The sequence below is a fragment of the Plantactinospora endophytica genome (genome assembly GCF_016862915.1).
Lineage (GTDB): Bacteria > Actinomycetota > Actinomycetes > Mycobacteriales > Micromonosporaceae > Plantactinospora > Plantactinospora endophytica.
This window is the reverse complement of the sequence record NZ_BONW01000025.1, coordinates 57450-114227: the sequence shown is the minus strand read 5'-3', so window position 1 is coordinate 114227 and position 56778 is coordinate 57450. Positions and strand designations below refer to the sequence as shown.

Below are 56778 nucleotides of genomic sequence, written 5' to 3'. Positions count from 1 at the left end.
CGCCAACCAGTACTTCACCCGGGCCGGGTTCACCTTCGCGGTGGTCCTGTCCGCCTGGGGTTACCTGATGGTCGCCGACCGGGCCCGGCTGAGCCGGCGTTCCGGTACCGTGCTCGGGTTCTGTGCGCTCGCCCTGGCCGTCGCGCTGGTCGCGATCCAGTTCGAGTACGCGGAGCCGGCCACCGGGGAGACCATGTTCGACTGGCTGCGCCCGCTGCTCTGGTGGTCGGCCGTGCTGGCCGTGCTGGCGGCGATCGCCGCCGGGATCTGGCTGCCGGCCAGCCTGGGCATCGCCGCCTTGCAGAAGCGGGGCGGGATCGCCCTGCTCACCGCCGTGCTGGTGGTCGGGGCGCCGGGGCTGCTGATGGACATGCGCAAGTCGGAGGCATCGCCGAACGGCGGCGCGTACGCCAACATCTCGCTGCCGAAGTCCCGGATCGACGCCGCCCGGTTCGCCCGGGACCACAGCGCTCCGGGTGACGTGCTCGCCACCAACGTGCACTGCCTGGCGGTGGTGAACGGCTGGTGCGACGCCCGCTCGTTCTGGCTCAGCGCGTACGCCGAGCGTCGGGTGCTGGTCGAGGGCTGGGGGTTCGCGCCCCGGGTGGCGTCGTCGGGGGCGTACACGCCGTTCTGGGACCAGGACCTGCTGCGCCGCAACGACGAGGCGATCACGGCGCCGACCGAGGCCGGGTTGCGGGAGTTGCGGGACCGGCACGCCGTACGGTGGCTCGTGGTGGACCGGTCGGTCGGGTTGGAGTCCCCGGACCTGGGCCGGCTGGCCCGGCTGCGGTTCGAGAACGGCCGGATGGCGGTCTACCAGCTTCCGTGAGGACGGGCCGGGATCAACCGGCGCCGATCGGGCCGCCTCCGGTCGCGCCGTCACCCGTCGCGTCTCCGGTCGCGCCGTCACCCGTCGCGTCTCCGTCCGAGCGGATGCGGTCGAGGAAGGCGGACCACCGTGCCGTCGCGAAGCGTAGTTGGACCGGCGGGTCCTTCGAGTCCCTGACCGCCACCGTCTCACCCAGCGTGAGTGCCGTTTCCACGCAGTTGCCCTCGATGCTCCGGGAGCTTCTGCACCAGGTGATCTCGGGCTCCTCTGACGCCACCAACGTGCCTCCTCGTCGTGGCGCGGCCCTGAGCGCCGCTGTTCCGAGGCCCCCGCAGCGAACTCCAGCGGGCCATTCAGACCGCCTTTGGAAATCAGGGCCGCCGGATGCGAGGGGATTCCAGATTCCGCAAGTGTAAGGAGGAGAGCGACGCAGAATCCAGGGGAGAGGTGTTGGCGTACGTCGATCTGGGCAGGTCAACGTCGTTGCCCACTATCTGACAGCGCAGGAAGGATTGATCTTGTCCCTCTGGGCAGACGCGAGAGGCGGAGGACCCTATGCTAGGGCCAGGACGAGGAGGCGGCGTTGTATCCCAGGAAGCGATGAGCGTGAAGGCCAGAGGAGAGATCGCCGGGCGGACAGGTGTTCGACGCTATCCTCCGAACGGTCGAAGTTCATCGACGAATGACGACGATCCCTCGGCTCTGCGCCTCGCTGTGTACAGCCTGGCCACGGGTGTGACGGCGCTACTCGCTGCGGAGATGGTCATCCGGAGCTTCGGCAATCTCGGCGGAACGGTGAGAACCATTACGTTCGCCGTAACGGCGATGCTGCTCAGTGCAGCCGGGGGGATCTATTCCACTCCGATCCTGAATCACCTTCGCGAGGTCGAGGAGCGGGTTCGGCGGAATCGCTCCTAGGCGATCCGTGATCCGTCCGACTCTGGTACGCCTTGGCGGCCCTTCCGGCCACGTTCACGATGGTCACGCAGGCGGCGAGGATCAGCAGTTTCGGCCAGCTGAGCCAGCCGAGGAAGTGGGCGCAGAGCCCGAAGCAGGCGGTGCCGGCAAGTCCGATCACGATCGCCCGCAGCGTCTTGCGGTTGTCGCTCATCACGTCCCGCAGGAGGCGGCTGAACCCCGATTCCTGTGGTTCGGCGCCCGGTCGATCCGGACGCGTCGAGCTGGTCACGGTCGTACGCCGGGCAGGTTGCGCCGCCGAGCCGGCTTCTGCCGGCCCGGCAGTACCCGGCGCCGAGCGAGCGTCGAGGTGGTGGTCACTGGGTCACTCCGAGGGGAGAGGGCGGAGGCGCGTCGACCGGCCCGGCAGTCGGCGACCCGCCATGACATGGTGCTAGTCCACCGTTCGGTTTCCGAGTTGCGGTTCCAGGTCTGCGAGGGCCACCGCGCGGGCGCGCAGTTGGTCGAACACCTTCACGAACAGATCGACCTTGTCGGGCTGGTCCCGGGTCGACAGTTCTCCCGCACTGTTCTCCATGTAGAGCAGCGAATCGCCGTACGGCTCGGGCAGTTCCAACACCACGAAGCCGCCCTGTAGCCCCGGATGTGCTCCGGCGCTGGACGGCAGGACCCGTACGTCGACATTCGGCACCTCGGCGAGTTCGGCGAGATGCTGTAGCTGCCGGGTCATGAGTTCCGGCTGCCCGCTCTCCGCGCCGACCGCCAGTCGGAGAATCCCTTCGTTGAGGATGAATTCGGCCTTGACCGCGTCGGACTCCTGGAGCAGCAGGCGCTTGCGTTCCATCCGGACCCGGATCTTCCGCTCGATGAGATCGTCGACCTCCGGACGATCCCGTGCTGGCAGGTAATCGACCATGCGTACGGCCCGGAGAGTTGCCCGGGCGTATTCCTCGGTCTGTAGCGGCCCTGGCACCACATTTGATTCGTAATGCTTTATGTGATTCGCGAGCCCTTCGAACTCAAGAAAGTGGAGAAATTCCTTGGCGAAGATGTCGCGATGTTGCGTGAAGTTCTGCTGTCGTGCGGTCTTTGCGATCGCCAGTAGCTCGGCAATGGTTTCCGGCTCAGCCACCCCGTAGATCTCCAGCAGTGCGGAGAGATCGGTGCGAGTAATTGCGACCTCGCCGAGTTCGATGCGGTTGACCTTTGACTGCGACCAGTCGAGCCGGTTGGCCACGTCGGTCTGGGTCAGCCCGGACTCGGCACGGAGATGACGCAGTCTACGAGTCAACCTTCGACGCTCCGCAGCGGATCTTGGACGGTCAGTCATCGCCATGGGCCCTCGCGTAGAGTAGTTTGATCATCGGGTTACCCGCACTGCATACAGCTTATCGCAGTATGTGGAGCGGGTTATGCACGGCACCCTGGTATTGCGAGGCGGTGACCTGCGTCACTCGGGCTGTCTCGCGCGGTCATCGAATGTGGAGCCGCCATGGTGTGGCCTCCTGCGGCTCGCTGTTGACTACTCAGAGTTGCAGGGTGGTCTACCTGCCGCTTCGGAGGGTCGCTCCGGGGGCGTGGGCAACCGGACCTGATGTACCCAGGCTACGCGTTGTCGTACCGGTAGTAACGCCGGGATGGCACTGTGGATTCCGGGGTCCGCAGGAAAGCGTTCATCCGCTCCTCATTCATTACTGCAAAACCTTGGCAGCGGCGTATCTGTGGCACGGGGCGCCGTTCCGTGCCCCGCTTCGGGTCCGGCCGGGCCGCCGGATCGAGGATGGTTCTCGGGGCATCGTCCGGAATGGTCGGCGGATCGCCGACGGTCGAGATCACCGGCGAGCGTCCGGATGCGCGGGTGACGGTCGTCGAGAAATCCGCCGGAGCACGCCGTGGATGGCGCACATATCGGCCTACGTCGAATCGCGCCCGCGCTGCGGCTGTTGCAGGAACACCAGTCGGTGCCGAATGGCCAACGTGCTCGGGTGTTCCGGCCCAAGGAATTGTTCGCATACTTGAAGCGCCAGACGGTACTCCGCTTCGGCGTCCGTTCTCCGACCCTGCCGAACCAGCAGGTCCGCCAGGGCGTACCGGGTCAGCGCGGTGTCCGGATGGGACTTGCCCAGGACCTCGAGCCGATCGGCCAGCACCGTGCGGTATTCGGCCTCGGCCTCGCCCAACCGACCCCGGTCGGCGAGTACGCCGGCCAGGCTGCACCGGGTACGCAGGGTCTCCGGATGCTGCGCACCGAGCACCTCGGCACGCGTCCCCAGCACGGCCCGGTATGCCGACTCCGCCTGCTTCGGCAACCCCTGCTCCCACAGCACCGCCGCGCGATAGTAGTCGGCGGTCAGCCGGTCGGCCTCGTACTCGACGAGTCCGACCTCCCGGTGCAGCCGGTCCACCTCGTCCAGGAGCTGGGCCGCCTCGGTCTGCCGGCCCAGTTGCAGCAGCAGCAGGACCCGATCGCACAGCACACCCGCCGTCACCATCTGCAACTGCCGTAGCGCCTCGGCATATCTGCCCTGCTTCTCCAGGTCGGCGGCGGTGCCGTACCGCTGGGCCAGCAGCTGTCCCGACAGCCTCGGCCCGCCCGGCAGGGTCCGGGACGGGCTCCCCGCCGCCACCCGCTCCGGCAGTCGGCCGGCCTCCAGATCGTCGGCCAGGTCCTGCCGGTCGATGGCGACGAGCGCGTCCGGTAGTCGGTCGAGCCGCTTCCGGACCTCCAGCCAGCGCCAGATGTGCTGTGCCTCCCGGCCAGGGGGGAACCGTTCCTGCTCCTGGCCCTCGATGCCGAGCTTCGTGCAGAGTTCCGGCCAGTCGTGGTGCAGGCGGTCGTAGAACTCCTGCGCCGCCTCCGGGCTGAACGACACCGTCAACCGTCCTCGTCGTCGTCGAGCAGTTGGACGAGATCCGGCCGGTCGAGGGCGAGCAGGGCGTCCCGCAGCTCGGGCACCCGGCCCCGGACCTCCAGCCAGCGCCAGATGTGGCCCGCCTCCCGGCCCTGCGGCAGCCGGCCCACCTCGTCCGCCCGCATCCCGAGCAGGTCGACGAGTTCGGACCAGCTGTCACCGAGGCGCCGGCCGAACTGGACCCTGGTCAGGCCGGAGTAGCTGGCCCGACCCGTACCCGTGTGACGCGCCCCGGGGGGTGTCGGGTCGGACCCCGGCCTACCGGCCGGCGCCCGCAGTCCCGGAGCCGTGTCCGGGGTGACCGGCGGTGTCGCCGCGCCGTTCGGGCGGAGCGGTTCCGGGTCGGGACCGCGCGGCGTCGGCGGGTCGGCCGGCGCCGCGCGCGGGGCGCTCGGTGGTGTGGTGAGGTCGATCGGGATGCCCCGGTCACCGGAGTCGAGGGCCCGCAGGGCCAGCGCGGCCAGTTCGAAATACCACCACCGGTCCGGCAGGGCGACGTCGTCCCGGCTCACCGTGCGGAGGGCGGAGGCGGCGAGCACGAGGAGGTACTGCCGGGCCCACTCCTCGACCAGGCCGCGTCGGTTCGCCCAGCCGGCCGCCGCCCGGTAGACCGCCTCCGCCACCTCGAGATATCCGGCGATCGGCGGGGTACGCGGATAGAGGTCGGGGGCGACGATCAGCTCCGCCAGGCTCGACCGGAGCGACGAGTACGGCGCCAGGCCGGGCAGCCAGCGGTCGGCGATCGCCAGGATCAGCTTCACCGGGTCCCGGGAGACCGGGGTGGCGGGGGAGAACCGGCCCAGGTCGATCAGCCGGAAGTCAGCGGCCCGCACCTTGCGGCCCACCGGAATCAGGATGTTGCCGGGATGCAGGTCGCCGTGCCCGTTGCCCCGGAAGACCTCGATCTCGTCCGCGCCGCCACCGCGCTCCAGCAGCGCGAACGGGTTGGGCAGCGGGTCGGGCCGACCCGGGATCACGACCAGGTCGGGGGCGCCCTGCACGTCGAGCCCGACCGCCCGGGCGAACGCGTGCAGACCGGCCAGCTTGCCGGCCAGGTCCGCGCGGAGGAACTCGGCCGGCGGTACCGCCTTGCTCGCTGGATCGGGGCCACCCTGCCAGCCCTCGACCAGGGCCGTGACGATGTCGGCGCAGTAGCCGGCGAGTTCGGCGTGGTCGACGAGGTTGTCCAGCGGCAGCATCGTGCTGACGTCGGTCTGGGCCACCGCCTGTAGGTGCAGCCACCAGGCGCTGCCCGGCAACGGGCCGACCCACTCGGTCGGGACGAGGTGTCGCTCGTAGAAGTCCGGCGGCGTGTGCTGCTCCACCAGGCCCACCGCCCGCGACTCCGCAGCGGCCAGGTGCGGCGGCACCAGCTTCAGGATCGCCCCGCGCTGCGGACCACGGTGCGGTCGCAGCCGGACCGAGGCCACATAGGAGCCGCTCCGGCCGTCGGTGAACCAGCGGTGCAGGGTGAGGTCGAACGGCTGCCCTTTGATCCATTCCGAAAGCGCGGAAAAAAGGTGGTCGGGCAGAACCTCGGCCCAGGCGAGCGGGTTGGTAAGTCGACCGTATGTCGAATCGGCCATCGTTGCGGCACCGTCCCGGCGGTAAACGACAAAGTGGCGGGGTGGACAACGGCTCATCTGACCATAAGCCCGCCGACCTCGCAATCCAGCATGGATGATCGACTCGGCCTCGACGGCTTTCCCGGCCCGGCTACCCTTCAATTATCTGATCAAGGAGTGTGAGATTGACCGAGACCGCCGCCCGTACCCCGGACGAGCTGCCGAACACCGCCACCTCCGCCGACGACACCGATTCGCCCGCCACGGCGCAGCGAATTGATCTTCTACAGTGGCATCTGGACCGGTACGACCGGCTCCGGGTCTCCACGTCGGGTCGCGCCTCGGTCGTGCTCAGCGCCAGCGCCATCCTCTCCGCCGGTAACGCCGTCGTGCTCGCCCAACTGCTCGGCGGCTCCGTCGCCGACCGGCTGGCACCCTGGCTGCTGGTGCTCTTCACCGCGTTGACCATGGTGAGCGCCGGGCTGGTCGTGCTCTCGCTGCTGCGCGCCGCGAGCGTACTGGTGACGCCGCAGTCGAGCCGGACGATGCTCGGCGACGACGACGTGCTTCCGGCCGCACTGGTGTTCAACGGCACAGACACCGTTCGGCGGCTGAACTCCTTCGCCGAGTTCCAGGCCGCGTTGGCCCGGCAGGGCACCCCGGAGATTCTCCAGGCGGCCCAGGTCGAACTCTGGATCGGAATACAACAACACCGGCAGCGGTACGTCCGGCTGCGCGCCGCCGTACGACTGCTGCGCTATGCCGCCGTCGCGTTCCTGGTCATCCTGGCCATCGCCATGATCGGAAATCTCTTCCTACAGTTCTGACCCGCCCCGACACTCTGCTCCGTCGACAACTCAGCCGGCGGTGGGGAAGTAGCGGTCCAGCAGTTCGTTGCGGAACTTGCCGCTCGGGTCGTACCGGCGGACCAGCTTGGCGAAGTCGGCGTACCGGTCGTACCGCTCGCGCAACTGCTCGGGCGGTACGCCGAACAGCTTGCCCCAGTGCGGCCGGGGCGCGAACGGCGCCAGCCGCTCCTCGATCGCCGCCAGCACCGGCAGCACCGCCTCGGTCTCCTTGACCCAGGTGAAGTGCAGCCCCACGCTGTCCCGCCGGTAACTCGGGCTCAGCCACAGCTCGTCGGCGGCGACGGTGCGGATCTCCGAGACCTGGAGCACGGGGGCGATCCGCTCGGCGATCCCGTCCAGCGCGGTCAGCGCCCCGACCAGGTCCTCCCGGGCCACGAAGTACTCCGACTGGAGTTCCTCGCCGCTGCTCGGGGTGAACTCCAGCTTGAAGTGCGGCAGCCGGGCATGCCACGGCCCGGGTACGCCGAGCTGGTCGGTGCAGTGCACCGCCGACATCCCCGGTACCGGATGCCGGGGCTCGGCCGCCAGGGTGGCACCGAACCAGTGCGGTTCGGCGGCCCCGCCGTCGGCGGCGTCCACCCGGCGCTTCAACCACACCTGGTTGATCCGGGGGCCGGTCCAGTCGGTGAACAGGCTGACGCTGTAACCGGCGCCGAGGATCTCCGGAGCGTGCGCGTGGAGCTGGTCGCGGGGCAGGTCGTCGTAGACGTACTGGGCGATCTCGAAGGCCGGGACGAGATCGAGGGTGATCCGGGTGACCACGCCGAGCGCGCCGAGCCCGACCACGGCGCCGAGGAAGTCGTCGCCGTCGGCGTCCCGGCGCAGCGTCACCAAGTCGCCGTCGGCGGTGACCAGCTCCAGCGCGGCGACGGCGGTGGCGAGGCTGCCGTTGCCCAACCCGGAGCCGTGCGTGCTGGTGGCACAGGCCCCGACGACCGAGATGTGCGGCAGCGAGCCGAGATTGTGCAGGGCGAAGCCGGCCTGGTGAAGCTCGCCGACCACGTCGCCGTAGCGGAGCGCCGCCGAGACGGTGACGGTGTTGGCCGCCCGGTCCAGCTCCAGCACCGGCGGCAGGCCGGCGAGCGAGACCAGGTCGCCGGTGGTGTCGGCGATCCGGTTGAACGAGTGCCCGGTGCCGAGGGCGCGGATCCGGTCGCTGCCGGCGACCAGGGCACGCAGCTCGGCCACGGACTCCGGTCGGTGCAGCTTGCGGGCCCGGAACTCGACGTTGCCGGCCCAGTTGCGCAACGGGGTGGTCATCGCCGGGGACCGTCAGTTGTATCGGGTACGAGGGCCGGAGTACGCATCCGCATCATCCAGTGGCTGGTCGGAATCCGGGTGGCGTCGTCCACCACCTCGCCGTCGACGTCCGCGAAGGTCTCCCGGCCGAGCGCCACGAACCCCTCGGGGGTACGGACGTACTCGCCCCGGTCGTTCTTCGACATCCAGCGGGAGATCGGATGCTGGCCCGGCACCAGGGTCGGGTCGACGGCGATCACCCGGCCACCCGGGGCGAGAGCCTTGGCCGAGACGCTCAGCACGTGCCGGCACTCGTCGTCGGAGAGGTGGTGCAGCAGGCCGAGCAGCAGGATCGCGTTGGCCGGCGGGATCTGGCCCAGGTGCTGCTCACCGAAGACCTCGCAGCGGAACTCCACCTGGTCACCGCCCCAGCGCTTGCGGGCGTGCGCGATGTATTTCTCGCTGGTGTCGAAGCCGTAGTAGCGGACCTTGGGCAGCCGGCCGAAGTAGTAGGCCGGGCCGCAGCCGACGTCGATGATCGTGTCGCCGTCGACCAGTGCGAGTTCGTCGAGGCAGCGGTAGCGGAGCCGATCCGCGCCGAGGCCCTTCTGCAGGGCGACGTACAGCGCCTCGTGCCCGAGTAGTCCCTTCAACGCCGCCAGCATCCGCGCCTCTCCTCGGCTCGCCGTACTGCGAAAACGGCGCCCGCCGCACCGGTGGCGCGGCGGGCGCCGGAACGACCGAAATCTACCACCGGCCGTCGGACCGACGGTGCCGGCCGGGCGTGCGGTCCTCCCGCACCCGGCCCGCACCGTACCTGGTCAGAGCGGGATGTTGCCGTGTGCTCCCCGGGCGGCCGGGGCGGCGGCCAGCGCCTCGGCGATCCGGCGACGGGTCTCGGCCGGCGTGATGACCTCGTCGACCACGCCGATCTCCAGCGCCCGGTTGACGCCACCGGCCTCCTTGGTCTGCTGCTCGATCAACTGCTCGCGCAGCCCGTCGCGCTCCTCGGGGGCGGCGGCGGCCAGCTTCTTGCGGTGCAGGATGCCGACCGCGGCCGAGGCACCCATGACCGCGATCTCCGCGTTCGGCCAGGCGAAGACGGCGGTCGCGCCGAGCGACCGCGAGTTCATCGCGATGTACGCCCCGCCGTACGCCTTCCGGGTCACCAGCGTCACCCGGGGCACCACCGCCTCGGCGAACGCGTGCAGCAGCTTGGCGCCCCGGCGCACCACGCCGTCCCACTCCTGACCCAGCCCCGGCAGGTAACCGGGCACGTCCACCAGCACGACCAGCGGTACGCCGAGCGAGTCGCACATCCGGACGAACCGGGCCGCCTTCTCGGCACTCGACGCGTCCAGGCAGCCGCCCAGCCGCAGCGGGTTGTTGGCGATCACCCCGACCGTACGGCCGGCGAACCGGCCCAGCGTGGTGACGATGTTCGGCGCCCACTTGGCGTGCAGCTCCACGCCCGGCTCGTCGAGCAGCGCCTTGACCACCGGCTTGACGTCGTACGCCCGGTTGGTCTCGGTCGGCATCTTGGCGGCGAGGTCGTGCGCGGTCTCGCCCTCGGCCGGGATGTCGGCCGGGCTGAGCCGCCCCTGGTGGCCGAGCAGGCTGGCCAGCCGGCGGGCCTCCTGCATCGCCGACGCCTCGTCCTTGGTGGTCACGTGCACCACGCCGGAGCGCCGGCCGTGCGGCTCGGGGCCGCCGAGCCGCTCCATGTCGACCTGCTCGCCGGTGACGCTGCGGACCACCTCGGGACCGGTGACGAAGATCCGGCCGGCCCCGCTCATCACCACGATGTCGGTCAGCGCCGGCCCGTACGCGGCACCACCGGCCGCCGGGCCGAGCACCACGGAGATCTGCGGTACCCGCCCGGAGGCGCGCACCATCGCCGCGAAGACCTGGCCGACCGCGTCCAGCGACAGCGCACCCTCGGCGAGCCGGGCGCCACCGCAGTGCCAGAGCCCGAGCACCGGCACCCGCTCCTGCACCGAGGTGTCGATCGCGTCGACGATGTGCTGGCAGCCCTGGGCGCCCATCGCGCCGCCCATGATGGTGGCGTCGGTGACGTACGCGATGACCGGCGTGCCCTCGACCTCGCCCCGCGCCCACAGCACGCCGGAGTCGTCGCGCTGCGACGCCAGGCGCAGCGACCCGGTGTCGAAGAGCGAACGCAGCCGGTGCTCCGGGTCGCGGTAGTCCACCGGGGACGTATCGGGGTTGACAGACGTGGTCGTCACGAGAGCCTCCATATCAGTTGCCGACCGTACGGCGTGGGCAGGACACGCCGATCGTGGTGTCAGGCGGGCGGTCAGGCCCGCGCGAAGACGAGGACCGCGTTGTGGCCACCGAATCCGAATCCGTTGTTCAGCGCCGCCGGCACCTCCATGTGCCGGGCCTTGTGCGCGGCGACGTCCAGGTCGAGGGCGTCGTCGGGATCGTCGAGATTGATCGTCGGCGGGATCACCCCGTCCCGGATGGCCAGGATGGTGGCGATCGACTCCAGCGCACCGGCCGCACCGAGCAGGTGCCCGGTCATCGACTTGGTCGCGGTCAGCACCGGGTGGTTGCCGAGCGCGGACCGCAGCGCGGCGATCTCCGCGATGTCGCCGACCGGGGTGGACGTGGCGTGCGCGTTGACGTGCACGATGTCCGCACGGTCGATGCCGGCGTCGGCGATCGCCATGTTGATCGCCCGGATCACGCCACGCCCCTCGGGATGCGGCTGCACGATGTCGTACCCGTCGGAGGTGAGGGCGGCCCCGGCGAGCCGGGCGTAGACCCGGGCGCCGCGCGCGGCGGCGTGGTCGGCCCGCTCCAGGACGACCGCGCCGGCACCCTCGCCCAGGACGAAGCCGTCCCGGTCCTTGTCCCACGGGCGGGAGGCACGCTCCGGGTCGTCGTTGCGGGTCGACATCGCCCGCATCGAGGCGAACCCGGCGATCGGCAGCGGGTGGATGACCGCCTCGGTCCCGCCGGCCAGCACCACGTCGGCCCGGCCGGACCGGATCAGGTCGAGCCCGAGCGCGATCGCCTCGGCGCCGGTCGCGCAGGCGCTGGCCACCGAGTGGACCCCGGCCTGCGCACCCAGCTCCAGCCCGACCCAGGCAGCCGGGCCGTTCGGCATCAGCATCGGCACCGTGTGCGGGGAGACCCGCCGGGGCCCGGACGCCTCCAGGATGTCGTCCTGGGCGAGCAGCGTCTGCGCGCCACCGATGCCGGAGCCGACGCTCACCGCGATCCGCTCCGGCTCCGGCGGCGAGTCGGCCAGGCCGGCGTCGGCCCAGGCCTCGTGCGCGGCGATCAGCGCGATCGCCTCGGACCGGTCGAGCCGGCGCAGTTTGACCCGGTCCAGCTTCTCGGTCGGCTCGACCGCGAGCTGGGCGGCGATGCGTACCGGAAGCTGCCCGGCCCACTCCTGGGTGAGCGGACCCACCCCGGAGCGGCCTGCCAGCATGGCGTCCCAGGTCGACGCGACGTCCCCGCCGAGCGGGGTCGTCGCGCCGAGCCCGGTGACGACGACGTCAGGACGACTCATGATCAGGACTGCGCCGCGATGTAGGCGACCGCGTCACCGACGGTCTTGAGGTTCTGTACGTCGTTGTCCGGGATCTTCACGCCGAACTTCTCCTCGGCGGCCACCACGACCTCGACCATGGAGAGCGAGTCGACGTCGAGGTCGTCGGTGAACGACTTCTCCTCGGCGACGTCGTCCGGGCTCACCCCGGCAACCTCTTCGAGGATCTCGGCGAGGCCGGCGGTGATCTCGTCACGGGTCATTACTGTTGTTTCCTCTCACATGGATGGACGAGCGGTGGCGGATCTGTCCGCCATCGCGCCGGTCAGCGTGCGACCGGTGAAGGGTTCCGGAGTCCGGGGCACCCGGTCAGGGGCACCGGACGACCTGCCCGGCGTAGGTGAGTCCGCCGCCGAAGCCGAACAGCAGTACGGGGGCACCGGACGGCACCTCCCGGCGTTCGACCAGCTTGGAAAGGGCCAGCGGCACGCTCGCCGCCGAGGTGTTGCCCGACTCGACGATGTCCTTGGCGACCACCGCCTGCGGCATGCCGAGCCGCTTCGCGATGCCCTCGATGATCCGCAGGTTCGCCTGGTGCGGGACGAACGCGGCGATCTCCGACGGGTCGACACCGGCCCGCTCGCACGCCTTCAGCGCGAGCGGCGCCAGCGCGGTGGTGGCCCAGCGGAAGACCGACTGCCCCTCCTGCTGGATGTACGGGCGCCAGCCCTCGATCCGGACCGCGTCGCTGCGCTCCGGTACCGAGCCCCAGACCACCGGCCCGATGCCGTCCGGCTCGTCGTCGCCGGTGGCGGTGATCACGGCGGCACCGGCGGCGTCGCCGAACAGGATGCAGGTCGACCGGTCGGTCCAGTCGGTGAAGTCGGAGAGCTTCTCCGCCCCGATCACGATGGCGTTCCGGGCCGCGCCGGCCCGCAGCGCGTGGTCGGCGGTGCCCAGCGCGTACGAGAAACCGGAGCAGGCGGTGTTGACGTCGAACGCACCCGGCGCGTCGATGCCGAGCTTGGCGGCGACCCGGCAGGCGGTGTTCGGGCTACGGTCGATCGCCGAGCAGGTGGCCACCACGACGAGGTCGATGTCGGAGGCGGCGAGTCCCGAGTTGGCCAGCGCCTTGTCGGCCGCCGCGGCGGCCATGTCGGCGACGGTCTCGGAGTCGGCGATCCGCCGGGTGACGATGCCGACCCGCTCCCGGATCCAGGTGTCGTTGGTGTCGACGAGCTGGGCGAGGTCGTCGTTGGTGAGTACCCGCGACGGCTGGTAGTGGCCGAGCGCGATCATCCTGCTCACCGGACCACCGCCGGGCGGTGGTCCGGGATCTCCCGGTGACCGGTCATGAAAGCTGTCCTCCGATGCGGGCGAGGGGCTGGCCCGGGGCTACCGGGTCGTCGTGGTGGGCGAGCCATTCGGTGAGTACGCCGCCGCCGTGCGCGGTGACCTCGACGTCACCCTGCCGGGTGCTGACGTGCCCGACGACCTGCCCGGACTCGATGGCGGCGCCCTCGACCAGGCCCTCGACCGGAGCGAAGGTGCCGGCGGTGCCGGCCACCACCACCCGGAACTGCATGGCCGGCTCGTGCTCGGACGGGGCGCCGTGCCGGGCGATCAGGTCGCGGGCCGCGGCCAGGTCGTCCGGGGTGTTCAGGGTGACGATCTCGGGTACCGACCCGGTGCCCTTCAGCTCCCGCTTGATCAGCCCGGACAGGGTGCCGGCCGGCGGCAGCTCGATCACCGCGGTCACGCCGAGGTCGACGAGGCCACGGATGCACTGGTCCCAGCGGACCGGGGCGGTCACCTGGCGGACCAGGCGTTGCAGCATCTCCCGGCCGTGGTTGACGGCGGCACCGTCGGCGTTGGAGAGCAGGATCCGGCTCGGGTCGGTCGGGGTGATCCCGGCCGCCATGGCGGCGAGCGCCTGCTCGGCCGGAGCCATGTACGGGGTGTGGAAGGCACCGGCCACCTTGAGCGCGATCACCTTGGTGCCGGCGGGCGGGTTGGCGGCGAACTTGGCGAGCCGGTCCATCGAGCCGGCGATCACGAGCTGACCGGCCCCGTTGGAGTTGGCCAGGTGCAGTTCGTGCGACTCGACGGCGGCCAGTACCTCGTTCCGGTCGCCGCCCATCACCGCCGACATGCCGGTGGGCTCCAGCGCGCAGGCGGCGGCCATCTCCCGGCCGCGTACCCCGGCCAGCGTGACCGCCGTCTCCGGGGTGAGTACCCCGGCCAGTGCGGCGGCGGCCAGTTCACCGACGCTGTGCCCGGCGGTGACCGTCACGTCGTACATGGGAAGCTGTTCGGCGGCGAGCAGGGCGGCGGCGACCAGCAGCGGCTGGGTCCGCGCGGTGTCCCGGATCTCGTCGGCGTCACCCTCGGTGCCGAGCCGGGCGAGGTCGATGCCGGCCAGCGCCGACCACCAGCGCAGTCGCGCCTCGGCGCCGGGCAGGTCGAGCCACGGAGTCAGGAAGCCGGGCTTCTGGGAACCCTGGCCGGGTGAGAGTACGGCGAGCACGCCTACGACTCTCCTGGATCATCCGTCCCAGCGCGGTTGCCGTGATGTACCAATCCGCACTACCAGCTTTGTGGAGACCCTACAAAGATCCATGGTGATCAGGGACTTCTCGCGACGTCTGTCCTAAACCGGCGTTAATGTCCGGTGCTCGGTGCGACCGGAGCGGACGGATCCAGCCGTCCGATCGTCAACGCCATCCGCAACGCGAACCCGTCCCGGGCGGTGAGCGGGGAGAATCCTGTCACATCCGCCACCCGACGCAGCCGGTACCGGACCGTGTTCGGGTGCACGAACAGCGTCCGGGCGGCACTCTCCAGCACCCCGTTGGCGGCGAAGAACGCGTCCAGGGTCTCCAGCAACTCGCCGCCGGCCCGGACCAGCGCCGCGTAGACGTCCTGGCGCAGCGCCCGCCGGGCCTCCGGGTCACCGGCCAGGGCCCGCTCCGGCAGCAGGTCGGCGGCGGCCACCGGCCGGGGCGCGGCCGGCCAGGCGGGCGCGGCCCGGAACCCGGCCAGCGCCGCCCGGGCCGAATCGGTCGCCGCGTCCAGGCTCGGCACCGCCGGCCCGACCACCACCGGACCCTCGCCGAACCCGGCGAGCATCTTCGCGGTGGCGGCCAGCGGGTCGGTCACACCGCCGAGCACCAGCACGAGCCGGTCACCGTGCACCCCGCCGATCATCTCCAGGCCGAGCCGCCGGGCGACCCGGTAGATGGTGTGCAGCACGGCGGCGACCTCGCCACCCGGGGAACGGCCCACCGCCACCGCCACCGGTGGGGCGTCCGACCAGCCCAGTGCCGCCGCCCGGCTGGCCAGTACGTCGGGGGAGTCGCCCCGGAGCAGCGCGTCCACCAGCAGCGCCTGGAGCCGGGCGTCCCAGGAGCCACGGGACTCGGCGGCCCGGGCGTACACCCGGGCGGCGGCGAAGGCGATCTCGCGGGAGAACTTCAGCACCGCCTCGTACAGCAGTTGTTCCTCGCCCGGCGCCGCCAGGTGCGGCACCTGCTCCTCCACCACGTCGATGGTCACCTTGATCAGGGCCACCGTCTGCTGGAGGCTGATCGACCGGGCCAGCGCCCGGGGGGCGGCGGCGAAGACCTCGTCCGGACTGTCCGCCACCGCGCCGGCACCGTTGCGGTCGTCGTTGTCCGGCAGCGACCGCAACCACTCGACCAGGGACCGCACCCCGGCCTGGGCGACCAGCATCACCCAGGACCGCTGTTCGGCCGGCAGGTCGCGGAACCAGGGCAGTGTCTCGTCCATCCGGGTCACGCTGGCGCTGGCCAGCGTGCCGGCGGCCCGCTCGATCCGGCGCAGCGTGGCCGCCAGTTCGCCGTCCCCCGCCTCGGTCGCCATCGGCCCAGCGTGCCACGCGGAAGCCCGGGTACCGCCACCGGCCGTGGCATCATTTCCCGATGATCGCGCGCCTGCCGTTGGCCGTACCGTTGCTCGCGCTCGCCGGGTTCCTGGTGCTGCTCGCGCTGACCGTGGCCGGGTGGACACCGCTGGACCGGTTCGACAGCGCGGTCAGCGACGCCTTCCGGGGGCACGGCGACGCCAGCCCCCGCCTGGTCGACGTGCTCCGGGTGGCCACCGACGTGGCCGCCACCGTGCCGTTCCTGGCCGCCGGGCTGGCCGTCACCGTCGGGCTGGCCATCCGGCGCCACCGCCCGGCGGCCACGCTCTGCGCCGTGGTGACCGTACTGGTGCCGGTGCTCTGGGGGCTGATGCACTGGCTGGTGCACCACCCCCGCCCGGAGGACGGCTTCGTGGTGATCGACAGCAACGGCTTTCCGAGCGGGCACACCAGCAACGCGGCGGCGGCGGCGCTGGTGGCCGTACTCCTGCTCTGGTCCCGGCTCGGCAGGCCGGCCCGGGTGCTCACGGTCGCGCTGGCCGTGGCGTTCGGGGTCTTCGTCGGGCTGACCCGGGTCGCCCTGCTGGCGCACTGGCCGACCGACGTGCTCGGCGGCTGGCTGCTGGCGCTCGCCGTCGTCCCACTGGCCGCCCGGATGGTGGAACGCCCGGCCACCAGTCCTCGACCGTCCGACCACCACCCGGACCACGCCGTCCGGTAGGCCCGGCGGGTGCGGGTCGCGGTCAGGGCGGTGCCAGGCCCAGGTCCTGGGCGAGGATGGCCGCCTGTACCCGGCTGCGCAGGCCGAGCTTGCCGAGGATCCGGCTGACGTGCGTTTTGGTGGTGCTCTCCGCCATCGTCAGCCGCTCGGCGATCTGCTGGTTCGACAGCCCCAGGCCGAGACAGGCGAGCACGTCCCGCTCCCGGGGCGTCAGGTCGGCCAGTGCCGCCCGGGCCGTCGCCGGGGTGGTCGGTACGGTGGCGGCGAACGCGGTGATCAACCGACGGGTCACCGCCGGGGCGATGATCCCCTCGCCCCGGGCGACGGTACGCACCGCGTCGACCAGCCCGTCGGCGTCGGTGTCCTTCAGCAGGAACCCGGACGCGCCGGCCCGGAGCGCGCCGAAGACGTACTCGTCGAGGTCGAACGTGGTCAGCACCAGGACGTCGGCCAGTTGCTCGGCGACGATCTCGCCGGTTGCCGACACGCCGTCGAGCCGGGGCATCCGGACGTCGAGTACGGCCACGTCCGGCCGCAGCCGCCGGCACAACGCCACCGCCTCCTCGCCGTCGGCCGCCTCGCCGACCACCTCCAGCCCAGGGGTACCGGCCAGGATCAGCACCAGCCCGGCCCGGACGGCGTCCTGGTCGTCGGCGACCACCACCCGGATCACGGGGCCCGTCACACCGCCCCCGCCGGCCCCGGAAGTGGCACCGGCCCCGGAACGGTCGCCGGCCGGGTCGCCGGGGAGGTCTCGTGGGTACGGGCCGGCTCGTCGTTCGGCAGCTCGGCGTGCACCCGCCAACTCGACCCGGAGGGACCGGCCTCGAACCGGCCGCCGAGCAGGGCGGCCCGTTCCCGCATCCCGATCAGTCCGGCACCCGCCCCGGGCAGCCCGGCCCCGGCCGCGACCCTGGCCGTGCGTGGCTCGCCGGTGCGCGGGTCGGCGGGGCGTGGCTCGGCGTTGCGTGGCTCGGCTGTGCGTGGCTCGGCTGTGCCTGGCTCGCCACCGTGGGCGAGCGGGTTCTCGATGGTGAGGCTGACCGAGCGGCGCTCGTGGCAGATGGTCAGCGTGGTCGGGCCGGCGCCGTGCTTGAGCGCGTTGGTGAGCGACTCCTGGACGATCCGGTACGCGGCCAGGTCCACGCCGACCGGCAACGGCCGTACCTCGCCGGTCGTCTCGAACCGGACCGCCAGGCCGGCGTCCCGGGCCTGGCCGACCAGCCGGTCCACCTCGGCCAGCCTGGCCCGTACGGGCCCGTCGACCGTACCCAGCCGGGCCGGTTCGGCCCCGGCCAACACCCTCTGGCCCGGTACGGCCCCGACTCCACCGGGTACGGCCTCGACTCGGCCGCCCGATGCCGAACCGACTCCGCCGCCCGATACCGAGCCGGTTCCTCCGCCCGGTAGGGCACCGACGCCTCCCGCCGGTCCGGAACCGGCTCCGCGCAGGGCGGGTCCGGTGCCGGGCGGCACGGCTTCGGGCCTGCTCGACAGCGGTGCGGACTCGGCGTCGGCCGGCTCCCGGAGCAGGCCGATCATCTGCCGCATCTCGGCGAGTCCCTGCACGCTGTTCTCCCGGATCACCCGCAGCGCCTGGTCGAGCTGTGCCCGGTCCAGCCCGGAAACGGAGAGCGCTGCGGTGGCGTGGATGGCGACCGCGCTCAGATGGTTGGCGATCACGTCGTGCAGTTCTCGGGCCATCCGGCTCCGTTCCGCCGCCACCGCCTGGCGCCGGTCGAGTTCGGCCAGCCGGGCGGTCTGCTCGGCCCGGGCCCGCTCGGCGGCGGCCTGGTCACGGTACTGCCGGACCCCGATCCCGCTGACCACCGGCAGTACCCCGATCAGCACCACCGGAATCCCCAGCCCGACGCCCTGCCAGGCCGGCGACATCACGAGTACCCCCACCAGTACGGCGACCCCGGTCACCACCAGGTTGATCCGGAGCAGTCGGCGCCAGAGCCTCGGCGGCCCGTACACGCAGGAGTCGAAGAGCACCTGGGTGTAGACCAGGGTGGTGGGCAGCGTCGATCCGAAGACGAGGTCGACGGCGAAGGCGACGGTGCCGAGGGCCAGGCCGCGCCGGGTCGCCACCCGGCGCAGCGCGACGGCCAGGCAGGTCACCGCGAGGGTGCCGACGGAGAGTCCCGGTGGCGCGTCCAGCAGGCTCGGATTGATCGGGTTGTAGACCCCGAGCGCCATCATCAGCAGCCCGCCCGCCAGGGACGCGGACGCCACCGCGACGTCCCGGGACAGGGACCCGCGTTCGAGGCTCAGCCGTGCGGTCACCCCCCGATCCCATCACACTCCCGGGCCGTTCCCCTCGGCCGCGACGACGAGGCAGCGCTGGTCAGGGTCCGTCGAAGGGTGTAGGCGTACCTCTTTCGGCGGACCCGCATCTCGGTACCGGTGCCGACGTCGCGGCCGGTCGCCCTGGGAAGACTGGTGGCAGCACCGGACGGCGGGCGCCGGCGAGGTGGTGGGGCCCGCGCCGGGCCGGACCTGGGCCGGCAGGCGGGAGAATCGGGGGTACGGGATGCTGGCGGTGATCGCCGCGGGCGAGATCGGGTTCTGGGTACTGCTCGGCGCCGGCCTGATCGCCCGCTATCCGCTCCGGATGCCCCGGCTCGGCGCGCTGCTGCTGCTCGGCACACCGTTGATCGATCTGGTGATCCTGGTCGCCGGCGTGCTCGACCTGCGACGTGGTGCCACCGCCAGCTTCGTGCACGGGCTGGCGGCGGCGTACCTCGGCTTCTCGGTCGCCTTCGGGCACAGCATGATCCGCTGGGCCGACCAGCGGTTCGCACACCGGTTCGCGGGCGGGCCGCCGCCGACGAAGCCCCCGAGCGGCGGCTGGGCCCGCGCCCGGTACGAGTGGCGGGAGTGGGCCAAGGGGCTGCTGGGCTGGGCGATCGCCTGTGGGCTGCTCGGTCTCGGCATTCTGATGGTCGGTGACCTGGACCGCACCACCGAACTGTTCGCCTGGATCGTCCGGCTGACGGTCGCGATCGTGATCTGGCTCGTCGCCTTCCCGCTCTGGATGACCGTCTTCCCGAAACCCGCCCAGAACTGACCCTCCCGAAGCCTGTCGAGGACCGACCGCGCCTCCTCCGGTCGGCTCGAACCGGGTCGCCGAGCGGTCCTGGTTCGCCTGTCCGTACGCCGCGCCAGCCGCCGTCGGGAGGTTAACCACTTCGTGACCTGGATCTTCCGCAAGGCGGAATGCAGCAGTTTCTCGCCACGGCGGCGTCGAACTCGTCATCTCCGACCAGTACGGTGACATGGTCTCGGTGATGCGCTTTCCCGCACTGGCCCACCGCCAAGGGTGTGGGTTGCCGTCGCACGCCGGGGCGACCGCCCACCCGGCGGCGAGTGTGAGGAGGCCTGGATGGCGCATGACGCCGAGCGTGGCTGTTCGGAGGACGAGCAGGATTCGCTGCTTGGCGATCATGGGTCGCTGCCCCCGCTCGGCCCGGCCGGCCGGTTCCGCTGGGTGTGCGGCGCGACCGCCGGGCTTCCGACGGGCCCGCTCGACGGGACGTCCGAGCAGCTCACGCCACCCGATCGCGGTGGACAGACCCGGCCGGCCCCCCGCCCCGCCGAACCGGCCACCACGCGATCGGAAGCGGTGACCGCGCGGCCCGAACCGGCGACCGCGCGATCGGACGCGGTGACGGCACGGCCCGAGCCGGTGACCGCACGGTCCGAGGCAGTGACCGCGCGGTCCGAACCGATGATCCCGCGACCGGACGCGGAGCCGGCGGAGCCGTCCGGTGCGGCCCTGCCGGTGGTGTCGGCGGCTGACCAGACCGGCCCGGTCCGGCCCGGGGAGGCGACCGAGAATGCCACCCGGGCGGTCGCCGGGGGCGGCTCCGAGCACGGCGGGACCGACCTGCTGCGGGTCGGCGACCGGTCGAGACTGGTTCCCCGGCCCCGTACCGGCGAGCCCGGCGTCGACGGGTACCGCTCCGGGGCCGGCAGCGAACCGGCCGACGAACCGGACGGGGCGGCGGGTACCCCGGAGGTGCCGGCCGAGCCGGGCGCCGGGCGTACGCCGGGATGTCAGACCGATCTGCCGGGTTGGGCCGGGGCACACCGACACGGCGCGGTACGCCCGTCACGGCGTTCCGTCCGGCGTGACCGCCCGCCCCGCCGCTGGTGTTGACCACCGCTCCGACCAGCGGTGGCGGCCCGCCGATCCGAGCGCTCTTGACCGGTGACCGGGGCGGGACCTCGGCTCCGTGCTGGAACGGGTGACCATCCGCGCCGGGAGGAGCCGAACGTGCCCGGGTCCCGGTGGGGTCAGCGGGTACGGCGCCGGACCAGCAGTGCGATGCCGGCGAGCCCGACGGTGATCGAGAGCAGTACGGCGCCGTTGAGCAGCATCAACTGCCGCAATTCGCCGAGCAGGCGGTCGACGTCCTTGCCGGTGCCGATCGCGTCGTCCGGGATGACCCGCTCGCCGCCGCCGACGCCGCCACCGTGCAGGGTGGTGATGTTCTGCTCGGGCAGCGGCGCACCCGCCGCCAGCAGCGCCTCCGCCATGGTCAGCCGGCCGAAGAACCAGGCCGCCCCGGGTCGGCTCTTGTCCGGCTGCTTGGCCGGCCGGAAGGCCCGTGGCCCGCCCTTGGCCAGCGGGTAGAGGTCGTACGACTGCTGCGCGGCGTCGCCGACGTGCACCACGATGGTGTACTTCGGACCCAGGTCGGCGGCCTTCGGCCCGCTGGTGTTGCCGCCGCCGGTCTTCATGAAGCCGACCTGGTCGATCAGCGCGGCGAAGAGTTCCGGCCTGCCCTGGGCCCGGATGGTGATCGGGGCCGGCAGCCCCTTGCCGGTGATCACGACCGAGGTCGGCCGGGCCGGCTTCGCCTGGGCGGCACCCGCGATCCCGAGCCAACTCGTTGCCGCAATCAGCAGCGTGGCCACGCCGACTAGTCGACGACTCACCTCTCCGGCCATCGCCGACCTCCTCGCCCCGTCTCGATGGTGGCCATGATGCAGGTCACGCGCTGGTTGGTCGGTGGAGCGCACGACACTGTCCCGGATGGACCTGCCGTACTCACTACAAAGACTCCGCAGAACGCCGCTCGGTTGCACCTGTACGAGCAGTAATTGGAACTATCTGCGATCTAGGGTCGACTAGGTGACGAGCCATTGATCAGTTGGCCGAAATCGTAGCGGGGTGGACGCGGCAATGGGGGCCCGGGTCTCTCGTGTCGGGACACTCGTGCAGAGCGTCGTGCCGGCGACGCTCTGCGTACTGCTGGCGGGAATCCCCCGGGGTCAGACCAGCCGGAGTCGGGCCGCGCGGAGCCGGGTGAGGGTACGGTCGCGGCCGAGTACGGCCAGCGACTCGAAGAGCGGCAGTCCGACGCTGCGCCCGGTGACGGCCACCCGGACGGGTGCCTGCGCCTTGCCGAGCTTGAGCCCCCGGCCGGCGCCGACCTCCTCCAGGGTCGCCTTCAGCGGCTCGGCGGCCCACTCGGGCAGCGCCTCGAAGGCGGCGATGGCCTCGTCGAGCAGCTCGGCCGAACCCTCCTTCATGGCCTTCGCCCAGGCCGCCTCGTCGATCAGCGGCGACTCCAGGAAGAGGAAGTCGACGTTCGGCACGATCTCGCTGAGTACCGCGATCCGGGTCTGGGCCAGCGGCGCCACCTCGGCGAACGCCGCCGGGTCGAACTCGGCCGGCTGCCAGGGCGGCGGCGCGATGGTCTCGGTGCCGGTCAGCCAGGGCTGGCAGGCCGCGACGAACTCGTCGACCGGCAGCGCCCGGATGTAGTCACCGTTGAAGGCGCGCAGCTTCTTCTCGTCGAAGAACGCCGGTGACGGGTTCACCTCGGCCAGCCGGAACTCGGACTCGATCACCGACCAGGGCACGATCTCCCGGTCGCCCGAGGGTGCCCAGCCGAGCAGCATCAGGTAGTTGCGCATGGCGGCGGCGAGGTAGCCCTCGTCCCGGTACGCCTCCAGCGCCACCTTGTCGCGCCGCTTCGAGAGCTTCTGGCGCTTCTCGTTGACCACCACCGGCACGTGGGCCCAGATCGGCGGCTTGACCCCGAGCGCGTCCCAGAGGAGCTGCTGCTTGGGCGTGTTCGGCAGGTGCTCCTCGGCCCGGATCACGTGCGTGATCCCCATCAGCATGTCGTCCACGACGTTGGCCAGCAGGAAGACCGCCGAGCCGTCGGCCCGGGCGATCACGAAGTCCTCGATCAGCTTGTTCTCGAAGGTCGGCTCGCCGCGTACCAGGTCGACCACCACGGTCTCGCCCTCGTCCGGGGTGCGGAACCGCAGCGCGCGGCCCGGCCCCGGCTCCAGGCCACGGTCCCGGCAGAAGCCGTCGTAGCCCTGGTACTGCGAGCCGGTGCGGGCCTGGATCGCCTCCCGGGTGCAGTCGCAGTAGTACGCCCGGCCGGCGGCGTGCAGCCGGCTCGCGGCGGCGCGGTGCTCGTCCGCGTTCGCGGACTGGAAGTGCGGTCCCTCGTAGCTGCCCCGGGCAATCCCGATCCAGTCCAGCGCGGAGAGGATTCCCTCGGTCCATTCCGGGCGGTTGCGGGCCGCGTCGGTGTCCTCGATCCGCAGCACGAAGACGCCGCCCTGCTGCTTGGCGAAGATCCAGTTCTGTAGGGCCGAGCGGGCACCGCCGACGTGGAACATTCCAGTCGGGGAGGGGGCAAAGCGTACGCGTACCGTCACGGCTCACAGCCTACGCAGGCCCCGGTGGCCGGCCGCCACCAGGTTTCCGGTGGGCCGCTCCGCCGATCTCCGGCCGTGGCGGGACGCCGGGGCGGCAGGGCCGATCGCCCGGCCCGCCCGGCGCCGAATTCCACGGCGGTAGTTTCTCCCGGCGTGTCGGTGGTTAATAGTCCGTTTTCGCCGTAATCGTGAATAAGCTGCCAATGGTCAGGGCTTGTCCGCAATGGAGGCGACTAGGGATGATGCTCATCGAACGCAGCACGCGGGTGGCCGCACCGATCGAAGCGGTGTGGGATCTGGTCCAGCGTGCTGAGGACCTGCCGGGCTGGCTGGCCGGGGTACGACAGGCGGAGGTGCTCTCCGGCGAGGGCATCGGCCGCCGTCAGCGGGTACACGCGGCGGGCCGGGCGATGGACGCCGAGGTGATCGCGTACCAGGAGCCGAACCTGATCGCCTGGCGGGAGCGGGTCGAGGGAGCCGGCGCACGGGCCGAGGCGCGCACCGAGGTGTACGTCGAACTCGCGCCGGAGGAGGACGGCACCTCGGTACGCCTGATCATGGTCCGGTGGCCGGCCGGCCCGGTCAGCGGCGCGCTGCTGCGCTGGGGGATGCGCCGGGTCGGCGCCGACCTCGAAGGCTCGCTGGCCCGGCTCACCGGCCTGGCCACCGTAGGCTGAGGGCGGGCCGTCGCGGCTGCGACGGCCCGCCCCCTGGGAAGCCCGGATCAGTTGCGGACGGTCAGGAGTCCCCGCCGGTCTCGCCCACCGGGGCCGCCGCGATGTCGTCGATCGCGTACTTCTTGGCCGCCTCGGCCGGCACCGACGGCGGCACCACGCCGCGCCGCGCCAACTGCCGCAGCGTCGCCACGGCCACCGACTCGGCGTCCACGTGGAAGTGCCGGCGCAGCGCGTGCCGGGTGTCCGAGAGCCCGAACCCGTCGGTGCCGAGCGAGGTGTAGTCGCCCGGGATCCACCGCGAGATCAGGTCCGGTACCGCCCGCATCCAGTCGCTGACCGCCACCACCGGTCCGTCGGCGTCGGCCAGCTTCCGCTGGATGTACGGCGTGCGCGGCTCGTCGCCCGGGTGCAGGAGGTTGTACTCCTCGCACTCCACCGCGTCCCGGCGCAGCTCCGTCCAGGAGGTGACCGACCAGACGTCGGCCGCCACGCCCCAGTCCTGGGCCAGCAGGTGCTGGGCCTTCAGCGCCCACTGCATCCCGGTGCCGGAGGCGAGGATGTTCGCCCGGGGTGCGTCGCCGCCGTCCGTGCCGCCGACCGAGGGAGCCGGCGCGTACCGGTAGATGCCCTTGAGCAGCCCCTCCACGTCGACGTCCGCCGGCTCGGCCGGTTGCACCAGCGGCTCGTTGTAGACGGTCAGGTAGTAGAAGACGTTCTCCGGGCTCTCGCCGTACATCCGGTGCAGGCCGTGCTCGAAGATGTGCGCGATCTCGAACGCGAACGCCGGGTCGTACGCCACCACGGCCGGGTTGGTCGCGGCGATCAGGTGCGAGTGGCCGTCCTCGTGTTGCAGACCCTCGCCGTTGAGCGTGGTCCGGCCGGCGGTGGCGCCGAGCACGAAGCCCCGGGCCATCTGGTCGGCCGCCGCCCAGAACGCGTCGCCGGTGCGCTGGAAGCCGAACATCGAGTAGAAGATGTACAGCGGGATCATCGGCTCGCCGTGCGTGGCGTACGCCGAACCGGCGGCGGTGAACGAGGCGACCGAACCGGCCTCGTTGATCCCCTCGTGCAGGATCTGCCCGGTGGTGGCCTCCTTGTAGGACAGGAACAGCTCCCGGTCCACCGAGGTGTACTTCTGGCCGTGTGGCGAGTAGATCTTCTGGGTCGGGAAGAGCGAGTCCATCCCGAAGGTGCGCGCCTCGTCCGGGATGATCGGCACGAACCGCTTGCCGAACTCCCGGTCCTTCATCACGTCCTTCAGCAGCCGGACGAACGCCATGGTGGTGGCGATCTTCTGCTTGCCGGAGCCCTTCTTGACGTCGGCGAAGCGCTCCTTGCCCGGCACCGGCAGCGGCGCCCACTCGGTACGCCGGCTGGGCAGGTAGCCGCCGAGCTGCTGCCGCCGCTCGCGCAGGTACTCCATCTCCTCGGACTTCTCGCCCGGGTGGTAGTACGGCGGCAGGTAGGGGTTGGTCTCCAGCGCCTCGTCGGGGATGTCCAGGTAGAGCCGGTCCCGGAAGCTCTTCAGGTCGTCCAGGGTCAGCTTCTTCATCTGGTGCGTGGCGTTGCGGGCCTCGAAGCTCGAACCCAGCGTCCAGCCCTTGATCGTCTTCGCCAGGATGACGGTCGGCTGACCGGTGTGGTTCAGCGCGGCCTGGTACGCCGCGTAGAGCTTGCGGTAGTCGTGCCCGCCCCGCTTGAGGTTCCAGATCTCGTCGTCGGAGAGCCCCTCGACCATCTTGCGGGTGCGCGGGTCACGGCCGAAGAAGTGCTCCCGGACGTACGCCCCGGACTCCGCCTTGTAGGTCTGGTAGTCGCCGTCCGGCGTGGTGTTCATCAGGTTGACCAGCGCGCCGTCGGTGTCGGCGGCGAGCAGCGGGTCCCACTCCCGGCCCCAGACGACCTTGATCACGTTCCAGCCGGCGCCCCGGAAGAACGCCTCCAGCTCCTGGATCACCTTGCCGTTGCCCCGCACCGGCCCGTCCAGCCGCTGGAGGTTGCAGTTGACCACGAAGGTGAGGTTGTCCAGCTCCTCGCGGGCCGCCGCGCCGATCGCGCCGAGCGACTCCGGCTCGTCCATCTCGCCGTCGCCGAGGAACGCCCACACGTGCTGCTGCGAGGTGTCCTTGATGCCCCGGTGGTGCAGGTACCGGTTGAACCGGGCCTGGTAGATCGCGTTGATCCCGCCGAGCCCCATCGAGACGGTGGGGAACTCCCAGAAGTCCGGCATCAGCCGAGGGTGCGGGTACGACGGAAGGCCGCCGCCCGGATGCGACAGCTCCTGCCGGAACCCGTCGAGCTGGTGCTCGGAGAGTCGACCCTCCATGAACGCCCGCGCGTACATCCCGGGGGAGCCGTGGCCCTGGTAGAAGATCTGGTCGCCGCCGCCCGGGTGGTTCTTGCCCCGGAAGAAGTGGTTGAACCCGACCTCGTAGAGGGACGCCGAGCTGGCGTAGGTGGAGATGTGCCCACCGACGCCGATCTCCGGCCGCTGTGCCCGGTGCACCAGCATGGCGGCGTTCCACCGGATGTACGCCCGGATCCGCCGCTCGATGTGCTCGTCCCCCGGGAACCAGGGTTCCTGCTCCGGCGGGATGGTGTTGATGTAGTCGGTGGTGGTCAGGGGCGGCACCCCGACCTGGCGCTCCCTGGCCCGCTCCAGCAGGCGCAGCATGACGTAGCGGGCGCGTTTGGCACCGCGCTCGTCGATGACACCGTCAAGCGACTCGACCCACTCGCTGGTTTCTTCGGGGTCGATGTCCGGAAGCTGGCTCGGCAGGCCGTCGCTGATCACCGGGCGCTTGCGTTCCGTGGCCACAGGCGTTCCCTAGGTTGTGTGTGGGATAGGTCTCTAGCGCCATCCTGCCCCCTCATGCCTAGCTCCGTCACGTCTAGACGCCGCATACGCGACGCTCGACACAGGTACCAGGCGGTAACTTTCCGGCAACAAGTCGTTTCCCGACGCAGACCTCCCGGCCCGGGACAGAACCGGCGATCCAAGATCCCCGCCCGTGGTCCCGGCCCGCCGAGCGGTCCGGCGGACGCCGGAAGATCCGGGACGGCGCCGCCGGGTACGGCGCGGCCGGCTGCGCGGCCGGACCGTGCTGCGGCAGACTTGCCGCATGCAGAGCGAGGTGATCACGATCCGGACCGGTTCCCGGCCCGTGGTCCGGGACATCACCCGGGAGGCCGAGCAGTTCCTCTCCGGCCGGGGCGACGGGCTGCTGCACGTTTTCGTGCCGCACGCCACCGCCGGACTGGCGATCATCGAGACCGGCGCCGGTTCGGACGACGACCTGTTGACCGCGCTCGACGAGCTGCTGCCGACCGACGACCGCTGGCGGCACCGGCACGGTTCACCAGGACACGGGCGGGACCACGTGCTCCCCGCCTTCCTGCCGCCGTACGCGACCCTGCCGGTGTTGGCCGGCCGGCTCGCACTCGGTACCTGGCAGTCGATCTGCCTGGTCGACCCGAACGGCGACAACCCGACCCGCCAGGTCCGGTTCTCCTTCCTGCCCGGCTGACCCTCCTACCCGGCCGACAAGCGCTGACGCTCCCGGTTGATGCTCGTTCTCGGGCCGGCAAGCGCTGACGCTGCCGGTTGATGCCCGTTCTCGGGGCGGCAAGCGCTGACCTCCCGGCAGGCTCGCGTTCCCGGCGTCCGGACTGGCGCCGGATCGGTAGCCTCGCGCGATGACCCCTTCCCGAATCGACGCGCCGATCGCCGCCGTCACGGTCTATCCGGACCGGGCCAGGGTGACCCGCCGGACCGATCTCCGCCTGCCACCCGGCGAGCATCGGGTCCGAATCGGACCGCTACCGCTCGGCCTGCTCCGCGACTCGCTGCGGGTCGGCGGGCGCGGCCCGGCGACCGTACTCGGGGTGGACGTGGCGACCGAGGTGCTGCCCCGGGTCACCGAGGGGGCCGCCGCCGAACTGGCGGAGCGGCGGCGCGGGCTGGCCGCCGAGCTGGCCGAGCTGGCCGACGCCGAGGCGGTCGAGGGGCAGCGCGCCGACTTCCTGGGGCTGCTCACCCAGCGGGCCGGCGACAGCTACGCCCAGGCACTCGCGGCCGGCGAGGCCACCCCGGGCGACGTCGCCGGGTTCGCCGACTCGGTGGCCGAGCAGACCACCGCGAGCCAGGCCCGGCGGCGGGAGCTGGGCCGCCGCCAGGAGGAGACCCGGGAGCGGCTGGCGGCAGTCGACCGGGAGATCGCGGCACTGTCCGGCCGGCGCTTTCCGGACCGGCTCGTCGCCGAGGTGACGCTCCGGATCGAGCCGACCGAGCCCGCGCTCCGCGACGAGCCGACCGAGCCGGCGCTTCCGACCGGGTCGACCGGGTCTACCGGGCCGGCGCTCCCGGCCGAGTCGGGCGATCCGGCGGCGGGGTCCGCCGTGGACCGGCCCGAGCCGGGGGAGAGCGGGGGCGCGGCGGTCCAGCTCGAACTGTCGTACGTGGTGGAGGGGGCGGGCTGGACCTCCTCGTACGACCTCCGGCTGGTCGACGAGACCCTCACACTCACCTGGTTCGGGCTGGTCAGCCAGCGGACCGGCGAGGACTGGCCGGAGTGCGAGCTGCTGCTCTCCACGGCCCGCCCGGCGACCGGGACCGAGCTGCCCGAGCTGGACCCGTGGTACCTGCGCCAGGCGGAACCGGTGGTCTGGACGGAGCGGGAGGTCACCCGGGGCGGTGGACCGGCCCGGATGCGGGCGGCGAGCGCACCGGCACCTACGGGCGGGCCACTTCCACCGGCCGCCGTCGGCTTGGCACAACCGTCCGCGCTCCCGCCGCCGCCGGTGGCACAGTCGGGCGCCACCCTGACCCAGGGGGCACAGGCCGCCACCTACCGGCCGGCCCGCGCGGTGGCCGTACCGGCGGACGGGGGCGCGCACCGGGCCGTCGTCGCCGTACTGGAGCTGGCGGCGACGCTCGACCACGTCACCGCGCCGGTCCGGGCCTCCGGGGTGCACCTGAGGGCCACCGTGGTCAACGGCTCCGCACACACCCTGCTGCCCGGCCCGGCGTCGGTCTTCCACGACAGCGACTTCGTCGGCGGTACGACCCTGCCGACCTGGGCGCCGGGCGAGGAGGTGGAGGTGGCGCTCGGACTCGACGACCGGATCCGGGTGAAGCGGGAACTGGTCCGGCGCAGCGACACGAAGGCGACCCTGGGCTCGACCCGGCGCCGCGAGGTCGAGTACCGGATCACCCTGGCCAACCACACGCCCCGGCCGGCCCGGCTGACCGTGCGCGACCAGCTTCCGGTCTCGCAGAGCGACGGCATCACGGTACGGGAGCTGCGGCTGGACCCGCCGCCGGACGAGCGGGCCGCGCTCGGCGAGCTGATCTGGCGGCTGGAGTTGCCGCCGGGCGGCTCCCGGGAGATCGTCACCGGGCTCCGGGTGGAGCTGGCCAAGGGGATCGAACTGCTCGGCTGGCGCGAGTAGCGCCCGAGCTTCCGGCGAGCGGTGGACGGCCCTGGCCGGCCCGGACCCGAACCGGGCCGGCCAGGAACCGGGTCGACCCGGCGGGACCACCGGGTCGATGCGGTACGCGGCCTCAGGGCCGGGTGTTCTCCCGGGCCATGGTCTCGGCCGCGAGGTCCACGGTGGAGCGGGCGGTGGCGGTGGCCGGATCCACCGGCCGGTCGTACGTCTGCCGCAGCCCCGGCACCCGGTCCTCGACCACGAACGACGCCCGGGTGTACGCCTCCGCGCCCGGCGTGGTGACGTGCGGCAGCACCTTGAAGTCGGCCCGCAGCTCCCGCTCGGTGAACCGGGTCAGCACGTAGCCGCGCTGGTTGTTGTGGAACTTCAGGTGCGGGTTGTGCGGGAAGTACGGGTGGCTGCCGGTGACCGAGTCGGCGCCGTTGCCGCCCGAGGTGATCGACGAGCAGACCAGCTCGCTGCCGACGGTCCGGGAGGTCGGGTCGTCGTAGTCGAGCTTCAGATCGGTGGCCCAGTGCGCGTGCACGTCACCGGTGAGCACGACGGTGTTCCGGACCTTCGCCTCCACCCAGCCCCGGGTGATCCGGTCCCGGGAGCCGACGTACCCGTCCCAACTGTCCATCGAGGTGAACTTGGCCGGGCCGGCGTCGGTGTCCCGCTGGCCGAAGAAGACCTGCTGGCCGAGGACGTCCCAGCGGGCGTCGGAGCGGCGGAAGCCGTCGATCAGCCAGCGCTCCTGCTCCGCACCGGTGATCGAGCGGGCCGGGTCGGCTGCTGCCGGGCAGTTCTTCGTACCGTCGCCGCAGGCCTGGTCGTCCCGGTACTGCCGGGTGTCGAGCATGTGGAAGTTGATCAGCCGCCCCCAGCGGAGCCGGCGGTAGAGCTGCATGTCGATGCCGTTCGGGATCGAGGTGCGGCGCAGCGGCATGTTCTCGTAGTACGCCTGGAACGCCGCCGCCCGGCGGGCCAGGAAGTCCGGCTGCGGGATCTCCGGCCGCTCGTAGACCTCGTCGGCCCAGTTGTTGTCCAGCTCGTGGTCGTCCCAGACCACCACCCAGGGCGCCACCTGGTGCGCGGCCCGCAGGTCCGGGTCGGACTTGTACTGCGCGTGCCGCTGCCGGTAGTTCGCCAGCGTGACCGTCTCCGGCCCCTCGTGGTCGCGCGGGTTCCCGCCCGGGATGTTGTACGAGTCCTTCGTGTACTCGTACTGGTAGTCGCCGAGGTGCAGGACCAGGTCCGGCTCCTCCTCGGCGAGGCGCCGGTAGGCGGTGAAGTAGCCGTGCTCGAACTGCGAGCAGGAGGCGAAGGCCATCGTCAGGGCGGCGCCGCCGAGCGCCCAGGGCGCCGGGGCGGTGCGGGTCCGGCCGACCGGCGAGGTGTGCCGCTCGGCGTGGAACCGGTAGAAGTACTCGCGTCCGGGCTGGAGGCCGTTCAGTTCGACGTGCACCGAGTGCCCGGACTGCGGGCGGGCCACCGCCGTGCCCCGGCGTACCACGTGCCGGAACCGCTCGTCGGCGGCGAGTTCCCAGCGCACCGGCACGGCCCGGTTCGGCATGCCGCCCAGGCCGTCCTCGGCGAGCGGGGTCGGCGCGAGCCGGGTCCAGAGCACGAAGCCGTCGGAGTCCGGGTCGCCGGAGGCGACGCCGAGGGTGAACGGGTCGGCGGTGAGCGGACGGGCGGCGGCTGCCGGGCTGGGCAGGCCGGTCACCGCGCCGGCGGCTCCGACCGCGGCGCCGGTGAGCAGAAGGGTACGGCGGGACATTGCCATCGAGATCTCCCAAGATCCGGTGGACAGGCTCCGAGCAGCCTCGCGACCACCGGTTCCTCGGGCCGATCGTCCCGATAACGACCCGTCGAACAAGAAGTGAAGGGAAGGGGCCGGCTTGCCCGGTTCGGACCGCGACGTCCCCGCCGGTTGCCCGCTCAGGTGCCCGAGGGTGACCAGCAGGGTGCCCGGTTGTGACGTGTCTGAGTGGTCAGGGGTGGCCGGCGTCGGTAATGCTGTCGGACGTGACCACCCCCCAAGATCTCGACGAACGGTTCCGGGAGGCGGTCGGCGCCATCGAGGTGTCGGCGTCCGGGCGCACGGCCGACGAGCCGGTCCGGGACGGCGGCACGCTCGACGGCCGGACGGCCCTGGAGTTGTTCGACGCCCAACTGGTCAGCCGGCATCTGGATCTCGCGGCCCGCTGGCTGCGCAGCTTCGGCGAGGGCTTCTACACCATCGGCTCGTCCGGGCACGAGGGCAACGCCGCACTGGCGCTCGCCGTCCGGTCGACCGACCCGGCCCTGCTGCACTACCGGTCCGGCGCGTTCTACTGTGCCCGGGTCGCCCAGGCGCAGGCCGAGGGTACGGCCGCCCGGGCCGAGCAGGCCGAGAACCCGGCGCACCGGGTCGGGGTCACCGAGCGGGTGGCCGAGGCGATGCGGGCGGACGGCAACGGCGGTTCCGGCGACCGCCGGGGCGACGACGACTCCGACGAGGCCGGTGCGCCGGAGGCGGTGATCGGCGCCGCCCGGGACGTGCTGCGCGGGGTGGTGGCCTCCGCCGACGAGCCGATCGCCGGAGGCCGGCACAAGGTCTTCGGCAACGCCGCCGTCGCCGTCGTACCGACCACCTCGACCATCGCCTCGCACCTGCCCCGTGCGGTCGGGATCGGCTTCGCCATCGAACGGCTGCGCCGACTCGGCGACGGCCGGGGCCGGAGCACCGGCCGGCGGGCGGCCGGCGGCGTGGCGCGGCAGCGCGGCGAGGCCGAGGCGCCCTGGCCGAGCGACGCCATCGTGGTCTGCTCGTTCGGCGACGCGTCGGTGAACCACGCCACCGCCGCCGCCGCGTTCAACACCGCCGGCTGGTGCGACCACACCGGACTGCGCATCCCGGTGCTCTTCGTCTGCGAGGACAACGGGCTCGGCATCAGCGTGAAGTCGCCGGACGGCTGGGTGGCGCAGACGCTGCGGGCCAAGCCGGGAATCCGGTACTTCTCGGCGGACGGCTGCGACCTGGTCGAGGCGTACGACGTGGCGGCCGAGGCGGCGGCCTGGGTGCGCCGGCACCGGCGGCCCGCCGTACTGCACCTGTCGACGGTGCGGCTGATGGGGCACGCCGGGGCGGACGCCGAGATCGGCTACCGGACCGCCGCCGAGATCGCCCGGGACGTCGACCGGGACCCGGTGGTGGCCACCGCCCGGCTGCTCGCCGAGGCCGGTCTGGCCACCCCGGAGGAGTTGATCGCCCGCTACGACGAGATCGGCTGGCAGGTACGCAAGGTCGCCGAGGAGGTGCTCGGCGAACGCAAGCTGGAGAGCGCGGCGGACGTGGTGGCACCGCTGGCGCCGAGGCGTCCGGTACGGGTCGCCCGGGCGGTCACCGACGCCGCCGGCCGGGCAGCCGGGCCGGCCGCCGCCGCCCGCAGCGCCGCCTTCGACGGCAAGCTGCCCGAGCAGACCGGCCCGCTCACCCTGGCCCAGACCATCAACGCGGCGCTCGCCGACGGGCTGCTCGACTATCCGGGCATGACCGTCTTCGGCGAGGACGTGGCGGCCAAGGGCGGGGTGTACGGGGTCACCAAGGGGCTGCGGGACCGGTTCGGCCCCTCCCGGGTCTTCGACACACTGCTGGACGAGACCTCGATCCTCGGGCTCGGGCTCGGCGCCGGGCTGAGCGGGATGCTGCCGGTACCCGAGATCCAGTACCTCGCGTACCTGCACAACGCCGAGGACCAGCTCCGGGGCGAAGCGGCGACGATGCAGTACTTCTCCCGGGGCGCGTACCGCAACCCGATGGTGGCCCGGATCGCCGGGCTGGCGTACCAGGAGGGGTTCGGCGGGCACTTCCACAACGACAACTCGCTGGCCGTACTCCGGGACGTCCCGGGTCTGGTGCTCGCGGTGCCGGCGCGGGCCGACGACGCCGCGCCGATGCTGCGCTCGTGCCTGGCGAGTGCGGCGGTGGACGGCAGCGTCTGCGTGTTCCTGGAGCCGATCGCGCTCTACCACACCCGGGACCTGCACGCCGATGGCGACGGCGAGTGGCTGGCCCCCTACCTCGGGCCGGGCGGCTGGACGGCCAGCCACGTGCCGATCGGCCGGGGCCGGGTGTACGGCATCGGTTCGGCGGAGGACGTCACGATCATCACGTTCGGTAACGGGGTGCGGATGTCGCTGCGGGCCGCCGCGAAGCTGGCCGAGGAGGACGTCGGTACCCGGGTGCTGGACCTGCGCTGGCTGGCCCCGCTGCCGGTCGCGGACATCATCCGGGAGGCCCAGGCGACCGGCCGGGTGCTGGTCGTGGACGAGACGCGCCGGTCGGGCGGGGTCGGCGAGGGTGTGGTGGCGGCGCTGGTTGATGCCGGTTTTGTCGGTTCTGCCCGTAGGGTAGCTTCTATCGATACCTTTGTCCCGTTGGGTCCGGCTGCCCGTCACGTACTGGTCTCCGAAGAGGCCATTACCCAGGGTGCCCGAACGCTGCTGGCACGGTAAATTCCCTTCGACTCGGTGCGCCACTTGCGCGCGACGGGACAACTGTGTGGACTTTGCGTCATCGGCGTCGCACGGATGCCGCTGGCAGTGGAGATGAGGAGGCACGTGACAGTGAGCGCGACCGCTGGTCAGGCCGCCGACGGCGTACGGAGTCTGGCGGACCGGTTCGGCATCGAGCCGGGGATGGTCGTCATGGAGATGGGCTACGACGACGACGTCGACCAGGATCTCCGGGACGCCCTGACCGATCGCTGCGGAGAGCTGGTAGACGAGGACACCGACGAGGTCGTGGACGCGGTGCTGCTCTGGTACCGGGACGGCGACGGTGACCTGTTCGAGATGCTCGTCGAGACGCTCAGCCCGCTGGCCGACAACGGCGTGGTGTGGCTGCTGACGCCCAAGGCCGGGCGCGACGGGCACGTCGAGCCGAGCGAGATCAGCGAGTCGGCACCCACCGCCGGCCTGCAACAGACCTCGACGGTCAACGCCGGCAAGGACTGGAGCGGTGCGCGACTGGTCCTCCGTCGCGGCGCCAAGGGCAAGAAGTAACCCGGACCGCGGCACGGGTGCCGTCCCGCCCCGGACGGTACTCGTGGCGAGACCCGCCCGGCACGGTGCTCGCGGCGGGCATCCGGAGCAGACGTACCGGCCGATCCTCCGATCAGCCGGGCGGTGCCGCACGAGCAGGAGGGACCGCATGCCGATCGACATCGGCGCCGAGGCGCCGGACTTCACGCTGAAGGACCAGAACAACCAGCTCGTACGCCTGGCCGACCTGCGGGGTCGGCGGGCCGTGCTGCTCGTCTTCTATCCGCTGGCGTTCACCGGCACCTGTCAGGGCGAGCTGGCGCAGGTGCGGGACAACCTCGACGAATACCAGAACGACGACGTGCAGGTGCTGACGGTCAGCGTCGACTCGGTGTACGCGCACAAGGTGTGGGCCGACCGGGAGGGCTACCAGTTCCCGATGCTTGCCGACTTCTGGCCGCACGGCGCGGTGGCGCAGGCGTACGGCGTCTTCAACGACACCGCCGGGTTCGCCGACCGGGGCACCTTTGTGATCGACAAAGCCGGTACGGTGCGTTTCGCCGAGCGCAACGGGCCCGGCGAACCGCGCGACCAGGCCGGCTGGCGCAAGGCCCTGACCGAGGCGCTGAGCTGATCGCGGCACCGGTGCCGACCCGGGTCGCCGGCTGCCCGGACACCCGGATCGGTGAATCGGGTGGAGCAGGGGCCGGGGTGGCAGGGTAAGCTTGCCGCCGCCGGTATGCGCCGCACAGGCGCTCCGGGCGCGTAGCTCAGTGGGAGAGCACTCGCCTTACAAGCGAGGGGTCGCAGGTTCGAAACCTGCCGCGCCCACCGACCACCATTCCGAGTCCGACCGTGTCGACCTCGACACGGTCGGCTCGGCCGGCCCATCCACCGACACCCTGCGGCCCGGCCCTACCCGGCTCTGCCCTCGGATCACCGGCGACCACTTCCCGACTGCTGCCGCCGCCCTCACTGCTACCGGGTTCGTCGCCGCTGTCGTCGCCCGTTCGCTGTCGGTGCCGTCGCTGCCGTCGCTGCCGTCGTTTGCCGTCGCTGGCGTCGTTTGCCGTCGTGGTTGTCGCTGCGAACCGCCGTGGCCAGCCGATCTTCTCGGCGTCTCGGCCCGGCGGCGTCCGGGGCGCTGCTACCCGCCGGTATAGGTTTCCTTTAAGTGTGGCCTAAGCTTCCCTCTCCTCGGCCGTCCGAGATTGACTCGTAAGCGTGCCTCGCAATAGCGTCCTGGCCGATATAAGTCCATTGCCACTCTGGCGCGGCTTTCTGGGAGGTTGAGTACGTGGCCACGGCCCGATCTGCGGTAAAGGCAATGCGCCGGACGTCTGCTCTGCTGGCTGGCCTGGTAGTCGGGCTGCTCGTGCTGCCCGGGGCGGCGATGGCCGCACCGGCCGGGCCGACCCAGCTCGGCGCCGCCGACATGGCGCTGCTGAGCGGTGTCCGGCTGGCCGGGCTCTGGGAGATGCCGGCCGGGCAGATGGCGGCCGAGAAGGGCGCCAGCCAGCGGGTCCGGGAGGTCGGCGCGGAGATCGCCAAGCAGCACGTGGAGCTGGACCAGCTCACCGTCGAGGCGGCCAACAAGCTCGGTGTCCAGTTGCCGGCAGAGGCGACCGCCCAGCAGAAGGGCTGGGTCACCGAGATGACGAACGCGTCCGGGGCGCGGTTCGACCGGATCTTCGTGGACCGGCTGCGGGCGGCGCACGGTGCGATCTTCCCGGTGATCGGGGCGGTCCGGTCCGGTACCCGGAACGAGACCGTACGCACGCTCGCCGAGCAGGCGAACGGCTTCGTCCAGACGCACATGACCCTGCTGGAGAGCACCGGCCTGGTCCGGTACGCCGAACTTCCCCCGGTGGTGGTACCCGCCCCGCAGGACGCGTCGCTCTCGGCCAACGCCAAGGCGAACGCGGAGTTCGGCACCGGGCTGAACACGACGGTGATCTGGGCGGTACTGCTCGGGGCGCTGGCGCTCGGCGGTGTCGCCACGGTCCGGGTGTTCCGGGGCAAGTAGCCGGGTTTCGACCCGACGACGGACGTGGGCCGGCTCAGGACGGGGCCGGCCCGCGCCAGCGGTACAGCCAGGGCGGCCCCTCGCCGAGTACCGCCTCCAGTTCGTAGATCTCGGCCCCGGCGAGCCCACCGTCGCCGAGATGATGATGGGTCAGCGGCGGCCGGCCGTGTACGTCGAGGTCGACGAGCACGCTGCCGCCGTCCGCCGCCCCACCCACCAGCGGGATCTCCGTGGCGCCCTCCATGTGGTCATCCTGCCGCCGGGAACGCGCCCGGCGCAGCGGATCGCCGTAGCCGGCCGGTCACCGCCAGTGGTAGTGCAGGTCGGCGAGCTGCACCCCGATGCTGACCCAGATCAGCACGCCGGCCAGCAGCGCCTGCCGCTGGTCGGGCGGAACGTCCCGGGTCGCCTCTCCGTACGTCGACGTGACGTGTGCCCAGACGGCCTGCTCGGCCTGCTCGGCCGGTATCCAGGGCCGGGGGCACTGCCGTCGGGGGCAGCCGTAGTAGCGGCGCCCGCTCGACGAGAAGGACGGGATCAGCAACTCGTCGCAGGGACCGCAGCGGAGCAGCCCGCGCAGCAGGTAGCGCCCTGGCGTGGCCCGCTTCACGATCGGGAAGTCCATGGCCACCGCCTCGCCTCGTGATGCCGACGCATCCACGCCTATCGTCATCTTGTCCGTTAGTGCGGCCCGCAGCACGGAAGTGTTCGATTGGTGACTGGGTTAAGGCCGAAAATCGCCACGAACCTCCATTCGGTGCCGGCAGCCCCGCCCCGACCTGCCGTGGAACTACCACCGGACGGACAGCGGTGCCCACCTTTCCCCGCCCGTCCCCGATGCCGGAGGCCGTACCGGCGAGGGCCGGGCGGCGGCGGGCCGGCGGGGTGTTAGAAAGGGATCCGTCCGCTGACCCGTCGCCGAGAGAGGATCTTCCGTGCTGGTCGTCCACGCCGTGTGGCTGACCGGTGGTCGGCTCGCGGTGTGGGGAGAGGACTCCACGCTGCCCGCCCGGCCACCCCGCCGCCCCGGCCGCCCGCCCCGGCACCGGCCGCACCCGTTCGCGGCCGGACATCCCGTGCTGGCCGGCGCGCTCGGCGACCTCGCGGCCAAGGCGACCACCGGTACCGCCCTGCTGGCCCTGCCCACCCGGGCCGGCGCGCCCGCCGACTCGGCGGAGCTGGTCCGGACCGAGCCGGTCGAGCCGGCCCGGGGTGCGGTCGCGCTCACCTCGTGGCGGGTGCCGGTTCTGGAGTACGACGCCGACCATGCGCTGCCGGTGCTGCTCGCGTTCGCCGAGCGTGAGCCGCTCGGTGGTCGGGAGCCGCTCGGTGGTCGGGGGCGGTCTGCCCGGCGGCGCCCGGCCGGCGGTCGGGACGGTGCCGGCGACCCGGCGACCGGTCCGGGGCCGGACGGGGCGCCGGAGCCGGTTTGCGGTGCCTCGCTGCGTTCCCTCGCCGGGCTGGCCGAGTTCGCGGTCGACCTGGTGCACCGGGGCCGTGCCCTGCCCGGACTCTCCGCCGCGACCGGACCGGACAGTTCAGGCGGCCCGGCCGGTTCCACCGGTTCGCCCTGGGCAGTCTGGCGACCCCTGCTGACCGGTGCGGACGCCGGCTGGGCCCGCGCGCTGGCCATGGCGCTGCCACCGGCGGCCCGCGCCGCGCTCGACCCGCCGGCCCCCGGAATCACCGCACCGGACGACGCGATCGAGTCGACGGCGAAGCCGAGCGGTGCGGGTGCCGCCGGGCCGGGTGGATCGGCGTCGGCCACTGTCGCCGACGCCCTCGACGCGCTTACCGACGCCGCCGCCCGGACGGCTCTGGAGGGTGTACGCCTGATCGGCGCCGGACGGGCCGGTGCCGCCGACGCCGCCGTACGGGCCTGGTTGCGTGGGCTGACCGGGCGGCAGCGCGGGTTCACCGCCGCACCGGAGTCCCTCGCCGAGTTGGACCGCGAACTGCGCGCCTGGCAGCGGGATGCCGCCGGCAGCCCGGTACGGGCCTGTTTCCGGCTCGTCGAGCCACCCGCGCCGGCCGACACCGCCGCCCCTGACGCCACCGTCCCCGATGCCACGACCCCCGACACCGAGACCCCCGAGCAGCGCTGGCGGGTGGAGTTCGCTCTCCAGGCGGCCGACGAGCCGAGCCTGGTGGTCGGGGCCGACCGGATCTGGGCGGCCCGGGGCGACCTGCGGGCGTTGGCCCGGCACCTGGCGGCGCCCCAGGAGGCCCTGCTGACCGAGTTGGGCCGGGCCAGCCGGCTCTGGCCGGAGCTGGACGACGCGCTGCGTACGGCGACGCCGGAGGCGCTGGAACTGGACACCGGGGGAGCACACCGGTTCCTCCGGGACGGTGCGCCGGTGCTGCACGCCGCCGGGTTCGGGGTGCTGCTGCCGTCCTGGTGGCAGCGGCCCGGTGCCCGGCTCGGGGCCAGGTTGCAGGCGAAGACGCGTACCGCGCCGGGGACGGTCGCGTCGCGCAGTGCGCTCGGCATGGACGCGCTTGTCGACTACCGGTGGGAGCTGGCCCTCGGCGACCAGCCGCTGCACGCCGCCGAGCTGCGTGCGCTGGCCAAACTGAAGACGCCGCTGGTCCGGCTGCGCGGCCAGTGGGTGGAGCTGGACGCGAAGCGGCTCGCCGCCGGGCTGAAACTGCTGCGCTCCGGTGGCGAGCTGACCGTCGGCGACCTGCTCCGGCTGGGACTGGCCACACCGGACGATCCGGAGGCGCTGCCGGTGCTCGGGGTGAGCGCCGACGGCCCGCTCGGGGACCTGCTCGCCGGGCAGGCCGAGCGGCACCTCACGCCCCGGGACGCACCGGAGGGTTTCCGGGGGACGCTGCGGCCGTACCAGCAGCGGGGGTTGGCCTGGCTGGACTTCCTCCAGTCGCTCGGGCTCGGCGGGATCCTCGCCGACGACATGGGGCTGGGCAAGACCATCATGATGCTGGCGCTGCTCGCCGGTGACCCGCCCGACAGCGGTCCGACCCTGCTGGTCTGCCCGATGTCCCTGGTCGGCAACTGGCAGCGCGAGGCGGCCCGGTTCGCCCCGGAGCTGCGGGTACACGTACACCATGGTGCGGAACGGCCGCGTGGGGCGACGTTCGTCGCGGCCGTGCGGGACGCGGACCTGGTGCTCACCACCTATTCGCTGGCGGCCCGGGACGCCGCCGCGCTGGCCGAGGTCGACTGGCACCGGATCGTGGTGGACGAGGCCCAGTCGATCAAGAACGCCGCGACCCGGCAGGCCGCCGCCGTCCGGTCACTGCCCGCCCGGCACCGGGTGGCGGTCACCGGTACGCCGGTGGAGAACCGCCTCGCCGACCTCTGGTCGATCATGGAGTTCGCCAACCCGGGCCTGCTGGGCGCCGCCACCGCCTTCAAGAAGCGGTACGCCGAGCCGATCGAGCGGCACGGCGACGACGAGGCGGCGGCCCGGCTGCGCCGGATCACCGGCCCGTTCGTGCTCCGTCGGGTGAAGACCGACAAGTCGATCATCACGGACCTGCCGGAGAAACTGGAGATGGAGGTGCTCTGCAACCTCACCCGGGAACAGGCGTCCCTCTACCAGGCGGTGGTGGACGACATGATGGCGAAGATCGAGTCCAGTGACGGGATCGAGCGGCGCGGGCTGGTGCTGGCCACCATGACCCGGCTCAAGCAGGTCTGCAACCACCCCGCCCAGGTGCTCCGGGACGGCTCGGCGCTGCCCGGCCGCTCCGGCAAGCTGGCCCGGCTGGAGGAGATCCTGGACGAGGTGCTGGCGGCCGGCGAGAAGGCCCTGATCTTCAGCCAGTATGCCGAGTTCGGCGGGATGCTCCGGGCGCACCTCGCCGCCCGGTTCGGCCGTGAGGTGCTCTACCTGCACGGCGGTGTCGGAAAGGCGGACCGGGACGCGATGGTCGCCCGCTTCCAGGACCCGGCCGCCGGACCGGGTGGCCCCGCCCTGTTCATCCTCTCCCTCAAGGCCGGCGGCACCGGGCTGACCCTGACCGCCGCCAACCACGTCGTGCACGTCGACCGGTGGTGGAATCCGGCGGTCGAGGACCAGGCCACCGACCGGGCGTTCCGGATCGGTCAGCGTCGTGCCGTGCAGGTACGCAAGTTCGTCTGCGCCGGCACCGTGGAGGAGAAGGTCGCCGCGATGATCGCCGAGAAGCGCGGGCTGGCCGCCCGGATCGTCGGCAACGGCGAGCAGTGGCTGACCGAACTGTCCACCTCGGAGCTGCGTCAACTCTTCGCCCTGGAGCGCGGGGCGGTGGTGGAATGAGCGCCCACACGTCGCAGTTCGGCACGGGTGGTAGGGGAGTGCCGGCATGACCGACTTCCGCGAGTACGGCCGGCCGCGCAAGGTCGACGGCGGGCTGCGGGCGCGTACCGCCCGGGGGGCCATCGGGCAGTCCTGGTGGTCCCGGCGCTTCCTCGACGTACTGGAGTCCTTCGCGTTGGGCACCCGGCTCACCCGGGGCCGCTCGTACGCCCGCGCCGGGCAGGTGCTCTCGCTGGACGTGGCGCCGGGCGAGGTGACCGCCGTGGTGCAGGGCTCCCGACCGCAGCCCTACCAGGTGTCGATCCGGTTCCGACCGTTTCCCGAACCGGTCTGGAGCCGGATCGAACGACTGCTCGCCGCGCAGGCGCTGTTCAGCGCGCGGCTGCTGGCCGGTGACGTACCGCCGGAACTGGAGGCGGTCTTCGCCGAGGCGGGCGCGCCGCTGTTCCCGGCCGACGTCGACGAGCTGACCCAGCGCTGCAACTGTCCTGACTTCGCGGTGCCGTGCAAGCACCTGGCCGCCACCTTCTACCTGCTCGCCGAGGCGTTCGACGCGGACCCCTTCCAACTGCTGCACTGGCGGGGACGGGACCGTACCCGGCTACTGGCCCGGCTGCGGGCGCTGCGCGGCGGCGACGACCCCGGCCGCCGGGAGGGCGAACGGGTGACCGGCACGGGGCGGAACCGGCGGTCGGTGGTCCGCCGTCGGGCGGGTACCGCCGCCTCGGCCGCCGACGGCACCGGGTCGTCGGCCGGCCAACCGGGAACGGTCGAGCCGCAGCCGGCCGAGGCGCAGCCGGTCGGTGCCGGGCTGGCCCTCGCCGACCTGACCGACGAGCCACTGGCCGGAACGGTCGACCGGTTCTGGGTCGCCCCGGTGCCGCTGCCGTCCCGGGCGCCGACCCTGGCGACCGAACCGGAACTGGTGCTGCGTCAGCTCGGTCCGCCGGGCGCGGCGATCGGCGGACCGGGCCTCACCGAGCGGCTCCGTCGCGCCTACCAGCGGTTCGGCGCGGACCAGGACTGACCGCCCCGACCAGCGGTCCCAGGACCTGACCGCCCCGACCAGCGCTCCTACGACCTGACCAGCGCTCCTACGCCACGGCCTGACCGACCTGTCCCGGACGGCGCGACACCCAGGTCCGGCTGTCGGGACGGTGGCGCCGGCGTCGCCGGGCCAACGGTTCCGCCGCGCCTGCCAGACGGTGGCACCGGCGTGGCCGGGTCACCGGTTCCGCCTGGCCTGCCACATCAACAGGGTGGCCGCGACCAGGACCGCCGGGGCGATCGCCACGGCCAACCAGCCGCCGAGTACGACCAGGGCCGGCACGGTGGCCCAGAGTACGAAGGTCAACACGAGTATCAGCCGAGCGCGGCGCATCTTGCCCCGATCGCCCAGCCGGGCGACGAACTCGGGATCGGTCACCCGGAGCTGGTGGGTGATCTCGTCAAACCGGCGCTGATCCTCTTTGCTGAGCATGGCGTGGGCCCTTTCCTCAGGCGTCAACCAGTCCGGCGCCGGATTACCCGGTCCGAGGCGGCTCTCACGCTCCTCGTGCCCCTGCTACCTGCCCGGTCGCGGCCCGCGCGCCCCGGCTGTCCCACCGGCCCGGTACGCCCGTCGCGGGCTCCGGGGCCGGCGTCGGCGGTACCGCCCAGGTCGGCGAGGACGGCGGAAACCTCACCGACCGCGCGATCCGGGACGGGACCGAGGAGGTCGGACAACCCGGACGGTCCGGGACGTCAGTAGCCGCGCCGCGGTGCGGGCAGGTGTGCCGGGAACAGCGGCTCGGGCAGGGCCGGCGAGACGGCGTCCAGCGCCTCCACGAGCAGGTCCTGGACGGCGTACGGGTCGGCCAGGTGCCAGCGCGCCTCCTCCGGTGACATCACCCAGCGCACGGTCCCCTCGGGCAGCCGGGTCGGCGGAGCCGGGATCCACGAGCCGGCCCCGTGCCGGACCACGTACAGGCTGTGCTCGAGTTCGGGCCGCAGCGGCTCGCCGGGGCGTACCAGGAACATCCACCGGCCGCCGGGGGTGGCCGCGACCGGCCCGCGGACCTGTCGGGAGACGGCGCCGTAGAGCCGGGGACGGGCCCGCTCCAGCGCGTACCGGCCGAGGTACGCGGGGACCTCCACGACGTCGAAGGCGCGTCCGGTGGCCAGCAGGATGGAGTGCGGGCGCAGCCGCCACCAGGTGGCGACCCGGGCCGGGTCGGCGGTGGCGCTCTGCTCCCACTGCTCCAGCGCCGGATGACAGCCGGTCGTCGGGCAGCCGGCCCGGCCGCAGACGAACCGGTGCCGGGCCAGACAGGCCCCGGGAGTGACGTCCCAACCGTGAGCCGCGTAGCGTACCGCGATCCGGCGCAGCCGGACTCGGTCGAGTTGGGCGAAACGGACCGAACGTGGACGGACTTTCTCCCACATTTCTGTGAACCCCCTACATTTATCGATCTCGGCCAGTAATGCGAGTCGAAGCCCGTCACTGGCGTCTGACGCGGTCGTTTGTCCGGGCAGACAGCCGCAAGTCGCATCGAAAGCTACGAGCGGCGGTCTGTGGGTTGACGTACATGCTGTGCGACCAGCGCAGACGTGGGTGGCACCCCGTTTCCGCACCGGCGCGGATCCCCCCTGACCGGACCGCCGACGCAGAAAGGAGGGCCGGACGTGGACGAACTGCCGATCGGGCGTCGCGTCGCCTACTGGCGCGGTCGCCGCAAAATGTCGCAGCAGGTCTTCGCCGATCGGCTCGGAAAGTCGAAGAGCTGGGTCGACAAGGTCGAACGAGGCGTACGCCGACTGGACAAGTTCTCGGTGCTGTACGAGATCGCCGACGTACTCCAGCTCGACGCCCAACTTCTGCTCGGCAAGGCACCCGAACGCCGGGCCGACGGGCTCACCTGCATCGACGAGGTGGAGGTCGACGAGATCCGGTCGGCCCTCGAACGGTACGACTCGATGAGTTCGTTCTTCGCCACCGCGCCGCATCCGCCGTCCCTGGCCGAGATGACCAAGTCGGTGAACCACGCCTGGCTCACCTACCAGTACGCCCGGTACGGCGTACTGACCCGGGCGCTGCCGAAGCTGCTGCGGGACGCCCAGGCGCTGGACAGCCTGTCCGGCGGCGAGGAGGCGGGGAAGGCGGCGCACCTGCTCGGGCAGGTCTACCAGATCGCCTCGTCGGCGCTGCGCAAGCTCGGCGAGTACGAGTTGGCCTGGCTCGCCGCCGACCGCTCGATGGCGGTCTCCCAGCGGGCTGACGACCCCTTGCTGGCCGGGGTGGCCACCTACCGGGTCGGCAACGCCCTGCTCGCGCTCGGCCGGGCCAGGCCGGCGCTGGAGGTCAACGTGAGCGTGGCCAACCGGCTCGCACCCGGCGGTGCCAACCCGGCCACCCCGGACCGGCTCTCCGTCTACGGAATGCTGCTGTTGCAGGGGGCGATGGCGGCGGCCCGGATGGGCGACAACAACACGGTCAAGGACCTGGTCAACGAGGCCGAGGGGGCGGCCGGCCGGCTGGGCGGCGACCAGAACCACTACTGGACCAGCTTCGGCCCGACGAACCTGGAGTTGCACCGTGCGGCGGCGCTGGTGGAGCTCGGCGAGGGCGGGAACGCGGTCAGCACCCACGAGCAGACGATCATGCGCCGGGACGGCTTCAACGCGATGCTGCCGGAGCGGCGGGCGCACCACATGCTCGACCTGGCCCGTGGCTTCGCCCAGATCGGCGACCTGGACCGGGCCGGCGAGGCCCTGGTCGACGGCGACCGGCTGGCCCCGTCCGAGATCCGGTGCCGGCCGATCGCGCACGAGGTGATGTCGAACGTGCTTCGTCGCACACGGGGTGCGCCGCCCGCGCCGATTGCGGAGTTGGCTGAGCACATGGGAGTCGGAATATGACGGCGACGCGGGGGTTCGTCAGGTGACGGAGTCGAGCGGGTCACGGGTGCTGTACGTGCTGGCCTGCGGTACGCCGCTGACCCGGCACGTCGGCCGGCTGGTGACCGGCGCGCAGCGCGACGGCTGGGACGTGTGCGTGGTGCTGACGCCGGACGGGACGAAGTTCGTCGACGTACCGGCGCTGGGCCGGCAGACCGGGCATCCGGTGCGGTCGACGTACAAGCATCCCGGTGATCCGGACGTACTGCCCGACGCGGAGGCGATGATCGTGTGTCCGGCGACGGTGAACACGATCAACAAGTGGGCCGCCGGGATAGCCGACACGCTCGCGCTCGGGCTGCTGGTCGAGGGGCTCGGCAAGGGGTTGCCCATCGTGGCGATGCCGTTCACCAACGCCGCGATGGCGGCGCATCCGGCCTTCCTGACCAGCCTCGCCCGGCTGCGGGACTGGGACGTGACGGTGCTCTTCGGCGACCACGTGATGCCGCTGCACCCGCCGGGTACCGGCGAACGCTACCTGGACCGGTTCCCCTGGGAGATGGCGCTGACCGCGCTGCGGGCCAGGCTCTCGGTCAGCGGCCAGCTCGGCTGAGCCACCCGGCCCGCCCGGCCGGTGCGCCGCAGCCGGGCTCGGCCGGGCCGCCGGGGGCGGTGCTGGGGCTCGGCCGGGCCGCCGGGGCGGGTGCCGGGCTCAGCCGGGCCACTGGGCGGGTGCCGGGGCTCGGCCGGGTGCCGTGCCGCTGCCGGGAATGACGGCCGGGCCCGGCGACCGGGCCGGCGCCGGTAAGCTGGGCCGCCGTGGGTGCATCCGGATCTCGGACGGTCGGCGTGGCCGACGTCGTGGCGGCGCTGGACGACCGCTATCCGCCGGCCTGGGCCGAAGGGTGGGACCGGGTGGGACTGGTGGTGGGTGAGCCGTCCGCGCCGGTACGCCGGGTCTGCCTGATGGTGGACGTGGTGCCGGAGACCGTGGCGGAGGCGCTCGGCCACGGGGCCGACCTGATCGTCGCGCACCATCCGCTGCTGCTGCGCGGCGTCTCGTCGGTGGCCGCGACGACCTACAAGGGCCGGATCGTGCACCAGTTGATCAAAAACGACGTGGCCCTGTACGTCGCGCACACCAACGCCGACGTGGCCAACCCGGGCGTCTCCGACGGGCTCGCCGCCCGGCTGGGCCTGACCGACCTGCGCCCGCTGCGCCCGGCCGACCCGTCCGGGCCGGCGGCCGGCCAGGGGCGGGGCTTCGGCCGGATCGGCCGGCTGCCGGCCCCGACCACCCTGGCCGAGTTCACCGGGTACGCCGCCCGCGCACTCCCGCCGACCGCCTGGGGCGTACGCGCCGCTGGTGACCCCGGGCGGACGATCTCGACCGTGGCGGTCAGCGGCGGAGCCGGTGATTCGTTCCTCCCCGACGCCCTCCGGGCCGGTGTCGACGCCTTCCTCACCGCCGACCTGCGACACCATCCGGTAAGTGAATACCTGGCCGAGGAGGGGCCGGCGCTGCTCGACGCCGCACACTGGGCGACCGAGCGGCCCTGGCTCGACGAGCTTGCCGAGCACCTGCGCGAGCGGCTGCCCGTCGAGACCGTGGTGTCCGATCTGGACACCGATCCGTGGACGGTGCAGGCGGCGTCTCCCGTACCACCCGTGGTAACCCCCGCATCTCCCGTGGACAAGGAGTCCCGCCGATGAAGGCCGACCCGAAAGACCAGCGTCGCCTGCTCGACCTGCAGGCGATCGACACCGGGCTCGCCCAGCTCGCGCACCGGCGCCGTACGCTGCCGGAGCACGCCGAGCTGGAGACGCTGGCCCGGGAGCTGTCCGCGCTGGAGGACGAGCGGGTCCGCGCCCAGGTGGCGGTGGACGACCTGGACCGGGACATCAACCGGCTGGAGCGGGACGTCGAGCAGGTCCGGATCCGCAAGGACCGCGACCAGGCCCGGCTGACCGTCGGCTCGGGGCCAGCCCGCGAACTGGAGGCGTTGCAGCACGAGCTGACCTCGCTGAACCGGCGGCAGACCGAGCTGGAGGACGCCGAGTTGGAGCTGATGGAGCAGCGGGAGACCGCGCAGGGCGTACTGGACGGGATCGCGCAGCGGCTGGCGGCGGCCCGGGAACGGCGTGCCGAGACGGAGGAGCGGCGGGACCGCTCGATGGCCGAGATCGCCAAGGAGGAGGAGTTCAAGGCGCAGTCCCGGCAGCCGCTCGCGGCGGACCTGCCGGCCGACCTGGTGACCCTCTACGACAAGATCAGGGAGTCGTCGGGCGGGTTGGGCGCCGCCCTGGTGGCCGGTGGCCGCTGCGGCGGCTGCCGGCTGGAGCTGTACGGTGCGGACCGGGCCCGGATCAAGGCCGCCGCACCGGACGAGGTGGTGCGCTGCGAGGAGTGCCGCCGCATCATGGTGCGTACCGCCGAGTCCGGGCTGTGACCCGGGTCGGTGGCGGGATCGGAGGGTGGACCCGTGCCGGGTCGTAAGGTCGTGGTGGAGGCGGACGGCGGTGCCCGGGGCAATCCCGGCCCGGCCGGTTACGGCGCGGTGGTCCGGGACGCCGACAGCGGCGAGGTGCTGGCCGAGCGCTCCGAGTCGATCGGCGTCGCCACCAACAACGTCGCGGAGTACCGGGGCCTGATCGCCGGGCTGGAGGCCGCCCGCGAGGTGGGCGCGGCCGGGGTCGAGGTGCGGATGGACTCCAAGCTGGTCGTCGAGCAGATGGCCGGCCGTTGGCAGATCAAGAACCCGGGGCTGCGTCCGCTCGCCGCGCAGGCGGCCGGACTGGTCCGCAGGTTCGACTCGGTGGCGTACACCTGGATTCCCCGGGAGCGCAACCGGCACGCGGACGCGCTGGCCAACGCGGCGATGGACCTGGCCGCCGGCAAGGTCCCGGCGGTCGCCCGGGACAGCGCGGCCGAGGCAGCGTCCGCACCGCTGGCCGATCCGAGCGGGCGGGCGGAGGCGCACGAGGTGGCCGCGCAGGGCTCGACCGCGAAGAGTTCCTGGGAGCCGCGTCCGGCGGAGACCGCCACCCGGCTGCTGCTGCTCCGGCACGGCGAGACGGAGTACACCGCGAAGGGCCGCTACTCGGGCCGGGGTGACGTGCCGCTCTCCGACCGGGGCCTGGCCCAGGCCGGTGCGACGGCCCGGCGGGTGGCCGGGCTGGTCGACTCGGTCGCGGCCGTGGTCAGCTCACCCCTGTCCCGGTGTACGGCGATGGCCGGCATCGTGGCCGGTGGGCTCGGTGGCGTGCCGGTGGTGGTCGAGCCGGACCTGATCGAGTGCGACTTCGGCGACTGGGAGGGCCGCACCTTCGCCGAGGTACGCGAGCGCTGGCCCGCCGAGCTGGACGCCTGGCTGGCCTCGCCGACCGTGGCCCCGCCCGGCGGCGAGTCCTTCGTCGACGTCGGCGCCAGGGTCGGCCGGGCGATGGCCAAACTGCTGGCCGACTATCCGGGGGAGACCGTGGTGGTGGTCTCGCACGTCTCGCCGGTGAAGATCGCGCTCCGGGACGCGCTCGCCGCGACCGACGCCTTCCTGCACCGGCTCTATCTCGACCCGGCCGGCCTGTCTCTGCTGGACATCTGGCCGGACGGCGGGATGGCGGTGCGGACGGTCAACGACACCGCCCACCTGACCGGCATCTGACCGACCCGATCGGGCTTCCAGGACGGTGTAGGTCCTCGGCAGGTCTTCCGGTTCCTCGACGGGCACGTCGGTTCCGACATTCCGGTGAGGAACTACGTGCTGGCGTGGCGGTCGACGGTCATGCCGGCGCCCCGGGACCCTGCGCGGTGGTGGCGGGATCCCGGGACTCCGTGGGCTCGGGTGCCGGCTGCTAGCTCGGGACCACCCCGGTCGGGCAGGCCGGTGCGGTTGGAGAGGGCGTCACCTGCGCGGACGGCGAACCGTCCCTCGGGTTCTGCACACCGCCGCCGACGTGTGGACCGCCCGAGTCGGTGTGCTGTGGCCGGCCGGCGGCGTCGTAGGCGGCGACCGTCACCTTCTCGGGTCCCTGGTAATCCCCCGGGGACGTGAAGCGGTCCGGGGGCAGCGGCCGGGCCGAACGCTGGACCCAGAAGAACGTCCACCCGGTGGCGGTGTTCCGGGTGCTTTCGGCGTCCGTCGGGTGGCCTTCGGACGAGACGGTGATCCGGTGCGCCGCCCTGCTGTACAACCCGACGTCGAGCACCCTGTCCGGCCCGAGAGCGAGTTGAGCGCTGAAGAACTGGTGCGCCGGCTCCCCGGCTCGCTTTCCCGCGAAGTCCCCGCTGGAATCACGTCCGAGCCCGTGGTTGTCCCAGACCTGGACCACGCGGGTGTGCCGGTCCCGGAACGCGACGACGAAGCCGGGCTGATCACGGGTACCGACCAGGCCGATCAGTACGTCGTACCGCGCGTCGAGGTTCGGCGCGTCGAGGGTGGCACCCGTCTCGACCAGCGGGCCGAGCGTCTGTAGTTCGCCCCCCGGATTGTCGGAGGACAGAGTCGGGCATGGTGACGCCCCGGAGACCTGTCCGACGGCATCGGACGCGGGGCTCGAACCGCCCACCGTCATGACGACGGGTACGACTCCCACCGCCGCGACGACGGCAGCCGCCGCAGCCAGCGTTGCCCCCTGCCGAAACCGCACGCCGCGGGCTCGGCGACGGATACGTCCGACCGGGATGTCGACTGTCAGGTTCGCAGTCTCGGCTTCGAGAGCATGACGCAGGTCATCGATGTCTTTCATCAGGACTCCCGGGGTTGTGTTGGGACAACCGTTCGGATCGGTGGGTCGGTGGACCTCACCGGCTCGACGAGGTCTGGAGACACCCGGAGCTTCGCCAGGGCGCGGGCGTTCGTGCTCTTCACCGTTCCGAGCGAGACGCCCAACTCGGCTGCGGTGTCCTGCTCGGTCAGGTCGAGGAAGTAACGCAGGACCACCACGGCCCGCTCGCGTCGGGTGAGTCGGCGAAGCGAGCGGACGACGCTGTCCCGCCGTACGACCTGGCCACCCTGGTCCGTACCGCCGGGAACGTCCGGCATCTCGTCGGTGAGCACTTCACGGCGGTGCCGCAGCCCACGCCACCAGTCGGTGTGCAGATTCACGATGGTGCGTCGGGCGTAACCGAACGCGTCTCCGGACCGCACCCGAGGCCAGGCCAGGTAGACCCGAGCAAGCGCCTCGGCGACCAGGTCCTCCGCCTGCGCCCGGTTCCCCCCGGTGAGCAGGCACCCGACCCGGTACAGCCGATGAGAGCAGGCTCGGACGAAGTCATCAAAACTCTCCGGCTCCGGCATCAACCAACCCCTTTTACCTTGGACGTCACCTCAGGCGTACGAATCGAGGGTCCGAAAAGGTTGCGTGACCGGCCGAGCCGGTGCGCGGTCCAGGGGCAGGAAGATTCGACAGACCGACGGGAGGTCGGCACCGCTCGAAGGGTGGGAAACACCGACGCGACCCCGGCTCGCCGGAGCAGGCTCCGACGTTTCCGACGGTGGAACTGGCGGCGCAGACCAGACCGTTCGGTGTGGTCGGGTCAGTGTGGGGCGTTGCCGTGGGTCGCCGGCTCCTCGCCGAGGAAGGTGAGCACCGTCTTGACGAACCGGGCCGGGTCGTCGAGCCAGGGGAAGTGGCTGGCACCGTCCTGCACCACGGTCTCGGCGTTGCGGAAGAGTGCGGCGAGCGCCCGGGCCGCCTGCGGGGTCGGTGCCGGGTCGAGGCCGCCGGCCAGTACCAGCACCGGGGCGTCGAGTCCGGCCAGGGCGGCGCGGACCGCCGAGGTGTCCGGGGCGAACCCGTCGTAGAACCCGGCGGACGCCGTCTCCGGCCGTTCCCACTGGTCGGCCTCGGCGTGCAGCCGGGCCCGCTCGTCCCACCGGCCGTACGCGAACGGCGCGGCGCCGACTCGCAGTGGGTTCACCTCGTCCGGTCCGGCGCCCCGGCTCGCCGCCTCCTGCCAGGCGTCCATCGCCGCCTTCGCCTCCGGATACCACCACTCGGTGGAGCGGGCGGCGATCGCCTCGGCGAAGCCGGCCGTCTGTACGCCGACCGCGCGCAGGCCGGGGGTGACGAGTACGAGTCGGGACAGCCGGTGCGGGTACCGGGCCGCGTAGAGTTCCGCGAGGTTGCCGCCGGCCGAGTGGGCGAGCAGGTCCATCCGGTCCAGTCCGAGGTGGACCCGGAACGCCTCCACGTCGTCGACCAGGCGTTCGCACCGGTAGCTCGCCTGATCCTCCGGGGTCGCCGACTCGCCGCTGCCCCGGTGGTCGAGCTTGAGCAGTGTCCGTTCCCGACTCAGCCCGCCGAGGTCGCCGAGATAGCTGGCTGCCCGGGCCGGCCCGCCGGGCAGACAGACCAACGGCGGCCCGGATCCGAGGACGTGGTACGCGAGTTCGGTGCTGTCGTACGAAGGGAATCGCGGCACCCGGCCAGCATGGCAACCGGCCGGGCACGGATCAAGAGCAATCGTCGTACTTCGATGTATTTTTTAGCCTGATAAGACCGTTTAGTGTGACCTTATTTGGTCTGTTGATCACCATTCGGCGCACGGTGGTCGCCGTTGGGCGCACCAGTCCCTTTTCGTCGACGTGACCGCTGTCACTCTGCCCTAACGTCCGGCGGCACGTGTAGGTCAACGACGGCCGGACGCGAGCAGGTGGGTCACCGGGCCGAGCGCAGCGAGGAGACGGCATGAGCGAGCGCAGCGAGCGAATCATCGAACTCGGCGCCGACGAGTCTCAGGACGTACGGAGCGAAGCGGAGTGCCGGCATGAGTGAACGCAGCGAGCGAATCATCGAACTCGGCGCCGACGAGTCTCAGGACGGTACGGAGCGAAGCGGGGTGCCGGCATGAGCGACTCCGAGACGCCGGCAACGCCGGCAGCCGAGGTGGTGTCGAGATCGCGGGCCAAGGACCACAGCCCGTGGAACTGGCTGCTCTTCCTGCCGATCGTGGTGCCGTTGATCACGCCGCTGTTCAACACCGACTCGCCCCGGCTGTTCGGCTTCCCGGTCTTCTACTGGCTCCAACTGGCCTTCATCCTGCTCGGGGTCGGCACCACCACCGTGGTGTACCAGATGACGAAGAAGCGGGGGTGACCGGCGGTGTGGCAGGACCATCTCACTGAGATCATCATCTTCACGGTGCTGTTTCTGCTGGTCAGCGCGATGGGCTTCATCGCGGCCCGGTGGCGGGCACCGAAGGACATCAACCACCTCGACGAGTGGGGCCTCGGCGGGCGGAGCTTCGGCGGCTGGATCACCTGGTTCCTGGTCGGCGGCGACCTCTACACCGCGTACACCTTCGTGGCCGTACCTGCGCTGCTGTTCGGGGCCGGCGCGGCCGGGTTCTTCGCCGTGCCGTACACGATCATCATCTATCCGTTGGTCTTCCTGGTGCTGGTCCGGCTCTGGTCGGTGTCGCACCGGCACGGCTTCGTCACCCCGGCCGACTTCGTCCGGAAGCGGTTCGACTCGCCGACCCTGGCGCTGATCATCGCGATCACCGGGATCGTCGCCACGATGCCCTACATCGCGCTCCAACTCGTCGGCATCGAGGCGGTACTCAAGACGATGGGGGTCACCGGGGAGAGCACCATCGCCCGGCACCTGCCGATCATCATCGCCTTCGCCATCCTGGCCGCGTACACCTACCAGTCCGGGCTGCGGGCACCCGCGCTTATCGCGTTCGTCAAGGACACACTGATCTACATCGTGATCCTGGTGGCGATCATCTACCTGCCGTACAAGCTGGGCGGCTGGGGGAGCATCTTCGACGCGGCGGATGCGAAGTTCGACGCCAGCCCGTCACCGAACGACGGCATCACGCTCAACGCCAACAACCAGTTGCAGTACATCACCCTGGCCCTCGGCTCGGCGCTGGCGCTCTTCCTCTACCCGCACAGCCTCACCGGCGTACTGGCCAGCCGGAGCCGGGACGTGATCAAGCGGAACATGTCGGCGCTGCCGGCGTACAGCCTGCTGCTGGGCCTGATCGCCCTGCTCGGGTACGCCGCCATCGCCGCCGGGGTCACGCCGCTGCCCGGGGCGACCGAGGGCACCGTGGACAACAACACGGTGGTACCGCTGCTGTTCGAGCAGCAGTTCCCGAGCTGGTTCGCCGGGATCGCGTTCGCCGCTATCGGGATCGGCGCGCTGGTACCGGCCGCCATCATGTCGATCGCGGCGGCCAACCTGTTCACCCGGAACATCTACAAGGAGTACCTGCGCAAGGACGCCACCGCGGCGCAGGAGGCGAACGTCTCCAAGATCACGTCGCTGGTGGTGAAGATCGGTGCGGTCGCCTGCATCGTCTTCCTCGACCCGCAGTTCTCGATCGACCTCCAGCTCATCGGCGGGGTCATCATCCTCCAGACGCTGCCGGCGGTCGCCCTCGGCCTCTACACCCGGTGGTTCCACCGGGGCGCCCTGGTCGCCGGCTGGGCGGCCGGGATGGGGCTGGGCATGTGGATGCTCTACCAGATCCCGAACCCGGCGACGAAGCGGGCGCACTTCGGCGGGTCCGCGTTCCCGCTGGAGAAGTTCGGCTTCGAGGGCTCGACCAGGACGATCTACGTCGGTCTGGTCGCGGTCGTGGTCAACCTGCTGGTCGCGGCGATCGTCACGCTGATCCTGCGGGCCGCCAAGGTGGCCGAGGGGATCGACGGTACCGAGCAGGACGACTACTTCGCCGACGAGGGCGACCCCCGGCTCGTACCCAGCCCGAGGGAGTCGGCCGAGGTGGCCGGCGAGCCGACCGAACCCGCCCCCAAGGTCTGACCGGCCCGACACACCGACACCGCACCACCCGCCCCCCGGGGAGAGCCCCGTGGCCAGGGCGGCGGCCCGACATTCGGGTACGCCGACCCGGCCACGGGGCTCTTTCGTCCGGGCGCCCGGCGACGCGTGTTGCTAGCGTGAGCGAAGCGACGGGCGAGCCGATCCGGACCGGAGGTGCGCGGCAGATGGTCGAGATGGTGCTGGTCGGCGTCCTCGGCGCGCTGGAGGTGGCGTTCCTCGGCTGGATGCTGACCCAGGTCCGTCGGCGCTACCCCGTGCGACGCAAGTCGTCGTGAAGGCTGCTCAGGGTCGGAGTCACGTCCAGGCGCGGTAGAGCAGCAGCAGGCCGATCGCCGTACCGAAGACGACGATCACGGTCCTGAGCACCTCGGGCGGCAGCCGACGGACGAGCCGGGCACCCGCGTACCCGCCGACGATGGTCGCGGGGGCGACCACCGCGACGGCGGTCCAGTTGACCGGGCCGAAGGCGGCGAAGGCGACGATCGTGGTCAGCCCGACCACTGCGGAGAGCAGGTTCTTGATCGCGCTGACCCGGGTCAGCGTCTCGTCCAGCACCAGAGCCAGCCCGGCCACCAGCATCACCCCGAGAGCGGCCCCGAAGTATCCGCCGTAGACCGCGCCGACCACGATCATCGCGTGCAGCCCGACCGTCTGCCGGGCGGGGCTGCGCACCGCCGTACCGTTGCCCGCGAGCCCGGGCCGGAGCGGGCCGCTGCTGCCGCCGTCCTGCTGCCGGACCAGCCGACGGAGTTGCTCCTGGAACGCCAGCACGGCCGTCGCGCCGAGCACAAGGAACGGTACGACCAGCTCGAACGCCCGGGCCGGGGTGGAGAGCAGCAGCGCACAGCCGGCGGCGGTACCCAGCACCGTGCCGGGGACCAGCCGGAGCAGCCAGCGGCGGTCCGGCAGGTCGGCCCGGCTGCCCAACACACTGGCCAGGTAACCGGGGCACACCGCCATCGAGTTGCTCACGTTCGCCGCGATCGGCGGCAGCCCGACCGCGATCATGGCGGGAAAGGTGATCAGCGAGCCGCCGCCGGCCACCGCGTTGACCATCCCCGCGGCGAGCCCGGCAGCGAGCAGCAGCAGCGCCTCGGGAACTTCCATAGCCAGTCGAGGCTAGTCGGCGCCGATGCCGCCCTCTCGATGCCCTGCCGGGTTCCCCCTCGTGGACGTACCGGGGACCGGCCGGGTGGATCGCTCTTCGGGCTCATCGCTACGATTGGGTACGCGACGGACGAGTCGACCGGGCGGTCGCGTCGGCGGAGCGCGAGCCCGCCGCCGAGGAACGTCCGGACTCCACAGGGCAGGGTGGTTGCTAACGGCAACCCGGGGTGACCCGCGGGACAGTGCCACAGAAAACAGACCGCCGGACGGGGCGAACTGCGCGGAAACGTGCCGATCGACCGGTTCGGTAAGGGTGAAACGGTGGGGTAAGAGCCCACCAGCATCCCGGGTGACCGGGATGGCTCGGTAAACCCCACCCGGAGCAAGGCCAAGAGAGGACCATCGCCGAAGGGCAACGGTCCGCGCAGGCGTTCGAGGGCTGCCCGCCCGATGTCTGCGGGTAGGCCGCTGGAGCCTGCCGGCAACGGTAGGCCGAGATGGATGACCGCCGCCGGCACCATCGGCAACGGTGCGTGCCGGGCACAAAATCCGGCGTACAGGTCGACTCGTCCGTCGTACCCGGGTCGGCGGCTTCGGTCATCGCCGTTGACGTGCTGTCGCCGCACCGGAGGCGGACCTTGCTGCCCCCGGTTCTCGCTTCCGACATCGAGCTGAGACCGGGCCGAGGTCGTAGGTCGACGTGGTGCTGCGACCCTTCGAGAATGGCCGTACCGACGCGGACGAGAGTGCGGCGGATCGCCGCTTCGTCGACAGCCGCCCTGCTGATACTGACCGGGTTGACCGCATGTACACCCGAGATCAAGGGTGTGACCGGCCTGACCGTGGACACCGACGGCCGGCTGCTCGCGGCTCTGGCCTGGTGCGCGGATCGGCCGCCGGATGTCGTGATTCTCTTTGCCGAGAGAGACGGGGTTTCGCCCGCCCCATCCGGTGTGTCGGCATCTACCGTGAACTGGCCGGACTGGCCGGGACGAGAGTACGACGTGCCGCGCGGGTCGACTTCTCCGGCAACCGTTCACCTGGCCGGCTTTCCGCCCGAACCGGTCCCGGACCCGCATGCCACCTTCCGCACGTACGGGGTCGCCGGCAACAGCAGCTTCACCTCCGTCTCGGTGACCTTCCGTCTCGCCGAACTGTCCGGCCTGGAACCCGGATCGATCCTGATCACGACCACCGAGGCTGGCGAAGAGGTGCAGCAGGAGGTCTCCCTCGACGAGTTCGCGCGCCTGGGAAAGGACGCATGCTGACAGCCGAAGCAGCGAGCTGCGGCGCAAGGCGTGGAGGACCGCCCTCGACGACCACTTTCCTGTGAGGAAAGCCACGACTGCTTTCCTTGCGGGAAAGTAGTCGTGTGATCAACGATGGATTCCATGAACCCGCACGATGCCCAGCTCTCGCTCGACGACATCCACCGCATGCAGGACGCGACCCGAGAGCAGATCGTCCGCCAAAGCCCCACCCGCTCCTACGTCCTGCTCGCGGCGCTGGGGCTCTTCGTCGGCTTGGCGTCTGTCGACCTCCAGAACCCCTGGCGTACCGCCACCCTCCTGCTCGGGTTCGGACTCTTCCTCGGTGTGGGGATCGTGCACGAGCACCGGGCGCTCGTGCAGCGCAAGCCCACCGCCCTGGAAGGGCTGTTCTGGGTGGGCCTGTCGGCAGGGCTCATGCTGCTGTTCGGCGTCTTCCGGATCGCCGCCTGGGCGTGGTTGGCTCTGCCCCCGCAGGGGCTGCTGTCCCAAGGCACGCTCGCCGCTGCCGCCACCGCCGTCACCTATGTCGCGACAGCGCCCCTGAGTCGTCGGGTCTTCCGGGCGATCGTGCTGCGTACGAGCGCACTCGCCTGATGGACCCCCGCTTCGACGAGTTTCTGCACGTTCCGGCGCGACTGTCGATCGTCGCACTGCTGGCCCCGGCGGCCTGGGTGGACTTCGGTTTCCTCAGGGACTCGATCGGGACCAGCGATTCGGCGCTGTCCAAGCACGTCTCGGCTCTGGCCGAGGCCGGATACGTCATCGTCCGCAAGGACCAGCAGCGCCGGGCACGGCGTACCTTCGTCCAGCTCACCGCACAGGGACGGTACGCGTTTCAGCGGCACGCGGGCGCGCTGGAGCAGATCGTCGCCGCCGCTCGTACCCCGGCGGAGCCAACCGAGCCGGACATTCCGCAGCCAAGCTGAACCGGAACATCTCGGCGACGTTCCACCACCAGCGCGGGGAACGACGGACCTTCGACCGGGCGAGTTGCGAAAGACCGACCGGTGGACCTTCTATCGAGCCACCCCAAACGGCCGGGTGCCCAAGCGGGGCAGCTCGACAGGCGGCTGCCGGGCCACATCGCGCCGACCGGCAATCGCAGGCGCGGAAGGCATCCGTCGGCGCCGGGGCGGCATCG

General features: G+C 71.9%; 52 protein-coding genes, 1 tRNA gene and 1 other RNA gene (1 of these 54 cut by a window edge). 27 read left to right on the top strand and 27 right to left on the bottom strand.

The window, feature by feature from the left end; translation table 11 throughout:
* Positions 1-832, top strand: the 3' portion of a protein-coding gene (locus Pen02_RS25900) for a hypothetical protein (RefSeq protein ID WP_203868695.1). The gene continues 1448 nt to the left of window position 1, outside the view; only the last 832 of its 2280 coding nucleotides appear in the window; the start codon falls outside the window, past its left edge; its stop codon occupies positions 830-832.
* Positions 833-845: 13 nt separating this feature from the next.
* Here Pen02_RS25900 and Pen02_RS25895 read toward each other — a convergent pair whose 3' ends face one another.
* The 5 genes from Pen02_RS25895 to Pen02_RS25875 all read right to left on the bottom strand — a co-directional run bounded on the left by Pen02_RS25895 (position 846) and on the right by Pen02_RS25875 (position 6248).
* Entirely contained in the window at positions 846-1109 is a 264-nt protein-coding gene (locus tag Pen02_RS25895) for a DUF397 domain-containing protein (RefSeq protein WP_203868694.1), read from the bottom strand.
* Positions 1110-1664: 555 nt separating this feature from the next.
* Positions 1665-2021, bottom strand: a complete 357-nt coding sequence (locus tag Pen02_RS25890; protein ID WP_203868693.1) for a hypothetical protein — start codon at positions 2019-2021, stop codon at positions 1665-1667.
* Positions 2022-2183: 162 nt separating this feature from the next.
* Complete coding sequence (locus Pen02_RS25885; protein WP_275413610.1) at positions 2184-3080, bottom strand: helix-turn-helix domain-containing protein; 897 nt, start codon at positions 3078-3080, stop codon at positions 2184-2186.
* 583 nt (positions 3081-3663) lie between these two features.
* Positions 3664-4623, bottom strand: a complete 960-nt coding sequence (locus Pen02_RS25880; protein ID WP_203868691.1) for a tetratricopeptide repeat protein — start codon at positions 4621-4623, stop codon at positions 3664-3666.
* Between the two features lie 2 nt (positions 4624-4625).
* Positions 4626-6248: a hypothetical protein gene (locus Pen02_RS25875; RefSeq protein WP_203868690.1), complete on the bottom strand. Its 1623-nt coding sequence runs from the start codon at positions 6246-6248 to the stop codon at positions 4626-4628.
* A 164-nt stretch (positions 6249-6412) separates the two neighbouring features.
* On the opposite strand from Pen02_RS25875, the gene Pen02_RS25870 reads away from it, so the two are divergent.
* Positions 6413-7054: a hypothetical protein gene (locus Pen02_RS25870; RefSeq protein WP_203868689.1), complete on the top strand. Its 642-nt coding sequence runs from the start codon at positions 6413-6415 to the stop codon at positions 7052-7054.
* 30 nt (positions 7055-7084) lie between these two features.
* Here the strand turns inward: Pen02_RS25870 and Pen02_RS25865 are convergent, their stop codons facing one another.
* From Pen02_RS25865 to Pen02_RS25830, 8 genes are all read right to left on the bottom strand, one after another.
* Positions 7085-8356, bottom strand: a complete 1272-nt coding sequence (locus Pen02_RS25865; protein ID WP_203868688.1) for a D-arabinono-1,4-lactone oxidase — start codon at positions 8354-8356, stop codon at positions 7085-7087.
* On the bottom strand, positions 8353-9000 hold the full coding sequence (locus Pen02_RS25860; RefSeq protein WP_203868687.1) for a class I SAM-dependent methyltransferase: 648 nt from the start codon (positions 8998-9000) through the stop codon (positions 8353-8355). The genes Pen02_RS25865 and Pen02_RS25860 overlap by 4 nt, the downstream gene beginning before the upstream one ends.
* Before the next feature lie 156 nt (positions 9001-9156).
* Positions 9157-10581, bottom strand: a complete 1425-nt coding sequence (locus Pen02_RS25855; RefSeq protein ID WP_275413608.1) for an acyl-CoA carboxylase subunit beta — start codon at positions 10579-10581, stop codon at positions 9157-9159.
* Positions 10582-10652: 71 nt separating this feature from the next.
* Positions 10653-11879: a beta-ketoacyl-ACP synthase II gene (gene fabF / locus Pen02_RS25850; protein WP_203868685.1), complete on the bottom strand. Its 1227-nt coding sequence runs from the start codon at positions 11877-11879 to the stop codon at positions 10653-10655.
* Positions 11880-11881: 2 nt separating this feature from the next.
* Positions 11882-12121 (bottom strand): acyl carrier protein, encoded by a 240-nt coding sequence (locus Pen02_RS25845; RefSeq protein ID WP_203868684.1) that lies wholly within the window; start codon positions 12119-12121, stop codon positions 11882-11884.
* A 106-nt stretch (positions 12122-12227) separates the two neighbouring features.
* Positions 12228-13157 carry a beta-ketoacyl-ACP synthase III gene (locus Pen02_RS25840; protein WP_203868717.1) on the bottom strand — a complete coding sequence of 310 codons (930 nt, stop codon included), beginning with the start codon at positions 13155-13157 and terminating at the stop codon, positions 12228-12230.
* A 52-nt stretch (positions 13158-13209) separates the two neighbouring features.
* On the bottom strand, positions 13210-14385 hold the full coding sequence (locus Pen02_RS25835) for an acyltransferase domain-containing protein (protein ID WP_203868683.1): 1176 nt from the start codon (positions 14383-14385) through the stop codon (positions 13210-13212).
* A gap of 134 nt (positions 14386-14519) precedes the next feature.
* Complete coding sequence (locus Pen02_RS25830) at positions 14520-15740, bottom strand: PucR family transcriptional regulator (RefSeq protein WP_203868682.1); 1221 nt, start codon at positions 15738-15740, stop codon at positions 14520-14522.
* A gap of 59 nt (positions 15741-15799) precedes the next feature.
* Between Pen02_RS25830 and Pen02_RS25825 the strand changes: the two genes are divergently transcribed.
* Positions 15800-16462, top strand: a complete 663-nt coding sequence (locus Pen02_RS25825) for a phosphatase PAP2 family protein (RefSeq protein WP_203868681.1) — start codon at positions 15800-15802, stop codon at positions 16460-16462.
* Between the two features lie 22 nt (positions 16463-16484).
* On the opposite strand, the gene Pen02_RS25820 is transcribed toward Pen02_RS25825, so the two are convergent.
* The gene (locus Pen02_RS25820; RefSeq protein WP_203868680.1) at positions 16485-17147 is read right to left on the bottom strand and encodes a response regulator; all 663 of its coding nucleotides are present in this window, start codon (positions 17145-17147) and stop codon (positions 16485-16487) included.
* A complete protein-coding gene (locus Pen02_RS25815) occupies positions 17144-18751 on the bottom strand; it encodes a sensor histidine kinase (protein ID WP_239141290.1) in 1608 nt (535 codons plus the stop codon). The genes Pen02_RS25820 and Pen02_RS25815 overlap by 4 nt, the downstream gene beginning before the upstream one ends.
* Positions 18752-18998: 247 nt before the next feature.
* Between Pen02_RS25815 and Pen02_RS25810 the strand changes: the two genes are divergently transcribed.
* Positions 18999-19535 (top strand): hypothetical protein, encoded by a 537-nt coding sequence (locus Pen02_RS25810; protein ID WP_203868715.1) that lies wholly within the window; start codon positions 18999-19001, stop codon positions 19533-19535.
* A 660-nt stretch (positions 19536-20195) separates the two neighbouring features.
* The gene (locus tag Pen02_RS25805) at positions 20196-20627 is read left to right on the top strand and encodes a hypothetical protein (RefSeq protein WP_203868720.1); all 432 of its coding nucleotides are present in this window, start codon (positions 20196-20198) and stop codon (positions 20625-20627) included.
* 137 nt (positions 20628-20764) lie between these two features.
* Here Pen02_RS25805 and Pen02_RS25800 read toward each other — a convergent pair whose 3' ends face one another.
* Positions 20765-21421 carry a hypothetical protein gene (locus Pen02_RS25800; RefSeq protein WP_203868679.1) on the bottom strand — a complete coding sequence of 219 codons (657 nt, stop codon included), beginning with the start codon at positions 21419-21421 and terminating at the stop codon, positions 20765-20767.
* A gap of 324 nt (positions 21422-21745) precedes the next feature.
* Positions 21746-23155 (bottom strand): glutamate--tRNA ligase, encoded by a 1410-nt coding sequence (gene gltX, locus Pen02_RS25795; RefSeq protein WP_203868678.1) that lies wholly within the window; start codon positions 23153-23155, stop codon positions 21746-21748.
* A 239-nt stretch (positions 23156-23394) separates the two neighbouring features.
* On the opposite strand from gltX, the gene Pen02_RS25790 reads away from it, so the two are divergent.
* Complete coding sequence (locus Pen02_RS25790; protein ID WP_203868677.1) at positions 23395-23832, top strand: SRPBCC family protein; 438 nt, start codon at positions 23395-23397, stop codon at positions 23830-23832.
* A gap of 61 nt (positions 23833-23893) precedes the next feature.
* On the opposite strand, the gene aceE is transcribed toward Pen02_RS25790, so the two are convergent.
* On the bottom strand, positions 23894-26650 hold the full coding sequence (gene aceE, locus Pen02_RS25785; protein ID WP_203868676.1) for a pyruvate dehydrogenase (acetyl-transferring), homodimeric type: 2757 nt from the start codon (positions 26648-26650) through the stop codon (positions 23894-23896).
* A gap of 304 nt (positions 26651-26954) precedes the next feature.
* On the opposite strand from aceE, the gene Pen02_RS25780 reads away from it, so the two are divergent.
* Positions 26955-27359 (top strand): YjbQ family protein, encoded by a 405-nt coding sequence (locus tag Pen02_RS25780; protein ID WP_203868675.1) that lies wholly within the window; start codon positions 26955-26957, stop codon positions 27357-27359.
* 169 nt (positions 27360-27528) lie between these two features.
* Positions 27529-29283, top strand: coding sequence for a DUF4139 domain-containing protein (locus tag Pen02_RS25775; RefSeq protein WP_239141289.1), 1755 nt, complete (start codon positions 27529-27531; stop codon positions 29281-29283).
* A 112-nt stretch (positions 29284-29395) separates the two neighbouring features.
* Here the strand turns inward: Pen02_RS25775 and Pen02_RS25770 are convergent, their stop codons facing one another.
* Positions 29396-31051 (bottom strand): alkaline phosphatase D family protein, encoded by a 1656-nt coding sequence (locus Pen02_RS25770; RefSeq protein ID WP_203868674.1) that lies wholly within the window; start codon positions 31049-31051, stop codon positions 29396-29398.
* Between the two features lie 230 nt (positions 31052-31281).
* Between Pen02_RS25770 and Pen02_RS25765 the strand changes: the two genes are divergently transcribed.
* The 5 genes from Pen02_RS25765 (at position 31282) to Pen02_RS25745 (ending at position 36319) form a co-directional block, all read left to right on the top strand.
* Positions 31282-33765, top strand: coding sequence for a transketolase C-terminal domain-containing protein (locus Pen02_RS25765; RefSeq protein ID WP_203868673.1), 2484 nt, complete (start codon positions 31282-31284; stop codon positions 33763-33765).
* A gap of 111 nt (positions 33766-33876) precedes the next feature.
* Positions 33877-34314 (top strand): DUF3052 domain-containing protein, encoded by a 438-nt coding sequence (locus tag Pen02_RS25760; RefSeq protein ID WP_203868672.1) that lies wholly within the window; start codon positions 33877-33879, stop codon positions 34312-34314.
* Positions 34315-34462: 148 nt separating this feature from the next.
* The gene (locus Pen02_RS25755) at positions 34463-34927 is read left to right on the top strand and encodes a peroxiredoxin (protein WP_203868671.1); all 465 of its coding nucleotides are present in this window, start codon (positions 34463-34465) and stop codon (positions 34925-34927) included.
* Positions 34928-35052: 125 nt separating this feature from the next.
* Positions 35053-35124: transfer RNA gene (locus tag Pen02_RS25750), tRNA-Val, on the top strand.
* Positions 35125-35620: 496 nt separating this feature from the next.
* Complete coding sequence (locus Pen02_RS25745) at positions 35621-36319, top strand: DUF4142 domain-containing protein (protein WP_203868670.1); 699 nt, start codon at positions 35621-35623, stop codon at positions 36317-36319.
* A gap of 34 nt (positions 36320-36353) precedes the next feature.
* On the opposite strand, the gene Pen02_RS25740 is transcribed toward Pen02_RS25745, so the two are convergent.
* Both Pen02_RS25740 and Pen02_RS25735 read right to left on the bottom strand, forming a co-directional pair.
* Positions 36354-36563, bottom strand: coding sequence for a DUF8847 domain-containing protein (locus tag Pen02_RS25740; protein WP_203868669.1), 210 nt, complete (start codon positions 36561-36563; stop codon positions 36354-36356).
* A gap of 57 nt (positions 36564-36620) precedes the next feature.
* Positions 36621-36944, bottom strand: coding sequence for a recombinase zinc ribbon domain-containing protein (locus tag Pen02_RS25735; RefSeq protein ID WP_203868668.1), 324 nt, complete (start codon positions 36942-36944; stop codon positions 36621-36623).
* Positions 36945-37254: 310 nt separating this feature from the next.
* On the opposite strand from Pen02_RS25735, the gene Pen02_RS25730 reads away from it, so the two are divergent.
* Together Pen02_RS25730 and Pen02_RS25725 are read left to right on the top strand one after the other, a co-directional pair.
* Positions 37255-40584, top strand: coding sequence for a DEAD/DEAH box helicase (locus Pen02_RS25730; protein ID WP_203868667.1), 3330 nt, complete (start codon positions 37255-37257; stop codon positions 40582-40584).
* Between the two features lie 46 nt (positions 40585-40630).
* Entirely contained in the window at positions 40631-41611 is a 981-nt protein-coding gene (locus Pen02_RS25725; RefSeq protein ID WP_203868666.1) for an SWIM zinc finger family protein, read from the top strand.
* A gap of 198 nt (positions 41612-41809) precedes the next feature.
* Here Pen02_RS25725 and Pen02_RS25720 read toward each other — a convergent pair whose 3' ends face one another.
* Both Pen02_RS25720 and Pen02_RS25715 read right to left on the bottom strand, forming a co-directional pair.
* Positions 41810-42064, bottom strand: coding sequence for a DUF3040 domain-containing protein (locus tag Pen02_RS25720; RefSeq protein ID WP_203868665.1), 255 nt, complete (start codon positions 42062-42064; stop codon positions 41810-41812).
* A gap of 263 nt (positions 42065-42327) precedes the next feature.
* Positions 42328-43008, bottom strand: coding sequence for a bifunctional DNA primase/polymerase (locus tag Pen02_RS25715; protein WP_203868664.1), 681 nt, complete (start codon positions 43006-43008; stop codon positions 42328-42330).
* Between the two features lie 240 nt (positions 43009-43248).
* Between Pen02_RS25715 and Pen02_RS25710 the strand changes: the two genes are divergently transcribed.
* The 5 genes from Pen02_RS25710 to Pen02_RS25690 all read left to right on the top strand — a co-directional run bounded on the left by Pen02_RS25710 (position 43249) and on the right by Pen02_RS25690 (position 48122).
* The gene (locus Pen02_RS25710) at positions 43249-44481 is read left to right on the top strand and encodes a helix-turn-helix domain-containing protein (RefSeq protein WP_203868663.1); all 1233 of its coding nucleotides are present in this window, start codon (positions 43249-43251) and stop codon (positions 44479-44481) included.
* 22 nt (positions 44482-44503) lie between these two features.
* On the top strand, positions 44504-45073 hold the full coding sequence (locus tag Pen02_RS25705; RefSeq protein ID WP_239141286.1) for a flavoprotein: 570 nt from the start codon (positions 44504-44506) through the stop codon (positions 45071-45073).
* A 236-nt stretch (positions 45074-45309) separates the two neighbouring features.
* Positions 45310-46173: a Nif3-like dinuclear metal center hexameric protein gene (locus tag Pen02_RS25700; protein ID WP_239141285.1), complete on the top strand. Its 864-nt coding sequence runs from the start codon at positions 45310-45312 to the stop codon at positions 46171-46173.
* Positions 46170-46910, top strand: a complete 741-nt coding sequence (locus tag Pen02_RS25695; protein WP_203868662.1) for a zinc ribbon domain-containing protein — start codon at positions 46170-46172, stop codon at positions 46908-46910. The genes Pen02_RS25700 and Pen02_RS25695 overlap by 4 nt, the downstream gene beginning before the upstream one ends.
* Before the next feature lie 33 nt (positions 46911-46943).
* Positions 46944-48122 carry a bifunctional RNase H/acid phosphatase gene (locus Pen02_RS25690; protein WP_203868661.1) on the top strand — a complete coding sequence of 393 codons (1179 nt, stop codon included), beginning with the start codon at positions 46944-46946 and terminating at the stop codon, positions 48120-48122.
* Positions 48123-48312: 190 nt separating this feature from the next.
* On the opposite strand, the gene Pen02_RS25685 is transcribed toward Pen02_RS25690, so the two are convergent.
* From Pen02_RS25685 to Pen02_RS25675, 3 genes are all read right to left on the bottom strand, one after another.
* The gene (locus Pen02_RS25685; RefSeq protein WP_203868660.1) at positions 48313-49107 is read right to left on the bottom strand and encodes a hypothetical protein; all 795 of its coding nucleotides are present in this window, start codon (positions 49105-49107) and stop codon (positions 48313-48315) included.
* A gap of 98 nt (positions 49108-49205) precedes the next feature.
* A complete protein-coding gene (locus Pen02_RS25680) occupies positions 49206-49757 on the bottom strand; it encodes a SigE family RNA polymerase sigma factor (RefSeq protein ID WP_203868659.1) in 552 nt (183 codons plus the stop codon).
* Between the two features lie 239 nt (positions 49758-49996).
* Positions 49997-50884 (bottom strand): alpha/beta fold hydrolase, encoded by an 888-nt coding sequence (locus Pen02_RS25675; RefSeq protein WP_203868658.1) that lies wholly within the window; start codon positions 50882-50884, stop codon positions 49997-49999.
* Positions 50885-51309: 425 nt separating this feature from the next.
* Between Pen02_RS25675 and Pen02_RS25670 the strand changes: the two genes are divergently transcribed.
* From Pen02_RS25670 to Pen02_RS25660, 3 genes are all read left to right on the top strand, one after another.
* Positions 51310-51558 (top strand): DUF3311 domain-containing protein, encoded by a 249-nt coding sequence (locus Pen02_RS25670; RefSeq protein WP_203868657.1) that lies wholly within the window; start codon positions 51310-51312, stop codon positions 51556-51558.
* A 6-nt stretch (positions 51559-51564) separates the two neighbouring features.
* The gene (gene mctP / locus Pen02_RS25665) at positions 51565-53238 is read left to right on the top strand and encodes a monocarboxylate uptake permease MctP (protein WP_203868656.1); all 1674 of its coding nucleotides are present in this window, start codon (positions 51565-51567) and stop codon (positions 53236-53238) included.
* Positions 53239-53375: 137 nt separating this feature from the next.
* Positions 53376-53534 (top strand): hypothetical protein, encoded by a 159-nt coding sequence (locus Pen02_RS25660; protein ID WP_203868655.1) that lies wholly within the window; start codon positions 53376-53378, stop codon positions 53532-53534.
* A gap of 19 nt (positions 53535-53553) precedes the next feature.
* Here the strand turns inward: Pen02_RS25660 and Pen02_RS25655 are convergent, their stop codons facing one another.
* Positions 53554-54366 (bottom strand): sulfite exporter TauE/SafE family protein, encoded by an 813-nt coding sequence (locus tag Pen02_RS25655; RefSeq protein ID WP_203868654.1) that lies wholly within the window; start codon positions 54364-54366, stop codon positions 53554-53556.
* Positions 54367-54497: 131 nt separating this feature from the next.
* On the opposite strand from Pen02_RS25655, the gene rnpB reads away from it, so the two are divergent.
* The 4 genes from rnpB to Pen02_RS25635 all read left to right on the top strand — a co-directional run bounded on the left by rnpB (position 54498) and on the right by Pen02_RS25635 (position 56563).
* Positions 54498-54939, top strand: an RNA gene (gene rnpB / locus Pen02_RS25650) — RNase P RNA component class A.
* A 149-nt stretch (positions 54940-55088) separates the two neighbouring features.
* Positions 55089-55634, top strand: coding sequence for a hypothetical protein (locus Pen02_RS25645; RefSeq protein ID WP_203868653.1), 546 nt, complete (start codon positions 55089-55091; stop codon positions 55632-55634).
* Positions 55635-55757: 123 nt separating this feature from the next.
* Positions 55758-56231, top strand: coding sequence for a hypothetical protein (locus tag Pen02_RS25640; RefSeq protein ID WP_203868652.1), 474 nt, complete (start codon positions 55758-55760; stop codon positions 56229-56231).
* Positions 56231-56563, top strand: coding sequence for a winged helix-turn-helix domain-containing protein (locus Pen02_RS25635; protein WP_203868651.1), 333 nt, complete (start codon positions 56231-56233; stop codon positions 56561-56563). The genes Pen02_RS25640 and Pen02_RS25635 overlap by 1 nt, the downstream gene beginning before the upstream one ends.
* Positions 56564-56778: the final 215 nt, after the last annotated feature.

What these genes read in the sequence shown, in the direction of transcription:
- Pen02_RS25740 (WP_203868669.1), bottom strand. Translation starts at nt 36,563, where the DNA reads ATGGAGGGCGCCACGGAGATCCCGCTGGTGGGTGGGGCGGCGGACGGC.
- Pen02_RS25875 (WP_203868690.1), bottom strand. Translation starts at nt 6,248, where the DNA reads ATGGCCGATTCGACATACGGTCGACTTACCAACCCGCTCGCCTGGGCC.
- Pen02_RS25695 (WP_203868662.1), top strand. Translation starts at nt 46,170, where the DNA reads ATGAAGGCCGACCCGAAAGACCAGCGTCGCCTGCTCGACCTGCAGGCG.
- Pen02_RS25840 (WP_203868717.1), bottom strand. Translation starts at nt 13,157, where the DNA reads ATGATCGCGCTCGGCCACTACCAGCCGTCGCGGGTACTCACCAACGAC.
- Pen02_RS25715 (WP_203868664.1), bottom strand. Translation starts at nt 43,008, where the DNA reads ATGTGGGAGAAAGTCCGTCCACGTTCGGTCCGTTTCGCCCAACTCGAC.
- Pen02_RS25790 (WP_203868677.1), top strand. Translation starts at nt 23,395, where the DNA reads ATGATGCTCATCGAACGCAGCACGCGGGTGGCCGCACCGATCGAAGCG.
- Pen02_RS25810 (WP_203868715.1), top strand. Translation starts at nt 18,999, where the DNA reads ATGCTGGCGGTGATCGCCGCGGGCGAGATCGGGTTCTGGGTACTGCTC.
- Pen02_RS25765 (WP_203868673.1), top strand. Translation starts at nt 31,282, where the DNA reads ATGCTGTCGGACGTGACCACCCCCCAAGATCTCGACGAACGGTTCCGG.
- Pen02_RS25830 (WP_203868682.1), bottom strand. Translation starts at nt 15,740, where the DNA reads ATGGCGACCGAGGCGGGGGACGGCGAACTGGCGGCCACGCTGCGCCGG.
- Pen02_RS25655 (WP_203868654.1), bottom strand. Translation starts at nt 54,366, where the DNA reads ATGGAAGTTCCCGAGGCGCTGCTGCTGCTCGCTGCCGGGCTCGCCGCG.
- Pen02_RS25745 (WP_203868670.1), top strand. Translation starts at nt 35,621, where the DNA reads ATGCGCCGGACGTCTGCTCTGCTGGCTGGCCTGGTAGTCGGGCTGCTC.
- Pen02_RS25635 (WP_203868651.1), top strand. Translation starts at nt 56,231, where the DNA reads ATGGACCCCCGCTTCGACGAGTTTCTGCACGTTCCGGCGCGACTGTCG.
- Pen02_RS25805 (WP_203868720.1), top strand. Translation starts at nt 20,196, where the DNA reads ATGATCCCGCGACCGGACGCGGAGCCGGCGGAGCCGTCCGGTGCGGCC.
- Pen02_RS25780 (WP_203868675.1), top strand. Translation starts at nt 26,955, where the DNA reads ATGCAGAGCGAGGTGATCACGATCCGGACCGGTTCCCGGCCCGTGGTC.
- Pen02_RS25720 (WP_203868665.1), bottom strand. Translation starts at nt 42,064, where the DNA reads ATGCTCAGCAAAGAGGATCAGCGCCGGTTTGACGAGATCACCCACCAG.
- Pen02_RS25640 (WP_203868652.1), top strand. Translation starts at nt 55,758, where the DNA reads ATGAACCCGCACGATGCCCAGCTCTCGCTCGACGACATCCACCGCATG.
- Pen02_RS25645 (WP_203868653.1), top strand. Translation starts at nt 55,089, where the DNA reads ATGGCCGTACCGACGCGGACGAGAGTGCGGCGGATCGCCGCTTCGTCG.
- Pen02_RS25775 (WP_239141289.1), top strand. Translation starts at nt 27,529, where the DNA reads ATGACCCCTTCCCGAATCGACGCGCCGATCGCCGCCGTCACGGTCTAT.
- Pen02_RS25800 (WP_203868679.1), bottom strand. Translation starts at nt 21,421, where the DNA reads ATGGCCGGAGAGGTGAGTCGTCGACTAGTCGGCGTGGCCACGCTGCTG.
- Pen02_RS25845 (WP_203868684.1), bottom strand. Translation starts at nt 12,121, where the DNA reads ATGACCCGTGACGAGATCACCGCCGGCCTCGCCGAGATCCTCGAAGAG.
- Pen02_RS25865 (WP_203868688.1), bottom strand. Translation starts at nt 8,356, where the DNA reads ATGACCACCCCGTTGCGCAACTGGGCCGGCAACGTCGAGTTCCGGGCC.
- Pen02_RS25770 (WP_203868674.1), bottom strand. Translation starts at nt 31,051, where the DNA reads ATGGCAATGTCCCGCCGTACCCTTCTGCTCACCGGCGCCGCGGTCGGA.
- Pen02_RS25670 (WP_203868657.1), top strand. Translation starts at nt 51,310, where the DNA reads ATGAGCGACTCCGAGACGCCGGCAACGCCGGCAGCCGAGGTGGTGTCG.
- Pen02_RS25725 (WP_203868666.1), top strand. Translation starts at nt 40,631, where the DNA reads ATGACCGACTTCCGCGAGTACGGCCGGCCGCGCAAGGTCGACGGCGGG.
- Pen02_RS25860 (WP_203868687.1), bottom strand. Translation starts at nt 9,000, where the DNA reads ATGCTGGCGGCGTTGAAGGGACTACTCGGGCACGAGGCGCTGTACGTC.
- Pen02_RS25735 (WP_203868668.1), bottom strand. Translation starts at nt 36,944, where the DNA reads ATGGACTTCCCGATCGTGAAGCGGGCCACGCCAGGGCGCTACCTGCTG.
- fabF (WP_203868685.1), bottom strand. Translation starts at nt 11,879, where the DNA reads ATGAGTCGTCCTGACGTCGTCGTCACCGGGCTCGGCGCGACGACCCCG.
- Pen02_RS25680 (WP_203868659.1), bottom strand. Translation starts at nt 49,757, where the DNA reads ATGCCGGAGCCGGAGAGTTTTGATGACTTCGTCCGAGCCTGCTCTCAT.
- Pen02_RS25885 (WP_275413610.1), bottom strand. Translation starts at nt 3,080, where the DNA reads ATGACTGACCGTCCAAGATCCGCTGCGGAGCGTCGAAGGTTGACTCGT.
- Pen02_RS25755 (WP_203868671.1), top strand. Translation starts at nt 34,463, where the DNA reads ATGCCGATCGACATCGGCGCCGAGGCGCCGGACTTCACGCTGAAGGAC.
- Pen02_RS25825 (WP_203868681.1), top strand. Translation starts at nt 15,800, where the DNA reads ATGATCGCGCGCCTGCCGTTGGCCGTACCGTTGCTCGCGCTCGCCGGG.